This is a genomic window from Ensifer sp. Root31 (genome assembly GCF_001424825.1).
Taxonomy (GTDB): Bacteria; Pseudomonadota; Alphaproteobacteria; order Rhizobiales; family Rhizobiaceae; genus Ensifer; species Ensifer canadensis.
Genome location: NZ_LMCO01000016.1, coordinates 93,508 through 148,896, shown reverse-complemented (window position 1 = coordinate 148,896; position 55,389 = coordinate 93,508). Strand labels below are relative to the sequence as shown.

Here is a 55,389-nt window from a genome sequence, read left to right as displayed (position 1 = left end):
ATCTGGAGATCATGACCATGACTGAACAACGCCCACCACTGCCCCCTTTCACCCGCGAATCGGCAGCGGCCAAAGTCCGAGCTGCAGAGGACGGATGGAACAGTTGCGATCCGCACCGCGTGTCCCTCGCCTACAGCGTCGACAGCTATTGGCGTAACCGCGCGGAATTTGTCCAAGGACGCGAACGTATCGTCGAGTTCCTGGCGAGGAAGTGGACAAAAGAACTCGAATACCGGCTGATCAAGGAGCTGTGGGCTCATGACGGCGACCGCATCGGGGTGCGCTTCGCCTAYGAGTACCGCGACGACTCCGGGAACTGGTACCGGGCATACGGCAACGAAAACTGGGAGTTCGACGAAAACGGGCTGATGCACCACCGTTATGCCTGCATCAATGATCTGCCGATCGAAGAATCTGAACGCAAATTCTTCTGGGATCGGTCTGGGCCCAGGCCAGCGGACCACCCGGGACTTTCCGAATTGGGACTGTAGCACATGCCAAAGATCGTCGCCGAGCGCTCGGACGTAATCCCATCCCTCGCCGAGATCTTTCGGGAGTATGGCTTCGACGGTGCAAGCCTATCGACCATCACCGAAAAGACCGGCCTCGGAAAGGGAAGCCTTTATCACTTCTTTCCCGGCGGGAAGGAAGAGATGGCCGCAGCCGTGCTCGGCGAGATCGACGAATGGTTCGCGACGCAGGTCTTCGAGCCGCTAAGGAGCGCGGACGATCCGCGTTCCGCAATCACCAGCATGTGTAGCTCGGTTGCCGGCTACTTTCGCTCCGGCCGCCGTGTATGCCTCATTGGCGCGTTTGCACTGGACAACGTCCGGAACCGCTTCAGCGATCGGGTCAGGGATTACTTTGCCGAGTGGCGTGGTGCGCTCGCCTCTGCTCTTGAGAGGGCCGGATGCCCTGAACGTGACGCCCTTGCGCTTGCCGAGGAGACAGTAGTTGCCGTCCAGGGGGCCTTGGTGCTCGCCAGGGCGCTCGACGAACCGGAAGTCTTCGAACGAACCCTAGAGCGAATCCAGTCCCGGCTTATTGCGGCGACCGGTGGAGACGAGCAAAGATGAGGGATCGCAAAACAAACTCCGTCGTGCTCGCACCATGGCGGCTCAAGCGCGCCGTAGAGTTCATCGAAATGAACCTAGCGACCCCGCTTCAACTCGTAGACATCGCGCGCGCCGCGGGCCTCAGNCTCGCACCATGGCGGCTCAAGCGCGCCGTAGAGTTCATCGAAATGAACCTAGCGACCCCGCTTCAACTCGTAGACATCGCGCGCGCCGCGGGCCTCAGCCCCATGCATTTCGCTGCCGGCTTCCGGTTCGCGACAGGCCGGAGCCCGCATGCCTATCTGCGCGACCGTCGAATAGAGCGCGCGAAAACGAAATTGTTGAGCGACGACCTGAGCATCGACGAAATTGCGATTGATGTCGGCTTTCGTTCACAGACCCATTTTATCACAGTGTTCCGACGTCAAACGGGGCATCCACCCGCACGCTGGCGGCGTTGCAGCGCTTGCATCGGCGAGCCGTCCGAAGTTGTATGGCGGATGTCTCAGTAAGTGGCACACATACGAACTGCGCTCCGGTTATCGCTGCTCCAGTCTCGACATCAGCTCTCGCGCTGCGACAAGATCTGCTGTGACGGCTCATTCCATGAACCTCGAGCAGACGTCAGCGAGCGCTTTGCTCCATCAAATGCCGGGACTAAACATCTCGCTTCCTTGCAGAGCTTCCAGGCTCTGCTCGACCTCAACGCGCAGCGCGGTAACGAACGATAGGTGCTCGCATGATGAGCCAGAAACGAATCTTCGGCCTCTCCACGGTCGCAACACTCCTGCTCGGCGCGGGCGTGGCGCTCTATGCCGAGCCGGGCGTTGCGGTCTCCAATCCAACGCAGGCCGGATCGACGACGGGCCGGATCAGCGATCCGGCCCCGCAACGGTTCGAGGTTGCTCAGGCCCAGACCGGCGGCGGCTCGACGCTGCCGGGCGGTGCATCCTCGCTCAACGAGATTCGCGCTTCCCCAAAGAACAATATCGTTTCGACGACATGTGGCGTAGAACTTAGCCTACAGCGTCTCTGTTCGGCCGGCGGGACAAGGTACGAGCAGCGAAGTCGATAGCGAACCAAGGTCCTGCACGGGATAAGAAATTTTGAGAATGCTTACGCGCCTTTTCCAAAGGTTTCTCATCTTCTGTCTGGGGGCAGTTAGCGTTTGGCTGATCGTCTTTGTCGTTTTTGACACTGCGGACCACAGACTTCCCTGGATCCTGGCGGTAGGTCTTACCTATGGGCTTGCTGCCTACGTCATTTTGCCAAACGTGGTCCGAATGGGCTTAAAGATTCTCCACCGGAGACTCATCCCTAGATACACCATCACTGGCGACGGCTTGCCCGGCGATCCAGTGAATCTCGTGCTGATAGGCACTCTTCAACAACTTTGCGATGCGTTTGCAACAGCGGGCTGGTCAACAGCCGACAGTTTGGGGGTTGCAAGCTCGTGGCGAATGGTACGAGCGTTTCTGCTCAACACTCCGTACCCGACGGCTCCTTTCAGCACGCTCTATCTCTTCGGACGAAAGCAGGACATAGGTTTCCAGCAGCCCATCGACAACAGTCCGCGCAAGCGCCACCATATCCGCTTCTGGGCGCTGAGCACCGCCCATACGGGCGACGATATCACAGCAGCAAGCTTCTGGCTGAATACGGATAGGCCATCGACTGATCAGCGCGTCTTGTGGGTTGGGGCGGGCACCAGAGATACTGGATTATCGCTGACCAAACTGACGCTCCAAGTGACACACGCTACCGATTCAGATACGAATGTTGAACGAGATCACATAGTCACCCAGTTGAAGTCAAAGCGGGTGATCGGGGATGTCGTCTTGCATCAATCCGGCTCACGTCTACAGACCGGAAAGGTCAACCATTACATTACCGATGGTGAGATCGCCTTCGCCAGCTTGATGGATAATTGACAAGGAGGATCCTTACCTGCTCTACCCTCCTTGGATCCGAGGATCGATGCGCTGAGATCAGCAAAGTCCGGCAGAACTCGAAACAAGACTGCGCAGGGGTCCCATGAGAATTGTGCAACCAGCTACATTCTGGATTGCGGTTTCCGCAGTCGCCTTGGTTGCGCTAGTGCTTTTGCGCGAAATCCTGCTGCCATTTGTTGTTGGCGCATTGCTCGCCTATCTTCTCGTTCCCGCAGTCGACAGGTTAGAGCGGTTCGGGATCAATCGAAGTTTTGCAGCACTAGCCGTCATCTTGCCGCTGATCGTGGGTATTATCGCGGTCATGCTGGTTATGTTCCCGGTTATCATTGGTGAGCTGAGATTTTTTATTGATGAATTTCCCCGCTACATCACGCGTCTGCAATCCCTTATGACCGAAGCAAGCGGCCGCTGGATGCATGACATCATGGGTGAGAATCTTCACATCGAGCAATCTTCCGTCGACGTCGTGAGGGCGATGGGCAGCAAATGGCTCGACGGTTTCCTCAGTTCGCTGTGGTCGAGCGGACGAGCATTGATTTCCCTTCTTTCGCTCCTCGTTGTCACTCCAATCATCGCCATCTATCTCGCCATTGACTGGCACCGAATGATTGCGACAATTGATGGCTGGCTTGCTCCGGAGTACCGCGATGATGGTCGGGCGCTCGGGCGCGAAATCCACGATACTGTTGCCGGGTTCGTGCGCGGTCAGGTTGCCATCTGTCTCATTCTTGCCGTTCTTTATACGGCAGCGTTGAAGCTGACCGGACTCAACCATGCCATTTTGATTGGTATAGCTGCAGGCCTCATCAGTTTCGTTCCCTACCTTGGGGCAGCCACCGGTATCTTGATATCGGTATGCGTTGCGGTGGACCAGTTCTGGCCCAATTGGGCACCTGTCGCTGTTGTGGGGGGCATCTTCATTGTCGGTGAAATGCTTGCCGACTATGTTCTGTCCCCGCGCCTCATCGGCCGGCGCGTCAACCTCAATCCAGTCTGGATGATGTTTGCGCTATTCGCCTTCGGGTGGTTATTCGGCTTCATCGGTGTCTTGCTGGCGATACCTATTGCAGCTTCGCTGGGTGTGGTCCTGCGCTTCGCGAGACGGAAATCACTAGCAAGCGCAGGTCACAACGTTTTGAACAGTCCAGGTACTGAATAGTGAACCCATCACGCCGGCGACGCTTTTAGGCCAGCCTTAACAAGAGCGAGCAGCGCCACGCCCTCACCCATCAGGTCGGGTCACCATGAAATCATTCAGAGAGTCTGTCCCAAGCCGAGGACGATCCAAAAGCAGTTGCCGATTTCAGTGCAGGGATCGCAGCATATCAAGCCAAAGATCTTCCACTCGCCTTCAAAGAGTGTCGCCTGACACGCACTGCGATCTCGGGATCAGCTGCGGGGCCAACATAGGTTAGCACGATCGCGAACGCGTTCACCCACCTGCGCACGGGCCGATCCGCCCGACAACAGGCTTGCGCTGCTCACCGCCATCTTGCCGATGGCATCAATCTCGGCCTGACCCGCATGGCAGATGTTACTCCAGGCCCGACGATGCGGCAGCTTGTGCGTGGGCTCATGAACGGCACATCCGGGTCAATGCTCAAAGAAACCTGCCCCTCACGGCGATCTGGGGAAGTTAATGGTCTTGATGGCAATCTCCGGCTGCATTATTGCGCTAGTCGAAACTGTCTTCAGCCGGGCACTCAAAACATCAATCGACGATGTGCCCCTTGAAGATAGGCAGAGCGCCAAGACCGACTTAGAGGAACTTCACTCTCGCTGGTCGCTACGCCTGTTGGACTGGTCGACGGGCGCCGTAGCATGATTGCCAGTTCATCTGCCTTCATTCCGGTTAGTGGCCTAGCGCGCATCTAGGCGACGTCGCGGTTGCAGCGGTTTCAACGAAACATTTCGGGACGGTCTCGAAAGGCAATCGTTTCGCAGTGATTGCAATGGACCGTCGTGATTTCGGTCGCAAAGTCGCCGTCACACAGGGAGACGGTGAAAGGATGGATGATTTGGAACAGGTAAAATCGGTCACAGGAAAAGGTCGGCGCAAGGCGCTGTGGTTGAGCGCCGCGTTTGTGGCGGTGCTGGCTGCCGGGGCGACGGGTTACAAGATCACACTGGAGCGCGGCGTCGAGAAGCATATCACAGCGCGCGGGGGAACAGTCGGCTCCGTCCATGTGGATTATCTCGGCCGATTTCATCTGCGTGACGTGATGCTGCCGCTAAAGGACGGCCTTAGCGCAAAGATCGCCGGCATCGACGGTCGCCCAAAATTTCTCTTCCTGAATGCGGAGCTCGAGATCGCCAACCTGAGCGCCGAGCTTGCGGGCTACAAAATCGCTGTGCCGCGCGCGAGTGTCGAGCAGCCAAATTTCGACCGTCAGACGGTCGCCGAGATCTTCGCAAACAAGAGCAGCCTGTCATTGCCGGAGCGTATCCAGCGCTTCCAGGCCAATCGCATCTTCGTGCCGGAGGTCGCGATGACCAAAATCGTCGAGGGGAATGAAGACAGGATCGTCTACAGAAACATCGCGCTCGAGGATATCAGGGATGGCCGCGTAGCACGCTACAGCTCGTCCAATGCCAGCCTGGACATGCATGTGGCTGAGGCGACTGAAGACGGGAAGACGAAAAACGCGCGCATCAACGGCTCATTTGGGGCGATGACCGGTAAGGACCTTGACGTGGGCTATGCCGCACGTTTGTACACGCAAGCGGCCGGGCCACAGGACAAGCAGGCCAAGGCGCTTTACGGCCCCTTGTCGATCAAGGATGTCACTCAGACAATAGGCGAGGGCAGCTTCCAATATGATGAGTTGCGCAGCAATGGTCTTAGCATTCGTATGCCGGCTGAGCCGCTTTTGGACACGCTGGACATGCTGCGTTCGGTCAAAAACCCCGACGAATTGCCTGCTGCCGAACGAAACGCCTTTTACATGAAAGTTCTCTCCCTGCCCGATATGATTGGCCCGGGCGATATCCAATTGCTGGGGCTCAAGGTCAAAGTCCCGGGCAAAGACAGTGGCAAGCAGATCGACCTCGATGTCGAACGCACGTCACTTCACCTGAACGGTCGCGAAGTGAACGCGAGCCTCAACGGGATCTCGATGGAAGAAGGCGATGATCATTTCCGGCTCGCTGAAGCCAGCGTCAGCGGTTTTTCCTGGCACCCGACAATGGAGGGATTGAAACAACTCCTTGTTTTGAACGATGATCAGGCTCAAGAATTTGCCTATTCCGCATTGCTGCCCGAGTTCGGGACATTCCGGCTTGCCGGTCTGGATGTCGATCTGCCGAGCGGATCGGCCGACGTTGACGAGATCGCAGCGGTCGATGACGAGGCTGCGGCGCCGAGCGAGACGACGTCTGAGGATGAAGCAACCGCTGCACCGGCAATCGACGCGCCCGATCCCAGCGATAGCAGCCGAAACAGCGATGTCGCCGTTGAGGGCGCGGACGCCGGGCCCGAAGTCTCAGCGGCGCCGGTTGACGCGGACAAGGACGGTTCGGCCATCGACGATGGCGCGGACGCTGCGGCAGATGTGGCTGCCGCTGAAATTGCAGATGCTGCTTCCGATCAAGCGAGTGATCCTGACGCTGTGGATGGTGCCGGTGACGATGCCCTTCCTCAGACTGCGCTCAACGATGATGCAGGCGAAGTCCAAGCCTCTGAAACAATGTCGACCGACATCGCATCGCTCGTGCCGCAGCGCGTGAAATTTTCGCTGAAATCCTATGAAGCGGCGCTCAGTAAACCGTACAATGGCATCCCTACCGATATTCGTATTGTATACGAGGACTTGAGTGTCCCGATGCCAGCAGACGCCAAGGACGAGGCGTTTGAGCATTTGCGAAAGCTCGGCTACGACAAACTCACCTTGTCGGCTGGGGTTGAGGGACATTGGGACGAAGCGGGCAAAAGCTTCGTCATCAAGGATATCTCCCTTGGGGGAGAGGGGATGGGCAGTGTTTCGCTGTCTGGTGTCTTGGCCGGCGTCTCAAACGATTTGTTTTCTGCTGACACGATACGCATGCAAACCGCAGCACTCGGCGTTACTGCACGGGAATTGAAGCTCCGGATCGAGGACAAAGGGCTCTTCGACAAGGCGCTGACTTTGTATGCCCGGCAAAACGACATGACGGCGGAGCAGGCGCGCGGCATGCTGGTGCTGGTCGGATCCACCATGCTGCAGCAGTTCGTGGCCGATCAGCCGAAGCTTCAAAGTGTCGCCGGGGCAGCCTCAACTTTCCTGGGAAGAGCGGGGACATTCACCCTGTCTGTCAAATCGAAGGACGCCGCAGGCATTGGTGCGATTGAACTGATGACAGCCTCCGACGATCCGGCAGGTTTCCTGGAGCGGCTCGATATCGAGGCAAAGGCCGAATAGATCCTCGTCAACGCAGCGCCGGCAGTCGTTTGACGTCGGCGTTGCATCTTGTTGCGTATGGGATCTAAACCCATGCCTATGTATCTCGTTTTCCCGGCAGCACTGCTTTCGGCGGGGCGCATCGGATTACCGCGTTGGGCTAACATGTTGTTGGCTGACATCGCGCCTGCAACGGACCGACGCTTGACCCCTCGCTCTTGCGGCTCAAGAGGCGTTGCGTCCTCAGACACTAGGAGAGATCCGGCACGCCTCCCTCTAAAGATCGCGGTCAGAGAGCTTGTCGCGAAGGGCAGACGGGTGCGGCAGGATTGAACGACTGAATTTTTTTTGGTAGGGACTGTCGTGGCTCTTCTCGATTCCCTACTCGCTCGGTGCGAAGCGCCTTTCACGCCACCACAATCGGAACTTTGGTCGGCGACGCCTTGACCCGGTTGTAGAGGTCGATGACGTCCTGGTTGATCATGCGCACGCAACCGGAAGATGCCTGAGTGCCGATGGTCCACCATTCGGGTGAGCCGTGCACGCGATAGCCAGTGTCGTGGCTGTCCTTGTAGATATAGTGTGCGCGGGCGCCGAGCGGGTTGTCGAGGCCACCCGGCTGACCGCCCGTCCATTTCACCAGCTCCGGCTTGCGCGCGATCATCTCTTTGGGCGGCGTCCAGGTCGGCCATTCCTTGGTGTACTGGATCTCGGCGCGGCCGCTCCATTCGAAGCCGGCCTTGCCGATGCCGACGCCGTAACGGATCGCTTCGCCGCCTTCCTGCACCCAATAGAGATGCCGCTCGTTGAGCCGCACCACAATCGTGCCCGGCGCCTCGCCGGTCGGATCGATAACGATCTGACGGCGGAATTCCGGCCTGATCTTCTGGAATGGAACTGCCGGGATCACGAGGCCATTGTCGATCAGCGAGGCATACATCGTGCCGTTATCGGTGATGTTGCTGTCGACGCTGAGCGGTGGGATCGAACCGGTCGGCATGCGGTCAACGCCCCCGGGCGGCATACCACCCGACGGCTCGATTGATCCCAGCTCCGGGAATTCGAGCGTCTGCGAGCAGCCGGAGGCGCCAAGCAGTGTCAGGACACCGAGGCCCGAAAGCACGGCGCGGCGGGAGACGAAGTAGCCGGACTCCGGTTTGGTGGCGCCGGAGGACAGCGCCTGATCTTGCGGCTTACGCATGCACTCATTACCCCAAACGAACGGTCGGCATCATGCCCACCGGATGGGCCGCATTTTCACAATTCGTGGTTAAGAAAGCGTGAAACCATTGCCGGCCGTGCCCCACCCTTCGGCGCGTTCGACATGCCGCTCGTGCACCGGTGGTGACGATGTCGGCGACATTTGTCAGTGTGCCCGCATATCTCGTTCTGTTGATGTCTCCGTTGTGGTGGATCGGCGACCCGGCATTGCTTGCAGCCTCAGCGCGGGATTCCTGTTCGGTTATCTCTGCTCTGCCACGGTTCATCATCTCGTGCATTATCGACCGGGACGCCAAGGATCGCTGTGTTCGCGCTCAAGCGACGCCATGCGCTGCACCACCACGTGACGCCGGAAGGCAACTTCGGCGTGACCTCCGGCCCCTGGGATCGGGTGTTTGCAACCGACATCCAGCCGCGCCGCAATCCACGGCGCGCCCAACCCAACGGGCGTCACCTCGCAGAGAGATAGACGCGTTCGTGCCATAGATTTATCGCTCGCAAGGACGATGAAGACGCCGTCCCGCCACTGAGCGACTACATGACGCCGAAGCGTTCGAATGCCTCGACCGTGGACATGCCGGCCTCGATGGCAAGGCGAACCTTGTTTTCAGTTTCTGCCTTTTCGAACGCCAGCGCGATCGCTTCCCGTTCCGCCTCGCGCGGAATGACCAGAACGCCGTCGCGGTCGCCGAACAGCATGTCGCCGGGCCGAATGCGGATGCCGCCGATCTCGATCGGAACCGCATAGTCGACGACCTTGCCGCGCGGTCCCTGATCCTGAGCATAGGATCCGTAGCAGAAGGTCGGGAAATCGAGGGCCAGGATGCCGCTGCTGTCTCGGCAGTATCCGTCGCAGATCGCACCTGCGGCTTTCAGCTGGATCGCGCGTGTCGACATCAACTCGCCCCAGACGGCGTAGCGCGGCGAGGCGCCTGAACATACGTAGATTTCGTTGGGTTTCAGGCTGTCGAGCGCATGGAACATCAGGCCGAAGGGCTTGGAGCTGATCTCGGCGTGGCCGCCGGCTCCCGCGGTCGCAAAGAAATCCGCCTCAAGCACCGGCATGGCGCGCCCGACTGTCACCATGTCGTCGCGCAGGGCCCGGATCTTCGGCGGCAGGAACTGATGCTGTAGCCCCATCGTGTCCAGAATATCGCCGACAACGGCGGTGAAGAGCCGGCTTCGCATCGCCGTGAACAAGTCGGCATCGTCTTCAAAAATCTTCATAGTGTCACCTGTTTGTTCCTTGCGGCCTTGACCGCTGAAATGCCGTGCATCACGCCGCGGATCTCGGCGAGCCCCTTCAGTCGGCCGATGAGCGAGTAGCCGGGATTGATCCGTTCCTTGCCAATGTCGTCGGCAAGGAGATGCCCATGGTCTGGACGAACGGGGATCTGCCAGTCGTCGCGCCCCTCGGCACGCCGGCGCTCTTGCTCCTCGAGAAGGGCGAGAATGACGGCCGGAATATCGCTCGAGCCACCAAGATGGTCGGCTTCATGAAACGACCCGTCAGCTTCGCGCTGAACGTTGCGCAGATGGGCGAAATGGATGCGGGAGCCGAACTCACGCACCATGGCCGGCAGGTCGTTTTCGGCGCGGGTGCCGTAGGATCCGGTGCAGAAGGTCAGGCCATTGGCGGGACTGTCGGCGGCTGCCAGGATGCGGCGCACGTCATCCGCAGTGGATACGATCCTCGGCAAGCCGTAGAGCGGGCAGGCCGGATCATCAGGATGAATGCAGAGCTTCACCCCGACCTCCTCGGCGACCGGCACGATCTCACGCAGGAAGCGTGCGAGGTTTTCATGCAGGTCCTCGGCGCTGATGCCATCGTACTCCGCGAGCGCTCCAAGAAAGCCGGCGCGATCAAACTTACGCTCCGATGCCGGCAGGCCGGCAATCAGATTGCGTTCGATACGGTCGATCTTTGCTGGATCCATCGCGGTAAGCCGCGCCTCCGCCGTTTCGATCTGGGCGGGCGAATAGCTCTGCTCGACACGTGGCCGTTTCAGCACAAAGAGATCGTAGGCGGCGAAATCGATAGCATCGAAGCGCAGCGCATATCCGCCGGTCGGCAGCGGATGCATGAGTTCGGTGCGGGTCCAGTCGACCACCGGCATGAAATTGTAGCAGACCGTGCCAATGCCGCAGCGCGCCAGCGCGCGCATCGTGTCCTTGTACCAGCCGATGTAGCGTGCGCTGTCTGACGATGCCAGCTTGATCGAATTGTGCACCGGAATGCTCTCGACCACGCTCCAGCGCAGGCCTGCCGCCTCGATCAACGCCTTGTGCTTCAGGATCTGATCGTCGGACCAGGGCGAGCCGTCATAGACGTCATGAAGCGCTGAGACGATGCCCGTCGCCCCTGCCTGCCGGATGTGGCTGAGCGGCACCGGGTCATCCGGGCCATACCAGCGAAAGCACTCTTCCATCGGCCTCATCTCTTAAACTCCTGCGATCTCGGGATGATCTCTATTGTTGGACCAGATGACGCATTAAGGATCGGCGTCGGCGCAAATTCAAGCGAAAATACGTTGAGATTGTTGTTTTTCCGGCACGGCGGCAAAAATTCCGATGCAGCTCTTGACTTGTCACTCAATCTGGACCAACAAATAGAACCGCACACAGGAGGAGAACGTGGCGCACAATTCGGCAAAACCGGCGCAATCGACAGGTGTCGAGCCAGCTGAGGTCGGCAAGACGTCTGCGGTCGATAGGCTCGTCGAGCAGATCAGGGATCTGATCGCCGAACGCGGCCTCGGGATTGGCGATGCGCTGCCGACCGAGCGCGATCTTGGTGAGCAGTTTCAGGCCGGACGGAATACGGTTCGCGAGGCGCTTCAGGTCCTGCGAGCCTATGGTCTGGTCGAGACGCGGCCGAAGGTCGGTGCCGTCATCAGCGGTGGTCATGGCGAGGCGATCCGCAGGCTTTTTGCCTTTCACAACGGCATATCGCCCGATTCCTTCCGCGATCTGCAGGGTTTCCGCCGCATCATCGAGACCGGCGTCGGCGACCACATCATTCTTCATGCAAGCGAAGCCGACCTCGACAGGCTGGAGGCGGCCAATGCTCGCATCCGGACGGCTGAGAGCGTCGAGGAGGCGGCCCGCTACGATTACGAATTCCACGAGGCTATCGTCGAACTCTCAGGCAACAGGACGACCCTTGCTGCCTACCGGATGATGCGCACCGTCATCGAGGAAGTCATGCGCCTCGGCAAGGCGGAGCGGCCGGTCCAGTCGGCGACCTACGAGGCCCATGCCGAAATCATCGGCGCGCTGAGGGCGCGCGACCGAATTGCCTATGCCTATCTCATGAGCCGCCATCTCGAATTCGGCCTCAAATTCGTCGGCGCGCCGACCAGTGGACAGTCCGCCGCGACCAAGACTTGAGGCTGCGGCGGCATCGTCTTCCGCATTCAGTCAGAACCGGCCCCTTTGCCCGCGGGGCCGGCAACACGATCAAGGGCCTAGGGGAGGAGACCCAGTATGATCAAAACAAAACGCCACGTCCTGACGCTCGCAACACTTCTGGTAAGTGTCAGCTTCGCGCCGAGCGCGGTTCTTGCCGACGGCAAGGCCATCGCCGGCATCGTCTTCCAGCAGGACCAGTACTTCCGCGGCATCCAGATCGGGATGGAGAAGGCGGCGGAAGCCGCCGGCGACGAACTGCTCGCCGGAAACAGCGACAGCAAGCTCGAAAAGGAAGCGCAGCTGATCGACACCTATATCGCCCGCGGCGTCAACTCGATCGTGGTCGCGCCGCTGTCGGCCGACGCTTCGGTTCCCGCGCTCAAGAAGGCACGCGATGCCGGCATCACCGTGGTCACCTACGGCACGTCTGCCAATGGTGACGTTGCCCAGGCGACGGTGACCAGTTCAGACCGCGATATCGGCATCGGCACAGGCGAGGCGGCTGCTCCGTTTCTGAAAACCCTCGGGAATGGCGAGAAGGTCAAGATCGGGACACTCGCTTTCAAGGCGCTGTTGCCTGAGCAGTCGAACGCTCGCGTCGACGGCTTCCTTCACGTGGTGTCCTCCCAGGTCGAGATCGTCGCGCAACAGGATGCCTGGCTGGCCGAGAAGGCGCTGGCCGTTGCCAGCGACATGCTGACCGCCAACCCGGATATCAAGGTGATCTATGCCGCCAACGAAGGCGGCACGATCGGCGCGGTCCAGGCGGTGAAGAAGGCCGGGCTTGAGGGCAAAGTGTTCGTTTTCGGCACCGATGGTTCCGAGCAGCTCGCCAACATGCTTCTCGACAAGGACAACGTGCTCCAGGCAACGACGGCGCAGCAGCCTCTAGAGGTCGGCAAGCAGGCGATCGAGGCAGCGCAGAAACTGCTCGAAGGCAAGACGTTCGAGACCAAGGTCAATGTTCCCGTCCTTCCCTTGACGCGCGCAAATGCCGACGGGGTCGCCGCCTACAAGGAAGGCCTGAAGGCTCTGAAGTAAGGTTGCGTGGCAGGGCCACTCGGCCCTGCCACCATTTTCTGCGCCAACCGGGAACCACCGATGACCTACTCTCAGCCCCGGACAGATACCGCCCAAGGGCGGCTCGAGTTCCGATCCGTCACAAAGCGTTACGGCCCGACGGTTGCCCTGTCGGAGTTTACCCATGATTTTACCCCAGGGCGGGTTCATGCCCTGATGGGAAAGAATGGCTCGGGTAAATCGACGCTGATCAAGCTTCTTGCCGGCGTGACCGAACCCACGTCGGGTACGATCAGCGTCAACGGAAGAGACCAGAGCTTTACTTCGCCGCACGACGCGTTTGATGCTGGCATCGTCACGGTGCATCAGGAACTGTCGCTCGTTCCCGAACTGTCCGTCGGCGAGAACATTTTTCTCGGTCGCCTGCCGCACACCAGGCGCGCGGGCTTGCGTGTCGTCGATTGGAAGGGTTTGCACAAGCGCGCGACCGAGCTTCTGTCCGACATGGGGCTCTCGATCGATTCCCGCCAGCCGGTCTCGGGCCTCAGCGTCGGGCAACAGCAGGTCGTCGAGATCGTCAAGGCGATGTCCTTCAACCCATCGATCCTGCTGCTCGACGAACCCACATCGGCGCTCGCCTCGAAAGAGGTCAAGCAGCTTTTCGCGCTGATCGAGCGATTGCGGGCACGCGGCGTGACGATGATCTACATCACGCACCGCATGAGCGAGCTTTTCGAGATCGCCGACACCTGCACCGTCATTCGCGACGGCCACTATATCGGTGCCGTCGAGATGTCCGTGACCTCGCCCGCCGAGATCGTCGGCATGATGTTTGGCGACGCCGCCCGCACGAAACGGCCGCCGCGCCAGGTGATCGACAGGCTCAAGCCGCTGCTCGAAGTGCGCGGCCTGACCCGTGCAGGACACTTCAACGACGTCTCCTTCGACCTTTATCGCGGCGAGATACTCGGGATCGCCGGCCTGCTGGGCTCGGGCCGGACCGAGCTGATGCGCGCAATCTTTGGCGCCGACCGCATCGATGCCGGCACGGTGCACCTTGCCGGGCAATCGATGACGGGCGCCACGCCGCGCCAGATGCGCGCCGCCGGTCTTGGCTATACGCCGGAGAACCGCAAGGAGGTCGGTCTCGTGCAATCGCTGCCGACGGCCGACAATCTCTGCATGGCAAGTCTCGGCCCCATTGCGCGAAACGGACTGATCTCCCGTCGCCGCGAACAGCCACATGTCGATCGGCAGATCGCCGATTTGCATATCAAGTGCGGCGATCCGGAATTGCCGGTGTCTTCCCTGTCGGGCGGCAACCAGCAGAAGGTGGTGATCGGCAAGTGGCTGAACAGGGCTCCCTCGGTGATGTTCTTCGATGAGCCGAGCCGCGGCGTCGACGTCCAGGCCAAGCGACAGATCTTCGACATCATCTGGCACAAAGCCTCGGACGGCCTGGCAAGCATCTTCGTTTCGACCGAACTCGAGGAGGTCCTCGAAGTGGCAGACCGCATTCTCGTGATGCACCACGGTAATGTGGTGGCGGAGGTGGATCCCACTAGGACCGATCTTACCCAACTCTACGGCCTATGCATGGAAGGGGCCTCCCAATGACACTTGTCAGCCAACAAACAGCTGAAGGCGGCGGACAGAACGTCTCGCTGCGTCTCCTCAAGACCTATCCGATGGAGATTATCCTCGCGGGTCTGGTCCTGTTCCTCATCCTGATGGCGCCGGGCTTTGCCTCGACCGCCAATATCCTCAACGTGCTGCGAACCGTGGCGATGCTGGGGATCATCGCCTTCGGCATGACGGCCGTGATCATTTCGGGCGAGATCGATCTTTCTGTTGGCGCCGGGGTCGCACTGGCGGGATGCATCGTTGCCTGGTTCGCCGACGCCTACACGGACGCAATCGGCGGCTGGAACGCCGTTATCCTCGGCTTTGCCGTAGCGCTTACCGTCGGCTTTTCGCTTGGTTACCTCACCGGCCGCTTCCGGCAGTGGTTCAACGTCCCGACTTTCATTACCACGCTCGCGCTCTTTGCCGCGCTTCGCGGTGTTGCGAACCTGATTACCGGCGGCTTTCCGTTGTCGACCTTTCCGGCCGGCTTCGATTTCCTCGGTGGCGGCTACCTCTTCGGCATTCCCTTCCCGGTCTATATTTTCGTGCTCACCTTCGCGGCCATGCACTTCCTGATGAAATACACCAGCTTCGGCCGCGAGGTTTATGCCGTCGGTGGCAACATGGAGGCGGCTCGGCTCTCGGGTATCGACATCTGGAAGGTCAAGGCGCTGACGCTCGGCCTCACCGGCGCACTGACGGCGATTTCGGGCACGCTGATCGCCTCGCAGATCGGAGCCGGTACCGGCACGACCGCCACCGGCATGGAGCTTGACGTAATTGCGGCCGTCATCATCGGCGGCACCTCGCTGTTCGGCGGCAAGGGCCGCATCTGGGGAACGTTGATCGGTGTGTTGTTCCTTGGCTGCATCTCCAACGGCATGACCCTGATGAACGTCAGCGAGTACTGGCAGTACGTCGTGCGTGGCGGGATCATCCTTGGCGCCGTGCTTCTCAATCAAGTCCTGGAACGTGTGCGTTAGGGAATTCGGAGCCGATCATGACTGAATTTGCAGGAAAAGTAGCGCTGGTTACCGGAACCTCCGGTATCGGGCTGGCATCGGCCATAAGGCTTGCCACGGCCGGCGCCAAGGTCTTGGCTTGCGGCAACGATGCCGCGGCCAACCAGACGTTCGACCGGATCGCACAGGAGCGTGGCCTGGCAATGGCCTCACGATTGGTCGATGTGTCGGTCGAGGCAGATGTGGCGGCTGCCGTCGCGGCGGTTGTGTCGCGCCATGGTGGTCTTGATATCGTCGTCAACGCCGCCGCCTTTCATCCCTTCGGCACCGTGCTCGACACCAGCTTCGAGACTTGGAACCGGTGCTTGTCCGTCAATGTCGGTTCGATCTACCTGACGGGGCGCTTCGCCATCCCCGAGATGACCAAGCGCGGCGGTGGGGCGATCGTCAACATTTCCTCGGTCCAGGGCCATAGCTGTCAGCAGAATGTCGCCGCCTATGTCGCCACCAAGGGCGCCATCCATGCGCTGACCCGCGCGATGGCGCTCGATCATGCCGACCTCAAGGTGCGGGTGAATTCAGTCAGCCCCGGTTCCGTCCGCACTCCGCTCCTGTCGCTGGCCGCGCGCACCTATGGCGGCGAGGGCGTCAGCGAGGAGGAAGCCTTCGCCCGCTTCGGCGCCGCTCATCCGATCGGCCGCATCGGCGAGCCGGAGGAAGTCGCGGACCTCGTCGCCTATCTCGCATCCGATCGTGCCGGTTTTATCACCGGATCGGACTTCCGCATCGACGGCGGGCTCACCGCCGGCATCGGCGTGAAATAATCGCACAGGGAAAGAACAAGATGAAAATCGGCCTTGGCCTCTATCGTGAACAGCTCACGCCCGACAACTACCGCTTCGCGCTCCAGTCCGGCGCGACCCACATCGTCGCGCATCTGACCAACTATTTCGCCGGCAAGGATCCGAAGATCGACAGCGGCGACAACGGCGGATGGGGCGATTGCTCCACCGACCGCCTTTGGACCTATGAGGAGCTGTCGGCTCTGGTTCAGGACGTGCGGGCAGGCGGGCTCGAACTTGCCGCCATCGAGAATTTTTCGCCACGCTTCTGGCACGACATCCTGCTCGACGGACCGGAGCGCGATGCGCAGATCGACGCGCTGAAGCAACTGATCCGCGATGCCGGGCGCGCGGGCGTTCCCTGCATCGGCTACAATTTCTCGCTCGCCGGCGTTTACGGCTGGACCCGTGGCCCCTATGCCCGCGGCGGTGCTGAATCCGTCGGCTTCGGCGTTGAAGATGTGCCGGGCGCCGTGCCCGACCCGGACGCGCCCATCCCCGACGGCATGGTCTGGAACATGCGGTATCGCCGCGGTGTGCCCGGCGCCAAACCGGTATCGGTCAGCAACGCCGAGATCTGGGATCGCCTCTCGCGTTTTCTGAAGGATGTGGTTCCGGTCGCCGAGGAAGCCGGTGTCATGCTCGGTGCTCATCCCGACGATCCGCCGGCCGAGGCGCTGCGTGGCACGGCGCGCCTCGTCAACCGGCCGGAAAAGTACGATCGGTTGATGTCGATCGTCGATTCCCCGTCGAACGGGCTGGAGTTGTGCCTGGGCTCGCTTCAGGAAATGCCCGGCGGCGATATCTACGAACATGTCCGCCGGTTCGCGCGCTCGGGCCGCATCGGCTACATCCACTTCCGCAATGTGAAGGGCAAGATGCCGCGCTACGTCGAAACCTTCGTCGACGAAGGCGATATCGACATGGCCGAAATCGTGCGCATCCTGCGCGATGAAAACTATCAGGGCGTGATGATCCCCGACCATACGCCGGCAATGACCTGTGCTGCCTCTTGGCATGCGGGCAAGGCCTTTGCGCTTGGGTACATGCGCGCGTTGGTGCAGAACGCCCATGCCCTCGGACCGTCGCGGTCGCTTGTCCACGATCTCGCGGCTGAATAGGAGGCGCGGATGGTGAGGTCGGTTACCTGTGTTGCCCCGGTCGGCGACAAATGCGGCGAGGGCGCCGTCTGGTCGGCATCCGAGCAGGCGCTCTACTGGAGCGACGTCAATCGATTTCTCGTCCATCGGTATGATGAGGCGAGCGGTTCGGTCCGCTTTTGGATATTCGACGAGCCGGTGGTGGCGGTCTCCCTCACCGACGAGCCAGGGCGGTTGCTTCTGGCGCTAGCCTCAAAACTCGTCTGGTGGTGGCCGGAAACCGACCGGCGCGAGGATCACGGCTTCCGCTTGCCCGGATATCCGCGCGTGCGCCTGAACGACGGTCGTCCCGACCCGGCGGGAAACTTCTGGGTCGGGTCGATGAAGAACAATGTTCTGCCCGACGGCGAGCTTGGCGAGACGGCAGAAGGCGAGGGCATCCTCTACCGCATCGCGCCTGATGGAACGGTGAGCGAGTGGCGGCATGGGCTCGGCATCTCCAACACGCTTTGCTGGAGTCCCGATGGCAGCACCTTCTATTTCGGTGATACGCTCGCCAACGAGATCTACGCCTTCGATTACGCAATAGCGGACTGTTCGATCTCGAACGAACGGACATTCCTTGCTGACTTCTCCCGCGGTTCACCTGACGGCTCGGCGATCGATAGCGATGGCTATCTCTGGAACTGCCGTTTCGGCGGCGGCTGCATCGCGCGCATATCGCCTGAGGGTTCCGTGGCGGAGATCATCGAAATGCCGGTCACCAATATCACGACCTGCACCTTCGGCGGTGCCGACCTGAAGACGCTCTATGTCACGACGGCCAGTATCCTCTCAAAGCCCGGGGAACGGCTCGCCGGCAGCCTTTATGCCCTGACGGTCGACACCCCCGGACTGGCGGAGAACCGTTTTGGCGGGGCGGCATCGAGATGACTGAGACGACAAGGCGCGGCCTGGCCTGGGCGCATGGATGCCTGGCGGTGCAATCCCTGGGCGGCATGCTGGGGCCGGTCACTTTCCTTTTGCCTGATGGACGACAGGTAAGCCCGCTGCATGTCGCACCCTGGGGTTCGGATCCCGACAGAACGACGCTGCCGCCGATCCTGCAGGAATTGCGCGGCGAATGGCCCTGCGTGCCCTTCGGCAGCGACGGCTCGCGCCCGCTGCCGAAAGGCTGGTCGGACGCTGGCGAGACCTTCGCTGGAGCGGATGTGCCGCACGGCCACGGCTCGAACGCACATTGGAGTTGGGGCGACTGCGACGAGCGGCAGATCGTCCTGACGTGCAGCTATCCGGACGGCCATCCCGTGCGCCAATTGCGCCGGCGCATCGTGCCGGACCCGCGGGCCGCCGCCGTCGACATCACGCTCGAGATCGAGGTGCGGCGACCCTGCAGGCTGCCGATCGGCCTGCACCCCACCTTCCGCCTGTCACCCCGGCCCGGATCGGTCAGGCTCGAGCCCGGAGCCTATGGCGAGGTTCGCAGTTTTCCCGGCGACGTGGAGCCGGTGGCGACGCTGTTTGCGCCGGGCGGACGATGGTCGAAGCTTGAGAGCGTCGACGCCCGCGATGGCGCCACCATCGATGCGGCGTCCGTTCCGCTTGACCAGAATGCCGAGGAACTGCTGCAGCTGGTCGGCATCGATGGCGCGATCGCCTTGCACTACCGTGACGAGGGGTTTCGTGCCCGCCTTGAATGGCAGAAAGAGCATTTCCCAAGCCTGTTGCTCTGGTACAGCAATCGCGGCCGCAAGGCCTATCCATGGGATGGGGAACATCTCGCCCTTGGCGTTGAGCCGGTTTGCTCGGCCTTCGATTTCGGCCCGGCGGTCTCGTCAGCCGACAACCCCTTGGCATCGCCAGCCGCGCCCACGTCACTGCCCTTCTATCCCGATCAGCCGTTCGTCACGCGCTACCGGATCTCGGTCGAGGCCGCACCCATGGGGTGAAGCCATCATGGGGTGAAGCCATATCTCGCGGGCGATCTGGTGTATCGGGCTGAACCACTCCGGGCATGCCTGCCCAGCGGGCTTATTTTTTCCGGCAGGTGCAAGGGTCGTAGCCGTTGGCAAACAGCCGTCCGGCCCGCATGCCGATCATGGTCGGAATGTCGCGGACCTGCGAAATGCCCAGAGACCCGGCAATCGCAATCGCTGCCTCGGCACAGATCGCCGCGTCCTCGGCAGCGTTGTGATGTGCGAAGGTCAAGCCGAGATGACCGGCCAGGATGTTTAACTTGTGCGATCCGAGATGCGGCCAGACCTTTTGCGCCATCTTCACCGAGCAGAGATAGGACAGTTCCGGATAATCCTGCCGGTAGAGATCGAGACAGGAGCGCCAGACGCTGAAGTCGAAGGCCGCATTGTGGGCGATCATGGTGGCGCCGCGAAAGTCGTCGGCGAATTCGTCCATGACTTCGGGAAACTCGCCTGCGTCCTCCACATGCTCCGGGCGGATGCCGTGGATTGCGATGTTGAAGGAGGAGAAGCGCATGGTCTTCGGACGGATGAGCCGCTCCTCGATCCGCACGACCCGGCCATCCTCGACCCAGGCCAGACCGACCGAACAGGCGCTGCCGCGCTGCTCGTTGGCGGTTTCGAAATCAATGGCGATGGTCTTCAACGTGGTGTCCCGACTGGTCTTGCGCGGCAAGGGTAAAGCCCTACAGCATCCTTCGCGCGCCCTTTGCACGCAGGAAGTATGCTGTAGCGGTGTGCGGGCGATTCGGCAAAGAGTGCAAAGGGTTCCGGTCAGTCGACCTGGCGCTCGCGACAGCTGTGATCCTGCGCGAATACCACTTGCGTTTCCCGTCAGCGTAGGAGAATCTCCGGATCAGGACAAAACAGGCTTAGGTCGCTGCCGGATACCCCAGGCTGCAACGGCAGCCCCCAAGTGGAGAAAACCATGCCCACCAGATTTCTTACGGCGATTGCAGTCACGGCGCTTCTGGCGATCTCAGGATGCGCGACCAGTGGCTCCGGCAACACGACCTACGCGCAATCACAAGGGGTCGACCCCGATATCGATCCTACCGGCACCGGCGATGAAACCATGGACGCCGACTAGCCGGCTACTACCGCATGTTTCGTTAAATCGTATTCGCTTTGGAGCAATTCAAAGTCCTACAGCGACCTTTGCACGTTTAAAAAGACGCGCGGCGCTGCAGAATGTCTCCAGTTTAGACTGAGTGGCAGAAACGCTCTACCTCCTTGTTCTTAGACGTTCCTGTCTAAGAGTCGCTTCGCACTTTTTCCTGGAAGTGCTGTAGCACCCTACCTTGTCCGCTTCCCTTCGCCAGTTTCTCGTGGAGGGGGCGGGCGAGTATCGATGCCGCAATGCTTGTCCAGGCCTGAAGAGAGCGCTCCGCTGCAGGGCATGCCGATGAGGCCGGCCGTTCCGCGCCGGGAAATAGCAAATTCTAAACATCCCCCGAACAGGTGCAGAACGGTTCGGGTGCGGAACATGTCCTACGGTCGCTGCCTAACCAATTGGGAGAGGAACATTTCTCTCGTCTCGATTTCCCCACATTGAAGGCTTGATGTAAGGCGATGGACAAAACCGGTATCGCCTTCCTCATCCTTATCTGCGTGCTCGTCGCAATCGCGCTGAGCATTCTCGCCATCAGGCCGGGCGCCGACGTCGCTCCGCCCCCGAGCCCGACAATCGTTCCCAGCAATTAGCGAAACGAAGGCGACGCCCCACGACCCTTGCCGCCAGTTTCGCCTTGTCTACGATGCTAAAGCTCAAGGCTTGTTGCCCGCCTGTCGGTCGCGGAACGCCGCTTCGCCCGCGTCCGACACTTCGACCCATTTCTTGTCGGGCGCGGCATCTGCGACGTAACTGTCGTTCCAGTTCCACCACTTGTAGGTTGGCGTCTGCGGATAGCCTTGCGGTGAATCCTCCCAGACCTCCTGCCGGCCCAACGGTGTGATGTCGAGGTAGTTCCAGGTGCTCCCCATCTGTTCGTCGCCGCGGTTGTTGATGAAGTAGGTGCGGAACACGCGCTCGCCGTCGCGATAGAACACGTTGGTACCGTGCCATTCGGCCACGCCGAAGTCGGCATCGAAATCGTCGGTGATGGTGAACCACGGTATCTCCCAGCCCATGCGCGCCTTGAGCCGCGCGATGTCCGCCTGCGGCGCGCGCGAAACGAAGACGAGCGTGGTGTCGCGGGCGTTGAGGTGGGCGACGTGGGCAACCTGGTCGGCGACCATGGAGCAACCTCTGCAGCCATGATCGGGCCAGCCGAACACGCCCGGTTCGAAGAAGGCGCGATAGACGATCAACTGGCGCCGGCCGGCAAACAGGTCGGTCAGGCTGGCTCTGCCCGAAGGGCCGTCGAAGGCATAGGTCTTTTCAACGGCCATCCATGGCATTCGCCGACGCTCGGCGGCCAGTGCGTCGCGGGCGCGGGTCTGGGCTTTCTCCTTCACCAGCAGTTGCTGGCGGGCTTCTTCCCAGGCTTGTGGAGATACGACCGGTGGTGTCTGCATGGCGGGGTGTCCGCCTTTTTCCGCTGATGTCGTCATGGCGCTTGAAACCTCCTCGTTGGCACGGGCGACTTCGCCCAAGATTGTGCGCTGTTGCTCAGGAGGTAGTTTCGCACCGAAGCCGAAACGATGGGAGTAACAAGTATGACGGCATTCCGGTCGCCGTCGTGCCGGGCATCACGACGGCGACCGGAGCGCCTCACCCGGCGCGGTTCAATCGGCCTTGTCGAGTTCAGGTGCCAGCAGCGCAAAGAGCACATCCAGCATCACATACATCGGCGCGCGGCCGGTGGGCACGATGAGGGGCCCCGCGGATGTGCGGTAGGCATTGAGATTGATGTTTTCGTCAGCAAGCGAGGCGACGATGGAGCCGCCGGGAGAGATGGCGACGACGCGGGCGCCCGACTTCTTGGCGATCTCGATGTTGGAAATCAGGTAGCTCGTGCGGCCTGAGAAGGAGAGGACGAACAGCACATCTGAGGGGGAGAGGCGCGCAGCCGAGACCATCTGCAAGGTCGGATCGGAATAGGCGACGCTCGCGATCCCGAGAGAGGCCATGCGATGCTGCGCTTCGCCTGCCAGAAAGCCGGATCCACCATAGCCATAGACGTCGATCCGGCGCGCCTTCGCCAGAAGGTCCACGGCGCGACGCAGGGAATCGAGGTCGAGGTCATGCCGCGCCTCGCGCAAGGCTTCTGCTGCGCGGTTGAATATGTCGTCCACCATACCGGAGAAAGGATCGGTCCCGCTTTCGGCCACGGCTGCCGTGGACTGGCGAACGGCAAGCTGCTGGGCGAGCTTCAGACGGAAATCCGGAAAGCCATCGCAATCGAGCCTGCGGCAGAAGCGGATGATCGACGGCTCGCTGACCTTGGCGACGCGCGCCGCATCCGTTATCGACCAGGTGATCGCCGTGCTCGGCGTGTCGAGGATCGCTTCCGCGATCCTGCGCTCGGCGGGCGTGAACTGGGACAGGGATTGCCTGATCAGATCCAGCATGGGACCCATCGTATTGGCAGCTTGAGTGCACGTGTCATAAAGCGTCTTTCGCAATTGGACTACAACTTGCCATCTGCCATCAGCTTCGACAGGCAGGACGATTGATAGTCAAAACCGGCCTGCGCGACAACGAGCCTTTTCACCGCTCCAAGCGCTTGTTCGCTCGGCTCGATGCGCTGCCCGTTTGCGTCTTGAGCGATAATCTGGCCGGAGGCTGCGGCAACCAGCTGAAGGCCGGCTGCAATGTCCCAGGCGCTGAACTTGGACTCATAGGCGATGGCGACCCGCCCGACCGCTACATAGGCGAGGTGGAGCGCGCAGGAACCCAGCCGCCGAACGGCGCGAAACGAGGTGACGAGATCGGCATAGGCCTCGAGTGCCGCCAGATCGGGCCGCTCGCCCTCATAGGGGGCGTTGCTCAGCAGTTCGACGTGACGGTCGCTACTTGCGCGCGAGAAGGGCGAGACGATGTCGCCGTTCAGCGTCAGACGCCCGGCATTCGCCATGAACAGCTCTTCCCGCATCGGATCGTAGACGATACCGCAGACCGGCTCACCGGCATGGTAGGCGGCGATCGAGACACAGAAGAACGGCAGGCCGGAAGCGAAATTGCTGGTGCCGTCGATCGGGTCGATGATCCAGGTCGTCTCGCCTTCACCTTGCCAGCCGCTTTCCTCGCCGAGGATGCGCGATTGCGGCAGACGCGACCAGATGATGTCGCAGGCCGCCGCCTCCGCCGCCTTGTCGCAGGCCGTCACGATGTCGAAGAAGCCTGCCTTCTGCTCGGTCTGCAGGTTCTCGGGGCTTGCTTCGATGAAGCCCTTGCGCGCCACGGCACCTGCTGCAAGCGCGGCCTCCCTGGCAACGCTTACGATCGTCTCGTGGAGATCGCGGAGGATGGGTTGATTGATGGTCATGCGGCTTTTCCCAATTCGGCGGCTTCATTGTTCGGCAGGATCCAGACCGGCCGAGTGTCGACCGACAGGCCCAGCATCTGGCCGACTTCGGCCACGCCCGTGCGGTAATAATTGCTGTCGAGGAAGACGCATTCCTGGCCGCCCTCCAGATCGGTCAGGTATTCGACATATGCGCCCTGGAACACCACGCGGCGCACCTTTGCCTGCGTCGCGCCGTTGGCGTCGACACGGATATGTTCCGGTCGCACGACGCAGCGCACCTGTTCGCCCGGCTTGAAGGCACGGTTGCCGCGCGGCAGCGTGAAGGCGACCGTGGAGGCAATGCGGATCGACACCGTGGATTCATCCGTCGTTTCGACGCTGCCTATCAGGATGTTTGCTTTTCCCATGAATTCGGCGACGAAGCCGGTGCCGGGACGCGAGTAGACGTTGAGCGGCGTGTCGTCCTGTTCGATGACGCCGTTGCGCATCACCACGACCCGGTCCGAAATCGCCATGGCCTCGCTCTGGTCGTGGGTGACGTAGAGGCTGGTGATGCCGAGGCGAAGCTGGATGGCGCGCAATTCGTCGCGCATGCGTTCGCGAAGCTGCGCGTCGAGGTTGGAGAGCGGTTCGTCGAACAGCAGCACTTTCGGCTGGGTCACGACGGCACGCGCAAGCGCCACGCGCTGCTGCTGGCCGCCCGAGAGACGTGACGGCGAGCGGTCGGCGTAGGTTTCGAGCGCCATCGTCGCAAGAACGGAGGAGACCCGATCCTTCATCTCATGCCGCGGCAGGTTGAGAAGACGCACGCCGTATTCGACGTTTTCGCGTACCGTCATGTGCGGGAAGAGGGCGTAGCTCTGGAACACCATGCCGACATTACGCGCGTTGACGGGGACATTGGTAACGTCGCGTCCGCCGATGGTGATGGTGCCCTCCGAGGGCGTCTCGAAACCGGCAAGCATGCGAAGAGTCGTCGTCTTGCCGCAGCCCGAGGGGCCGAGCAACGTCACCAGCGTACCTTCTTCGATGACGAGGTTGAGACGGTCGACCGCAAGGCCCGCGGCCGTACCGGAAGCACCGGGGAAACGCTTGGAAATATTGGAGAAGATGACTTTCGACATGGGATTACCTCTTGGGCGATGTCGACGACAGGAGAAGCTGCATGAGCGCCAGGATGGCGAGCACGACGAAGACGAGGATGCTGCAGTAAGCCGCTGCGACGCCGATCTTGAGCGTTTCCACCTGCGACAGGATCGTGACCGTGATCAGCGTCCAGTTGGCCGAAACCAGGAAGATCACCGCGCTCAGTGTCGTCAGCGACCGCGTGAAGGCATAGGAAAGTGACGTGAACAGCGCCGGCTTGAGCAGTGGCAACGTGATCTGGAAGAATGTCCGCGTATTGGACGCGCCGAGCGTCATCGAGGCTTCCTCGATCGACTTGTCGATCTGGCGAAGCTGGTTCGAGCCTGCCTCGATACCGACCTGAAGGTTCTTCACCACCATGGCGGCAACCACGATGAAGGCGGTTCCGGTCAGGAGCAGCGGCGGCGCGTTGAAGGTGCTGACATAGCCGATGCCGAGGATGGTGCCCGGTGCGGCGAAGGAAAGGAGCGTGCCCCAGCGCAGCAGGAAGCTGCCGGGAAACGCCTTCCTGACCAGCAGATAGGCGATCAGCATGCCTGCAATGGCCGTCACAGGCGTGGCGACGCCGGCCAGCAGCAAGGAGTTGGCGAGCGTCTGGAAGCCAGCGGTGAACACCGTTGCGTAGTGGTCGGTCGTCAGCGTGTTGTCGATGCCCGGCAGGCGGGTGAAGGAGACGTAGATGACTGTCAGATAGAACAGCAGGATGGCAAACACGATGGCGTAGCAGAGGATCGAAAGCGGCAGCACCACGGCCATGCCGGAAATGCGGATCGTCTGAGCCGTCGGCTTTCCGGTTACGGTCACGTAGCTTCGCTTACTGACCCAGTAGCGGTGGATAAGGAAGGCTGTGATCGAGGGAACCAGCATGAGGCTTGCGAGCAGCGCGCCGGAATGCAGGTCGAAGTAGCCGACCATCTGCGAATAGGCTTCGACCGCGAGTGTGTTGAAGTTGCCGCCGATCAGCATCGGGTTGCCGAAATCCTCGACCGATTTGACGAAGACCAGCAATCCCGAGCTCAGGATCGCCGGCGTGACGAGCGGCAGCGTCACCCGTGAAAAGGTGATCCAGCGTGAGGCGCCGAGCGAGGCGGAAGCATCTTCAAGCGCGCTGTCGATCGATTGCAGCATGCCGCGGATATTGAGATAGGCGATCGGCGTGAAGGCGAGCGACTGGATCAAGACCAGACTGTGAAAGCCGTAGACGTTTGCGTTGCGTATGCCGAGCAGTTCGCGGGTGATGAGGCCCGAGCGCCCGAACAGGATCACCACGGCGAGCGCCATGACGAAGGGTGGAGAGATGATCGGCAGCAGCGCCACGCCGTGCACGAAGGTCTTGCCGGGCATGGTCGTGCGTGTTGCCGAGAAGGCAAGCACGAAGCCGATCACGGTGGCGATCACTGCTGAAGTCGCGCCGAGCAGCAGCGTGTTGAACAACGATTCCCAGACAAAGGATTTCGACAGGACGTCGGCGAGATCGAAGCCGCGGTCGGTGATCACAGCCTGCTTCAGAACGGTGAAGATCGGCAAGGCGGCGAAGACGAGCACCGAGAGCGTGACGACGGCGAAAATGCCGAACAACCAGGGATCGACGACGATCTTGCGCAGGAAGGCCGGCGATGCCCCCGTCCGCCCGGACGGGGTCGCTTGCGAGACGAGGGTCATGGCGGGGCTCCTTGCCGGCGTTACTTTGCGTCAGCCTTGTGGCGCACGTCGTTTTCATAGCGCTCCAGGAGGCGCGCGCGATTTTCGCCGGCCCAGCTGAAGTTGTAGTCGATCATCTTCACGTTGGAGAGGTCGATCTTGGCTTCGGGATTCTTGTAGCCCGGCACGATCGGCCCGCGGAATGTTGCGCCGATGGCGGCCTGGCCCTTCTCGGTGAGCACCCAGTCGAGGAAGCTGGCGGCGGCCTTCGACTGCTCCTCGGATGCGTTGGCGATTGCCGCTGCCGCATTCACCTCGAAGCCGGTGCCCTCTTCGGGAAACGCGTAGCCGACGGGATAACCCTGCGCGAGTGCGGCCTCGATATCCTGCGTATAGGCCATGGCAAGCGCGATCTCGTTGTTGGCGACCATGCGGGATGGCGCGACGCCGGAGCGCGTGTACTGAACCACGTTTTCGTCGACTTTCTTCATCAGCTCGAAGGCCGGGTCCTCGCCGAAAAGCTGGACCATCGAGGCAAGAGCCACGTAGGCCGTTCCCGAGGATGCGGGGTGGGCAAGGGCGACGCTCTGCTTGAAGGCCGGGTCGGCAAAGGATTTCCAGCTTGTCGGCGGCTTGGCGCCGGTCTCGTCGAGAACCGTCTGGCTGTAGGCAAAGACGATCGGCGAGATCGAGATGGGGGTCCAGCGGCCTTCCTTGTCGGTGTAGCGCTGGTCTACCTTGTCGATGCCGGCGTTCTTGTGCGGCGCGAGCAGGCCCTCGTTGGCGGCCTGGATAAAGTTGTCGGCCGCACCTGCCAGCCAGAGCCCAGCCTGGGGATTGCTCTTTTCCGCGCGGATGCGGGCGAGGATTTCGCCGGCGCCGATGCGCACGAACTGTGCTTCGATGCCGCTATCGTCCTTGAATGCCTTCAGCACGGAGGCGCAATCGTCTTCCGACATCGGGCAATAGACGGTCATTCCGGCAGCATAGGCACTGCCGGTCGAGAAAACTGAGCATAGGGAAACAAGCGCTGAAGCCAGCGCGAAACGGCGTGACATATTGATTTCCTCCAGACGATCGCATCGGCCTCTCCCGAGAACCCTGCCTGGGCCTTCGTGGTCTCACTCGCCGTGCGTCCTCATCGTGATAATGAACAAATCTACATATGTCAAAAGAAATGTAGATTAGCTACATTTGTAGCCGAACATGAAGCCGAGGATAGAGAATTTCCGGCAAACAGGTTGTTCGGTCCGCGTGTCGTCGAAGAGCCATACGCGCCGCGCCGACGGCCCTATCACCATGCGTAGAACGCCAGACCAATGGCGACGGCGAAGGTGAGGGCTGCAAACAACAGGTTCAGCGTCGATTGGTACTTGCTGAAACTGTGGGCGGCGCGACAGCCCGTAAGCGCGCCAAGGGCTCCGCCGCCGATGAAGGAGAGAGCGAGTGGCCAGTCGACCAGACCGGAGAAGGTGTAGCTTGCCCCGGTTGTAAGGCCGAAAGCGGTAATGGCAACCAGCGACGTGGCGATTGCGTTGATCGTCGGCATGCCGGTTGAAACCATCAGGCCCGGAACGATCAGGAACCCGCCGCCGATCCCGAAGAAGCCTGAGATGATGCCGGTTCCGGCGCCAAAGGAGAGCACCTTCGGTGCGTTTCTTGGTGTGCAGCTCGACGCCGGATCGCCAACCATGTGGCGCCGCCGCAACATGGTCACGCTGACGACGGCCATCAGTGCCGCGAACAACAGCAAGAGCCGCTGGCCATCCAGCGCCTTGCCGAGTGCTGCGCCGATCCAGGCGCCGCCGATGCCGGTGACGCAGTACATTGCCGCGCAGCGCCATTTCACCGTCCCGTGCCGCGCATGCATTGCCAGTCCCGAAAGCGCATTGGCTGCGACTGCGACGGCGCTCGTGCCGATCGCCACATGCACGTTGCTCACCCCGACGACTTGGACGAGCAGGGGCACGGCGAGAATGGAGCCGCCGCCGCCGAACAGTCCGAGGCTGAAGCCGACGAGACCGCCACTCAAGGCTGCCAGAATGTATTGGACGAGGTCTAGCGTCATCATTTGGCGCCGGGCTGGGGGGCGAACCGCGTCGCCCGAGATGCACCGAAGCCGGAAGATGGCCGGGACACGGAACGTGCCCGCGAACGGGGCGCCGTCAGGACCATGCGGCACCTTGCAGGGCGTCGATGGGGAATCTCAGGTAGCGCCGGCCGTTTTCCTCCGGGTCGGGAAGCCGGCCGCCGTTGATATTGACCTGCAGGGCATGGAGGATGAGCTTGGGCATCGGCAGCGTTCGGTCCCGTCCCTCGCGGAACGCGACGAACTCGCTTTCGCAGACATAGCGTGTCAAATGGATGTTGTCCGCCTTCTGCAGTGCAACAGTGCTTTCCCAGCGCGGTTCGCGTCCACCAGGCTGATAGTCATGGCCGACGAAGATACGGGTATCGTCCGGCAGGGCCATGATGTCGCGGATGCTCGCCCACAGCGCGTTGGCGCTGCCGCCGGGGAAATCGGTGCGCGCGGTTCCGCTGTCCGGCATGAACACCGTGTCGTGCACGAAGGCAGCGTCCCCGATGAGGTAAGTGATCGATGCCAGCGTGTGTCCCGGCGAAAACATCACCTCGGCCTCGAGACTGCCGATCCGAAACGTATCGCCACGATCAAACAGCCGGTCCCATTGCGATCCGTCCGTTTTCAGGCCTGGCCAATTGTAGATGTCGGCCCACAATTTCTGGACCTTGACGATGTGCGTACCGATGGCCGTGGGCGCGCCGGTTTTTGCCTTCAGATAGGCGGCGGCGGAAAAGTGGTCGGCATGCGGATGGGTATCCAGGATCCACTGGACGTCCAGGTCCTGCGCTCGCGCGAAGTCGAGCAGCCGGTCGGCATTGCCTGTCGCTATCGCGCCGGATTTCTCGTCGAAGTCGAGCACCGGATCGATGATCGCACAGGCCCGCGTTTTCGGGTCGCTGACCACATACTGCACGGACCAGGTTCGCGGGTCGAAGAAAGCCGCAATGTCAGGCCTCGCCATGCCTCAGGCCTCCGCTGCAAGCGCTGCACGCGGGAAGAAGATGGCGCGCGCCGGGTCGAAATCGTAGTGTTGCTCGTAGCTGGCTGCGTCGGCGGCAAGCTTGGCGACGGCGTCGAGGATGAACGCCACCTCTTCGTCGGCGAGCAGGACGCTGAAGTTCAACCGGACAAAACCCGGCTTCAGCATTTCCTGTCCGGCAAGGATGGCGTCGCGCAGGCGTTGCGATTCCTCGTCATCGATGCCGAGCAGCCGGTGCACATAGGGACCGGCACAGGCGCAGCCACCGCGCGCCTGAATGCCGAAGCGATCGCTGAGCATGCGGGTGACGAGCTGCTGGTGGACATGGCCGCCCTTGCCGTCCTTGACGCGGAAGGAAAAGATCGGCAGCCGCTGTGGCCCGAGAGGACCGAGCAATTCCAGCCGCTCGATGCCTTGCCATGCGGCGATAGCGCGACGGGTCAGCTCGGCGTTTCTGGTCTGCATTGCCTCGGCACCGATCGCTTCCTTGACGAGGAAAGCGAGTCCGGCGCGGATATCGCCGACGACGTTCGGCGTGCCGGCCTCCTCGCGCGCCTCGAGGCTATTGCTGTAGTCGTGACCGGTGGGCGAAACGAATTTGACGGTGCCGCCGCCGGGCCAGGATGGCTTGGCGGTGACAGCCGCGTCACGCCGCAGGACCAGAATGCCTGACGTACCGGGGCCACCGATGAACTTGTGCGGCGAGATGACCACCGCGTCAATCGCAGCAGCGCCCTCGGGCGACATGTCGATCGGCAGGTAGGGTCCAGCACCGGCATAGTCCCACACCATCTTTGCGCCTGCCGCCTTCGCGATCCGGGTGACGGCCGCAACATCGGTGACGATGCCCGTGACATTGGAAGCGGCGGAAAAGGCGCAAACGACGAGATCGGCCGGTTGCTTCAGCGCTTCGTCGAGTGCAGCGAGATCCGGCCCACCAGCCGGACACTCGGCGATCTCGACCACCTCGGCACCGCTTTCGCGCCAGGGCAGGATATTGGAGTGGTGTTCATAGGGCCCGATTAGGATGCGCACGCGCCGACCGGTGGCGACCGCCTCGGTAACACCCAGCAGGCTCACCAGCCGATTGATGCCGGCGGTGGCGCCGGAGCCGGCGAAAATGACGGCGTGTTCAGGTCCGGCGCCGCAGCAGGCGGCGATCACAGCACGCGCGTCGCGGCGCAACCTGGTCATCGAGCCGCCGCAGTAGGACGCCTCGGTGTGGCTGTTGGCATAATAGGGCAGGACCTGTTCGAGGATGAAATGCTCGATCTGCATCAATGCCCGGCCCGATGCGACATAGTCGGCATAGACGAGGTTCTTGACGCCGAAGGGACCGTCGATCTTTGCAGTCTTGCCGACAAGCCCAGCCCGCAGGTCAGCGATTGCGTTGTCGCCGGCAAGGCTTTCTCGAAATGCTTCGAGCGGGCCGGTAAGATAGGGCTGGCGTGGGCACGGCGTCGTCATCGTTTCCTCCCGGAGTCGGACAGACGATAAGTCTAATCGATCGGTTGCATGCAAACCTCATCATTCTTATGCTTCTGCGAGTCAAAATCGGGTCATGTGATCGCTGAAATGGAAAAGATTGACGAAATTGATATGCGGATCCTGTCCTGCCTGCGAAAGGACGGCACGATTTCGCAGCGTGATCTGGCCGACCGAGTCGGACTGTCGCAGAACGCCTGCTGGCGGCGCCTGCAACGGTTGAACGCCAGCGGGCTTGTGCTTGGTACCCATGCCGCAATCGACGTCGCAGCGCTCGGCTTCGACCTTACCGTGTTCGTGATGATCCGCACCCGCCATCATTCCAAGGAATGGGCCGACAACTTCCGCAAGCATGTCGAGCGTCTGCCGGAGGTGACGGACCTCTACCGGATCGGCGGCGACTGGGACTATCTGATCAAGGTGGTGACGCGTGGCATGGCTGGCTATGACGCCTTCTACCAGAAGCTCATCACCGATTTCGACCTGATGACGGTCACCGGCTTCTTTTCGATGGAAACCATCATCAGCAACCGCATGCCCGACCTGCGCGGCCTGATGCGGTAGCGTGCACTTGATGTTCCAGGGATGCCGTTGCGCTGCGCGCCCTACCAGCCGACAACGCGCGGTCACCTGTTATCGGCCGGTACCGCCGCGGCAAGGAAGGTGTCGAGTACCGGATTCTGGTCCGAACTGCGCCACGCAAGGCCGGTTTCCACCTCCGGTACGCTGCCGGCCAGCGGCAGATAGGTTGCCCCGCGCCGCTGAAGATTGGTCATCGATTGCGGCACCAGCGCCACCCCCAGCCCGGATGCGACCAGACCGACGATCGTCTGCATCTGGATGGCTTCCTGATAGGCGGTGAACGCCAGCCCATGTTCGGCGAAATATCCCGAGACGATATCGTGAAAAGCCGGTGCCGCCCGCCGTGGAAAAACGATGAATGGCGCCTTGAAGAAGTCGGCTGGCTCCAGGATTTTTCCAGCAAACCCCTTTCGTCCTTCGTTGATCCAGGCCGTCGGCACCGCGGCAACCAGCGGTTCCCGCAGCAAAGCCTGGTAGGAAAGGGCAGGATGAAGCGACGCTTGGCTGGGGGCAATGATCAGCCCGACATCGATTTCTTCGTCGAGCAACGCCTCGATTTGGATATCGCTGGTGGCTTCGCGCATCGTCAGTTCCACATGCGGATAGGCCGCGCGATAGCGGCTGACCATGTCGGGCAGAACGCTATAGTCGGCTGTGCTGACGAAGGACAAACGCAGGTGGCCGATCTCGCCGCGTGACAGCCTTTTTGCGGTGTCGGCAAGGCCGTTCGCCCCGTCAAGCACCTGGCGGACATGGGCGAGCCATTGCCTGCCGACAGATGTCAGTTCCACGTTCCGCTTGGTGCGCTTGAACAGCTGTACCTTCAGCTCCCCCTCCAGTGCCTGTATCGATTGGCTGAGCGGCGGCTGGGTCATGTTGAGGCGAGCGGCCGCATGGCCGAAATGCAGCTCTTCGGCGACGGCGACGAATTGGCGAAGTTGCCTCAAATCCATGATGCATTCCGATTGATATGTTCTACGACTTATTTGTGCGAAAAAAGTATATTTCACAGGCCTGCTGAACGCCAGTAAACTCGACCTTGAATGAACCGAGGGAGCAAATCATGGCCTACAACGAGCGCTCGAAACACATCACGCAAGGTGTCGCGCGATCCCCCAACCGGGCGATGTATTATGCGCTCGGCTACGAGAAAGCCGATTTCGACAAACCGATGATCGGTATTGCCAACGGTCATTCGACGATCACGCCCTGCAATGCCGGGCTGCAGCCGTTGGCCGACGCCGCTGTCGCTGCCATCAAGGCTGCCGGTGCAAATCCGCAGATCTTCGGCACGCCGACGATTTCCGACGGCATGTCGATGGGCACCGAAGGCATGAAATATTCGCTTGTGTCCCGCGAGGTCATCGCCGACTGCGTCGAAACCTCGGTACAGGGACAGTGGATGGACGGCGTGCTCGTGCTCGGCGGCTGCGACAAGAACATGCCGGGCGGCATGATCGGTATCCTCCGCGCCAATGTGCCGGCGATCTATGTCTATGGCGGCACGATCAAGCCTGGCCACTGGAAGGGGCAAAGCCTTTCGATCGTCTCCGCCTTCGAAGCCGTCGGCGCCTTCATGGCGGGCAAGATGAGCGAGGAGGATTTCGACGGCATCGAGCGCAATGCCTGCCCGTCGACCGGCTCCTGCGGTGGCATGTACACCGCCAACACCATGAGCTCGTCCTTCGAGGCGCTTGGTATGTCGCTTCTTTACTCGTCCAACATGGCCAATCCAGACCAGGAGAAGATGGAGAGCTCAGCTCAATCCGCCAAGGTCCTGGTCGAGGCGGTCAAGAAGGGCATCAAGCCGCGGGACATCGTCACGCGCAAGTCGATCGAAAATGCCGTGGCCCTGATCATGGCGACGGGCGGATCGACCAATGCGGTGCTGCATTACCTCGCCATCGGGCATGCGGCGGAAGTCGAGTGGACACTGGACGACTTCGAGTGCGTTCGCCGCAAGGTCCCCGTCCTCTGTGACCTCAAGCCGTCGGGCAGATACATGGCCGTCGATCTGCACAAGGCGGGCGGCGTGCCGCAGGTGCTGAAGATCCTTCTGAATGCAGGTCTTCTGCATGGCGACTGTTTGACGATCACAGGCAGGACGATCGGGGAAGAGCTTGCAGCCGTTCCGGACGAGCCGCGGTCGGATCAGGATGTCATCCGGCCCTATGAAAGACCGATCTACCGCGAGGGCCACCTCGCGGTGTTGAAGGGGAATCTGGCCGAAGGCGGTGCCGTCGCCAAGATCAGTGGTTTGAAAAGCCGAGTCATGAGCGGGCCCGCGCGCGTGTTCGAGGACGAACAATCGGCGATGGATGCCATCCTGTCGGACCGGATCAGGCCAGGCGATATCCTCGTTTTACGTTACCTCGGCCCAAAGGGCGGCCCGGGAATGCCCGAGATGCTCGCGCCAACTTCGGCGATCATCGGCAGGGGCCTCGGCGACAGCGTCGGCCTTATCACCGACGGCCGCTTCTCGGGCGGCACCTGGGGCATGGTCGTCGGCCACGTCACGCCGGAAGCTTTTGAAGGCGGCACGATCGCGCTAGTAGAAGAGGGCGACCGGATCGTCATCGACGCCCATCAGCAGCTGCTGCAACTCGAAGTGGATCCGGAAGAGCTGGCAAGAAGGCGCACCCAGTGGCGGCAGCCGGAACCGCGCTACAAACGCGGTGTGCTGGCAAAGTTTGCAGCGCTGGCGCGCCCGGCCAACGAAGGGGCGGTCACCGGCTGAATGTCATCCTGGCTTCGGTCCGTCGCTCAGATGTGCCGGGTCTGCGAAAACGCCATGCTGTTGTTTCCAAAGTCTGAAACGGCGTCGGTCTTTCGGGCCGATGCTCTCATGAAAAGACCCATGCTGCCTTACTGCGACTTTCAAGCGCCTGCCCAGCCAAAGCCCCGCAGGCGCTGCCGGCCCTATTCGTTAAAGGGCGGCTAACGATAGGAGAATGCGACTTTACGTATATTTGAAATGGGGCTTGGCCCGCTCTTGCCCAATTGCTAGTTGTGTGCTGGGGAAGCCCGCTGGTGATTCATGCGGGAGGGGTAAGATCTTGTCGCGTTTCGTTTCTGTTCTGTGGGCGTTGTTCGCCCTGTTTGTCGTTGCGTTGTGTGTGCCGCAAGTGGCGATGGCCGCTCCGTCAGATGGTTGTACGGCGATCAATTCGACCTGGGGTACGGGTAAAATGCTCGCGGCCGGAGCTGAGCTATGGGATCAGTCCCTCCTTCTGAATGCTGGCGAAACGATTACGTATCACGCGACGACTTCCGGCAGTTTGAATGCGGGCAATGATCGTTATAGCGGAGCGGGTTTTGCGCTCTACACGGAAGGTCCCCCGACAAACTACGGTATCATCGTTGAAGAGTACGCAACATCGGTTAGTGAACTCAACCTGACCGGCACGCACACAGTGCCCGCCAGCGGCGAGTATGTCGTCTATGCCTGGAGTAACGTCAGCGGCGCGACGATACAGGCGACGGTGAGTTGCGTAGCACCGCCGTCGACGGATGCCACCTTGGCCAGCTTGTCGCTGACCGGAACCTCCCTGTCTCCGACGTTTGCGCCGGGCACGACATCCTATACGGCCTCTGTTCCCAATACGACGGCGTCGCTGACGGTGACACCCACGGTCAATGACGCGGGGGCGACCATCACGGTCAACGGAGTGGCCGTTGTTTCGGGGACGGCCTCTGGCCTGATCCCCCTTTCCGTCGGTTCGAACACGCTGACCACGGTGGTGACGGCCGAAGACGGCACGGCATCGAAGACCTACACGGTGAACGTGACCCGTGCGGCTTCGTCGAATGCCGACCTCGACAGCATGATCTTGAGTGATGGCACGCTATCGCCATCGTTTGCCGCAGCAACGACATCCTATACGGCGTCGGTGCCGAACGCGACGACGTCGCTGACGGTGACGTCAATGATCGGCCATTCGGCGGCGACATTGACGATCAATGGCGATCCGGTCGCCTCGAATGCGGCTTCCGGTGCGATTGCGCTCAATGTCGGCTCGAACACGGTGACGGCGGTGGTCACGGCCGAAGATGGCACGACCGTGAAAACCTATACCGTTACGGTGACACGCGCGCCTTCGGCAAATGCCGACTTGTCCGGCCTGGACTTGAGCGCCGGCACGCTGTCGCCGGCCTTTGCCTCCGGCACGGTTTCCTACACGGCTACAGTTCCCAATGCGGCGGCATCACTGACCGTGACGCCCACGGTCAGTGACACGACGGCGTCGGTCACAGTCAATGGGGTCGCCGTCGCGACGGGTACAGCTTCGGGCACGATCGCGCTTGCGGTCGGCACCAACGTCCTGACGACGGTGGTGACGGCCCAGGACGGTACGACGAAAACATATACGGTAACGGCGACGCGGGCCGCCTCTGCAAATGCCGACCTGTCGAGCCTGAGCCTGAGCGCCGGCACGCTATCTCCCGCCTTTGCGTTCGGTACGACCACCTACATGGCCTCGGTCCCCAATGCGACGACGTCGCTGACGGTGACGCCAGGGGTAAGCGATACGACAGCGACGATTACGGTCAATGGGGTGGCCGTCTCTTCGGGTGCAGCCTCGGGCACGATCGCGCTTGCGGTCGGAGCCAATGTCGTGACGACGGTCGTCACCGCTCAGGATGGCACGACGGTGAACACCTACACGGTGACGGTAACGCGTGCTGCGTCGTCGAATTCCGACCTGTCCGGCCTGGGCTTGAGTGCAGGCGCACTGTCTCCGGCGTTCGCATCCGGCACAACCAGCTACACGGCTTTCATTCCGAATACGACGACGTCGCTGACCGTGACGCCTGATGTCAGCGATACGACCGCAACGGTCACCGTCAATGGCGTGGCGGTGGCTTCGGGCGCTGCCTCCGGCTCGATCGCGCTTGCGGTCGGTCCGAATGTGCTGACCACGGTCGTGACAGCCGAGGACGGTACGACGAACACCTACACGGTCACAGTGACGCGCGCGCCGTCGACGAATGCAGACCTGTCCGGCCTGTCGCTCAGCAGCGGCACGCTGTCTCCGGCGTTTGCGACGGGCACGACGGCCTACACGGCCTCGGTCCCCAATGCCACGGCCTCATTGACGCTGACGCCGACCGCAAGCGATGCGACGGCGTCCATCACTGTCAACGGGGTAACAGTCGTGTCGGGTGCTGCCTCGGGCTCCGTCACGCTTGCGGTCGGCACCAACGTCGTCACGACGGTGGTGACGGCCCAGGATGGCACGACGCAGACGTCTTACACGCTGACGGTCACTCGTGCGGCCTCGACGAACGCCGAGTTGTCCGGGCTCGGCCTAAGCAGCGGCACGCTGTCACCGACATTCGCATCGGGCACGATGTCGTACACGGCTTCGGTTTCCAACGCGACGGCGTCGCTGACGGTGACACCGCTGGTCAGTGACGCAACGGCGACGGTGACGGTCAACGGCGTGGCCGTCGCGTCGGGCACCGCGTCCGGAGCGATAGCGCTTGCGGTCGGCTCCAACACGGTGACGACCGTGGTCACGGCCGGGGATGGTACGACGCAGACGAGCTACACTGTTATCGTGACCCGTGCGCTTGCCGCTTCGACCGACGCCAATCTGTCGGGCCTGTCGTTGAGCATCGGCACGCTGTCTCCGGCCTTTTCGTCCGGCGCGACGTCCTATACGGCGTCGGTTCCAAATGCGACGGCGTCGTTGACGCTGACGCCGGTGGCAAGCGATGCGGCGGCGACAGTCACCGTCAACGGAGCGCCGGTCGCATCCGGCGCAGCTTCTGCCTCGATCCCGCTCTCAGTCGGCTCGAATACGCTGGCCACGGTCGTGACGGCGGAGGATGGCACCGTGAAGACCTATACGGTGACCGTCACCCGCGCCGCGCCAGCGGCCAACTTCACGTTCACGCCGGCGGCGGGCGCTCTTCCACCGGCGATGGCCGGCGAGAAATACGCGCAGCCGATATCGGCCGCGGGAGGTACCGGCGCTCTGCTCTACGCGGTGAGCGGCGGCACCCTTCCCAAGGGCATGGTCCTCAACGTTTCCACGGGCGAGTTGACCGGACCGCTGAGCAACGATGCCGAGGTCACGGATTACAGCTTTACGGTTTCCGTCACCGATGCCGCCGGCAGCACGGCGAGCGCCGCCTATACGCTGAAGGTCACGGCTCGCGAGGTCAGCGTCGCCGACCAGATCGTCAACGTTCCCGCGGGCTCATCGCCGCCAAATGTGTATTTGAATGGCGGGGCGACCGGTGGACCGTTCAGCGACGCGCAGGTCCTTACCGTGAGCCCCGCCAACGCCGGCAAAGCGGAGATTATCGAGGGGGAGCTGGCCCAGGTCGGTGCATTCGCTCCGGTTGGCTATTACCTGAAGTTTACACCGGATCCTGCTTTCTCCGGCCAGGCAAAGATCGGATACCAGCTGACGGCCGCCGCCGGAGCGTCGAATGTCGGTGTGATCACCTACAACTTGAGCTTCGACGCAGATGCCGTCATCGGCGAGATCGATTCACTGGTGCGAGGCTTTGTCCAGACCCGGCAAAATCTCCTGGCGTCAAGCATCCAGGTGCCGGGCCTGCTGGAGCGGCGCCGACTGCAGGCCGGAACCGACCCGGTGACGATGCGTCTGTCGCCCTCGACGGATGGGGTCGGCATGAGCTTTGCCACCAGCTTGGCTCAGCTCGAAGCGGCGAGAAACGCTGCAGACGGTATCGAAGGCGGCGAAGTTTCGCCGTTCAACGCATGGCTTGACGCCACGATGATGCTCCACAATCGGGAGCAGAACGATGATCGGTGGGGCGGCTTTGGCCTTCTTTCGGTCGGCGTTGATTATCTGCTCAACGAAAAGGCGCTGGTCGGGTTCTCGTTCCATCTCGATCATATGACCGATCCGACGGATGACGACGCCGAGATCCGTGGCACAGGCTGGCTTGCCGGACCGTATACGTCGCTCGAACTGGTGACGGGCATCTTCTTCAATACCAGTCTTCTCTATGGCGGTTCCAGCAACGATATCGATACCGCCTTCTTCGACGGCTCCTTCGATAGCAGCCGATGGATGTGGGACAGCTCCATCACCGGCCAATGGGACCTCAATGAGGAGACGGTGGTGATGCCGAAGCTGCGCGCCGTTTACCTCAATGAGAATGTCGAAGACTACGGCATTCAGAATGTGGCTGGCGGCGATGTCGCTCTGGAAGGATTCACCCTCGAGCAGTTCCGGGTGAGCCTCGGGGCCGAGATCGAGCGGCAGTTTACACTGGAGAACGACATGACGCTCAAACCACGGCTCGGTGCCGCGGCCGGGTACTCCGGTCTCGATGGCAATGGCATGTTCGGTTCGGTGTTGGCTGGTTTGTCTCTGCAGGCGAACGAGAGCTGGGTTGTCGACGCAAACCTGCGCGTAACCGTGGAAGGCGATGGTGAGACCTATGCTGGTGCGCGCTTGGGGGTCGGCGGACGATTCTAGAGTGTCGCATCGTGCGTTTCCGCGGCTCCGCCTGAAGCGGAAACGCACGATGCGAATCCCTGGCAAAAAGATCAGATTGCACGACTTTCCGCAGCCGCTGTCGCAGAGATAGCGGCTGTTCGATCGAAAATGAGCACCGCCTTATTTCGATGACGAGCCGTCTTCGGCGGGCAGCCTCCTCGACGTTTCCTTGCGTCGCTCAATTGCGGATTGCTGATCGTTCGTCCGCCTGCTCTCGACGCGTGCAGCAGGGTCGAATGCGGCCTATAGCCCCAAATCGAACGGAAGCGTCAGATGAGGCCTGCGGGATGGCTGATGGATTTTGTGAAGGACAACGCAGCTGGCGTAAACGGCTGCGAGATTTCCGAACTCAGTAGCGTTGTGCTGCCGGCCTCTGCTCTTCTGACGGCGGCCGACGACTACGCGCCATTTGCCGATCCGCATCGCTCGACAGACGGGTCGCGTGTGGTTACATCGCTTGCCATGGAACTCCGCTTCAACCGTACCGCCTTCTTATTTTCCATCCTTCTGTTCGTCGTCCTCGTCGTGCTGGCAACGCGTGGGGCCGGATGGGGTTGGGTCCGCAGTTTTTCCGGCGATGTCCTTGCCGTGATGTGGGTGTACTGCACGCTGGCATCGGCGGTGAAAGCTCGACCCCAGCTGCTCGCCGGTATCGCCTTCCTGCTAGGCGTGGCGATCGAGCTTGCGCAGTATCTGGCGGCCAGTTTCGATATCCGCATTTCCAATCCCGTCTTGAGGATCGTGCTTGGAGCCACGCCGGACTGGTGGGATGTGCTCGCCTATGCGCTGGGTGCGGTCCTCGTGTTGGCCATCGCAATGCTCGGCCGCTTCCGGCACCGCCGTCACGTCGGTGCATACGCGCTTTGATCAGACGGAAGCGGGCGCTTTCGAAACCAGTCCCATTGCGCCCGAGACCAGACGCGCGACATGTGCCGTATCCGGCGCCTCGCCGAAAAGGATGCGGTACATGATCGGTGAGACGACGCGGTCCATGACGGCGTCGACCTCAGGAAATGCTTCGCCACGGTCCGCAGCGCGTGCTGCGATCACCTCAATCTGCTGCTTGGTGAAGTTGCAGCACTGATAGGCGCCGCTGCCGTCCTGCGCTGCCAGCACGTCACGTATCATCTCACGCCCGGGTTTCGAGGACATTTCCTCGGCGTATTGTTCGGCCCAGGCCAGAAGATCCTTGCCACCATTTCCGGTATCGACCGGCTGCATGTCGGGTTTCAGCCGTTCGACAGCGACATCTGCCAGGAGTTCCTGGATGTCGCCCCAACGGCGATAGATGGTCGAGGGCGTGACGCCCGCTTCGACGGCGATCATCGGAATGGTGATCTCTGCGCGCTCCATTCGTGTCATCAGAGCCTGAACGGCCCCGTGCACCGACGCCTGTACCCTGGCGCTTCGCCCGCCTGGACGGGGACCTTCCCTGCCTGCCATTCCAACCCTTCCTTCCGCGTGCTGCGCATGGATCAGAAACTTTCACTGCACCATAAACGCAAATTATTTGCTTTTATCGGCGTTCGTCCCTACATCACCTAAACGCAACGATTTAGCGTTAAGGGCTATATAGATGTTCTCCTCTGCCAAATCCAGTGAGAGTGGCGGTCCGGCCGCCAACCCCATCGCCTTCCACGCGGTCACGCTTGCCACGTTCTTCGGCGCGTCGGCGGCACCAACGCCGCTTTACCGCATCTACCAGGAGAGCTTTGCCGCCTCGCCCGTGATGATGACCGGCATCTTCGCGGTCTACGCCTTCGCGCTTCTGTCCGCCCTGCTGATCGCCGGTTCGATATCCGACCATCTCGGCAGGAAGCCGGTGATTTTCGTTGCGCTGCTTCTCGAAATCGTGGGGATGGCGCTCTTCGTCGTTGCCGACGGACCGCCCTGGCTGATCGCGGCGCGTATCGTCCAGGGGTTTGCGACCGGCATTGCGGGCGCCTCTATCGGTGCGTCGCTGGTCGACGTCGATCGCGGCAGGGGCCAGCTCGTCAATTCGCTCGCGCCGCTGATCGGCATGGCCGTTGGCGCATTGGGCACCAGCGCGCTCATTCAATACGGGCCGTTTCCGCTTCACCTCGTTTATGGCCTGCTCCTGATCGGCTTTGCAGTGCTGGCGCTCGCGATATGGCTGACGCCGGAGACCGGCGGCAGACGCAGCGGCGCGCTGTCTTCGCTGAAGCCGACGATCGCCATTCCGCCTCAGATCAAGCGACCGCTGGCACTGGTGACGCCGATCAACATCGCCAACTGGGCGCTTGGGGGCTTCTATCTCTCGCTGATGCCCTCGCTCGTCGCGTCCGTCACCGGCAGCCGGGCACCGCTGACCGGTGGAGCCGTTGTCGCCACGTTGATGGCAGCCGGTGCCGTCAGCGTCTTCCTGCGCCGCTCGCGCAGTCCCCGGGCAAACGTGGCCTTCGGCGTCTCGGCCACGACCGCCGGTATGCTGATCGTGGTTGCCGGCACGCACCTCGCAAATGTGCCGGTCATGACCCTTGGCACCTTGCTAACCGGAGTCGGTTTCGGCACCAGCTTCCTCGGCATCATGGGCTCGATCATGCCGCTCGCCAAGGCGGATGAGCGCGCCGGGCTGCTTTCTGCCTTCTACATCCAGAGCTATCTCGCCTTCAGTCTGCCGGCGATGGCTGCAGGGTTTCTTGCAAAGACACTGGGCTATCAAACGACCACCGACATCTACGCCGCCGTCATCATCGTCACCGCGGTTGGAGGGCTGATGGCAAGCCGCGAGCGCCGGGCAGGGGTGTCGGCGGTTTCGTGATTGATCGTCGACGCCTTAGTTCGAGCGAGGAAAGTGTTTCACGATGGAATAGAGCTTCGTGACGCCCGTTATTCCTTCGGACCGGAGATACCGGTTCGCTTTTCAAGAAGGAGTTACGGGCATGAAGAACCACTGGAAATTGGGCGCCGCCCTCATCGCCGGCGTAACCGCCCTTGCCGGCACTGAGGCGCAGGCAAAGCAGAGCACCGCGCCGGTGCAATCCGTCGGCAGGCAGGCGGGCGGCCACAACGACGGCACGATCATTGGCAACAGCTCCTCCAACTCGTCGAGCAACTCCAGCTCGAATTCATCATCGAACAGCTCGTCCAATTCCAGTTCGAACGGCTCAGACCGCACGTATCGCTCCGGCAAGCTGTGGCATACGCGCTGACAGATGATCAAAAAAATTGAGCGGGGACCGGTGGACCGGTCCCCGCTTTTTGACGTTGGCAGCAGGTCAGCGCGTGGCCCGTGCCATCTTTCGATACCAGCCAGCCTCGACGTTTCGCCCGTCGTCGCGGATTTCGAGACGCACCGTGGCGGCCAATGGCAGGATCCAGCCTGATGTCATCGCGTCCAGGAATGGCATGCAGCGCTTGATGGTCAGCCCATTGTCTCTGGCGGAAAGGTGCTGCGGGTCAGCTGCGGGCAGCCTGCGATACCATTCCGGCAGACTGGTTTTGGCGGCCACGGGCGGGGCGATGACCCCCAGGTCTTCCGGCTGGCAGAGGAATTGGATGCGTGGCGGTTCTTTCTTCCAAAAGTGCAACATGCCCGTTCTCCGTTCGGATGGGCGGAAGAACGGTCGGCGTCAGGGATTATTCCCCGTTCATTCAAAAGAACGCAAAGGCAGGCTGGACGGTAGCGTCAGATGCGGAGCCGAACCGCCGCAAGGGCGGATCAGTTCTGGTCGAGCGCCCGGGTGAGGCTGAGCGCTACCAGCGTGCAGATTGCACCGGAGATCAGATAGCCGCCGATGAAGACGATGCCGAAGCTGGTCGCAAGTCCAAGCGCCACCAGCGGTGCGAACGCCGCGCCGACGAGCCAAGCCAGGTCGGAGGTGAGTGCCGCTCCGGTGTAGCGGTAGTACTGGGTGAAGCGCGAGGAAACAGCGCCGGAGGCCTGGCCAAAGGTGAGGCCGAGGACGCCAAAGCCGATTAGGATATAGGCGTCCTGCCCGGCCCCGCCGGCGTCAAGAAGGAAGGGTGCGGAGAAACTGAAGATAGCGATCAGTGTCGCGCCGATCATCAGCTCGTTGCGGCGGCCGACGCGGTCGGCGATCAGGCCCGACACGATAATGCCGATCACGCCGACGGCTGCGCCTGCGACCTGGACCAGCAGGAACCGGGCAGCCGACTGTCCGCCGTTCAGGATGACCCAGCTCAGCGGGAAGATCGTCACCAGATGGAACATCGCAAAGCTTGCCAAAGGCACGAAGGCGCCGAGCACCACGTCCAGCGCGTGTTTGCTCAGCATTTCGAACACTGGCCGGGCTTGCAGCTCCTGTGCCTCCATCGCCGCGCCGAATTCCTTGCTGGCGACGATGCGCAGCCGGGCAAACAGCGCCACGACGTTGATCGCAAAAGCGACGAAGAACGGGTAGCGCCAGCCCCAGGAAAGGAAATCCTCCTCGGAAAGATTGGCGACGAAATAGCAGAAGATGATGCTGGCGAGGGCAAAGCCGATGGGCGCGCCGAGCTGGGGGATCATCGCATACCAGCCGCGGTGGTCCGGCGGTGCGTTGAGGTTGAGCAGGGATGCAAGCCCGTCCCATGCGCCGCCGAGCGCAAAACCCTGTCCAAGTCGGAAAAGCGCCAGCAGCGCCACCGCCCAGTAGCCGATGGTCTCGTAGCCCGGCAGGAAGGCAATCGAGGCCGTTGAGCCTCCGAGGATGACAAGGGCGATGGTCAGCTTGGTGCCGCGGCCGTAGTTGCGGTCGATCCACATGAAGACGAGTGAGCCGACCGGACGCGCGATAAAGGCTAGCGGAAAGATCGCAAACGACATCAGCGTGGCCGCGACCGGACTGGGAGCGAACGGGAAGATGAGCTTCGGGAAGACCAGGATCGAGCCGAGGCCGTAGACGAAGAAGTCGAAGAACTCCGACATGCGGCCGATGACCACGCCAATGGCGATGCTGCCTGGTGACAGTGGCTTGTCGTCATGGATGCGACGGGCGTCCCGCTCAAGGCCTGAAGACGTAGGATTGACGACCGAGCTCATGAATTCCTCCCGGCGATTTGTGCCGCCTCGTCGAAATGTTGATCAATCAACGCCCGAGATCAAGGAAGCGGCGAAAAAAAACGTAAACTCGTCGGCATCTTCCCAATGGTCAGCCGGCGAGGATGCACTAGATTGGGCACTTGCGGACGCCGCTGTCCATTCTGTTGCGATGCGACAGAATGCTGCAGTGCGACGAACGACCTCATTCCGCCGAGCCCGATACGCGATTAGTGCCGACTAGACAAAACGCAAATGGAGCCCGAAATGCCCACTCCATTGAAGCTCGCCGGACGATCGGCCGTTCTTCTATCGACCCTGGCCCTTGCCGGGTGCGACCTGGTCGTGATGTCGCCCTCCGGCGACATTGCGGCACAGCAGAGAGATCTGATCGTCGTTTCGACGATCCTCATGCTGATCATCATCGTGCCGGTGCTTTTCCTGACGCTGTTCTTCGCCTGGCGCTACCGCCAGTCCAACACGGCTGCCAAGTACGATCCGGAATGGCATCACTCCACTGGGCTGGAAGTCGTCATCTGGTCAGCGCCGCTGGCGATCATCATTGCGCTCGGGGCCGTCACCTGGATCAGCACCCACAAGCTCGACCCCTACAGGCCGCTCGACCGGCTTGACGCCAATCGGCCTGTCCCCGCCGAGACGAAGCCTCTGACCGTCGAGGTCGTGGCGCTCGATTGGAAATGGCTGTTCTTCTATCCGGACTACGGCATCGCCACCGTCAACGAGATGGCAGCACCGGTGGACGTGCCAATCAATTTCAAGATCACCGCATCCTCGGTGATGAACTCCTTCTACGTCCCCGCCCTTGCCGGCATGATCTATGCAATGCCGGGCATGCAGACCAAGCTGCACGCCGTTATCAACAAGCCGGGCGAGTATGAAGGCCTGTCGTCCAACTATAGCGGCGACGGCTTCTCGCACATGCGCTTCAAGTTCCATGGGTTGGACCAGGCGGGCTTCGATCAGTGGGTCGCAAGGGTCAAGCAGAACGGCACCATGCTCAATCGCGACGCCTACCTGAAACTCGAAAAGCCGAGCACGAAGGAACCGGTCCGCTACTTTGCCGGCGTCGAGGACGGGCTTTACGACGCGGTGCTGAACATGTGCGTGCGCACAGGCCAGATGTGCATGAACCAGATGATGCACATCGACATGATGGGTGGCGCCGGCGTGGAAAGCCACGAAAACCGCGCCAAGCTCGAGCACGACAACCGCCATGCCGGGGAAACGGGCCATGCGGGCGAAGCAGCACCGGGCGCCACCTTCCCGGCGACGGGCAATCCTTCGAAGAGCGAAGAGCCGGCCGAAGGCATCGACAAAGAGCCGCAGACGATGAACCACGACATGCACAACATGCACGGGGATCAAGCGGCGCCTGCCGGGAACCAAGCCGGTCCGGCGCCCGCACAGTTGAACAACGCCGGCACCACGAAGCCCTGACGCCCGCATTTCAAGAGAATTTGGATAGCCCTATGTTCGGTAACACCAACCTCACACAATTCATCTTCGGGCGGCTCACCTGGGAAGCGATCCCCTATCACGAGCCGATCCTGGTCGCGACGTTCATCGCCGTGGCGATCGGCGGCATCGCCGTCCTGGCGCTGATCACGAAATACAGGCTCTGGGGCTACCTCTGGACCGAGTGGTTTACCAGTGTCGATCACAAGAAGATCGGCATCATGTATGTGATCCTAGCGCTCATCATGCTGCTGCGCGGCTTTGCCGACGCGATCATGATGCGCCTGCAGCAGGCGATCGCCTTCAACGGCAACGAGGGCTATCTCAATCCGCATCACTACGATCAGATCTTCACCGCACATGGCGTGATCATGATCTTCTTCATGGCCATGCCCTTCGTCACCGGCCTGATGAACTATGTCGTGCCGCTGCAGATCGGTGCGCGCGACGTCTCCTTTCCGTTCCTCAACAATTTCTCGTTCTGGATGACGACGGCCGGTGCCGTGATCATCATGATGTCGCTGTTCGTCGGCGAATTCGCGCGCACCGGATGGCTTGCCTATCCGCCGCTGTCGGGCGCCGATTATAGTCCCGGCGTCGGCGTCGACTATTACATCTGGGGCCTGCAGGTCGCGGGTGTCGGAACGACACTATCGGGCATCAACCTGATCGCGACCATCGTCAAATTGCGCGCGCCGGGCATGACGCTGATGAAGATGCCGGTCTTCACCTGGACGTCGCTCTGCACCAATATCCTGATCGTCGCCACCTTCCCGATCCTGACCGCGACGCTGGCGCTGTTGTCGCTCGACCGCTACGCCGGCACCAACTTCTTCACCAATGACCTTGGTGGCAACCCGATGATGTATGTGAACCTCATCTGGATTTGGGGCCACCCGGAAGTCTACATCCTCATTCTGCCGGCCTTCGGCATCTTCTCGGAAGTCGTTGCCACCTTCTGTGGCAAGCGGCTCTTCGGTTACGCCTCCATGGTCTATGCGACCTGCGTGATCATGATCCTGTCCTATCTCGTCTGGCTGCACCACTTCTTCACCATGGGGTCGGGCGCATCGGTCAACGCCTTCTTCGGCATCACCACGATGATCATCTCGATCCCGACGGGGGCGAAGATGTTCAACTGGCTCTTCACCATGTATCGCGGCCGCATCCGCTACGAGGTGCCGATGCTGTGGACCGTCGGCTTCATGGTCACCTTCGTCATCGGCGGCATGACCGGCGTCATGCTGGCGATCCCGCCGGCCGATTTCGTGCTGCACAACTCGCTGTTCCTGATCGCCCACTTCCACAACGTCATCATCGGCGGCGTCGTGTTCGGCCTGATGGCGGGTCTCGTCTACTGGTGGCCGAAAGCCTTCGGCTACAAGCTCGATCCGTTCTGGGGCAAAATGAGCTTCTGGTTCTGGCAGATCGGCTTCTTCTTCGCCTTCATGCCGCTCTACGTGCTCGGCCTGATGGGCGTTACCCGCCGCGTGTCGCAGTTCGAGGACCCGTCGCTGCAGATCTGGTTCGTCATCGCCGCCTTCGGCGCCGTGCTGATCGCGCTCGGCATCGCCTCCTTCGTCGTCCAGCTCGTCGTCAGCTACCTCAGGCGCGATCAGCTGCGCGACACGACGGGCGATCCGTGGAACGCCCGGACGATCGAGTGGTCGACCTCCTCGCCGCCGCCGGATTACAACTTCGCCTTCACGCCCGTCGTGCACGATCACGACAGCTGGTACGATATGAAGAACCGTGGCTACGAGCGTCCGCTCGGCGGCTTCAAGCCGATCCATATGCCACGGAACACCGGAACCGGCGTCATCCTCGCGGGTCTCAGCGTCGTGCTCGCCTTCGCGCTGATCTGGTACATCTGGTGGCTGGCGATCGTAGCGTTCGTTACCATGCTCGTCGTGTCGATCGGCCACACGTTCAACTACAAGCGGGATTTCTACATCCCTGCCGAGACCGTCACTGCAACCGAGGACGCCCGGTCCGAACTTCTGGCGGAGCGCACCTGAGATGGCGAACAAGACCCAAGTAGAAGCAACCGAAGCGCCGCAGTTCTATCTGGAGGAAGAGCACCATCCGGAAGGCAGCACCATGCTGGGCTTCTGGATCTACCTGATGAGCGACTGCCTCATCTTCGCCGTCCTCTTCGCCACCCATGGCGTGCTCGGGCGGAACTATGCGGCCGGTCCGTCGCCGGCCGATCTGTTCGATCTGCCGCTTGTTGCCATCAACACGGCAATGCTGCTGTTCTCCTCGATCACCTATGGTTTTGCCATGCTCCAGATGGAGCGCAACGCCAAGATGGAGACGATCTTCTGGCTTGGCGTGACCGCCGTGTTCGGCCTGGCGTTCCTCGGGCTGGAACTCTACGAGTTCTATCACCTGATCCTTGAGGGGGCAGGCCCGACACGCAGCGCGTTCCTGTCGTCGTTCTTCACGCTCGTCGGCACCCACGGCCTGCACGTCACCTTCGGCATCATCTGGATCGTGACGATGATGGTGCAGGTCAAGATGCATGGCCTGATCCCCGAGAACCGTCGCCGCCTGATGTGCCTGTCGATGTTCTGGCACTTCCTCGACGTCATCTGGATTGGCGTCTTCTCCTTCGTCTATCTGATCGGAGCCATCGGATGAGCTCACAGCCAAACAGCCTCACCCATGAAGATGCCGGCCAGGCCCATCACGGCCACAGCCACGGCCACCAAGCCGGCCACGGCTCGTTCAGAAGCTACATGATCGGCTTCGCGCTTTCCGTCGTCCTGACCGCCATTCCCTTCTGGTTGGTCATAGGCGGCGTGTTCGATAGCAAGCTGACGACGGCCGTCTTCGTCATGGGCCTCGGGGCCATCCAGATCGTCGTGCACATGATCTTTTTCCTGCACATGAACCCGCGTTCGGAAGGCGGCTGGACGATGATGGCGCTGATCTTCACGCTCATTATCGTCGGCATCGCGCTCGCCGGCTCGCTGTGGGTCATGCACCATCTGAACGTCAACATGATGCCGATGACGCACGAAATGATGAAGAACATGCCATGACGGCCCGTTGACGGCATGGCGATGAATGGGGGAGCGGCGAAGATCGAAGTGGGGGCAGAGCCTGTCCGCGCTCGCACCATTTTCACCGTCGCCCTGTCGGTGCTGATGGTGGCTTTCTTCGCCCTCGGCTCCTGGCAGGTGCAGAGGCTCTTCTGGAAGCTCGAGCTGATTGCCCGCGTCGATGCCCGGGTTCACGCCGAACCTGTTCCGGCTCCGCCCCCGGCCGAATGGCCCGGTATCAGCGCGGAAAAGGACGAATACCGTCGCGTGACCACGACCGGCGTCTTCGAGCACGAGAAGGAAGTGCTGGTCCAGGCGGTCACCGAGCGTGGCGCCGGCTTCTGGGTGATGACGCCGATCGTCCAGGACGACCGGTCGACCATCCTGATCAACCGTGGCTTTGTTCCGCTCGATCGGCGCGATGCTGCCGCCCGCTCCCAGAGCCGGACTTCCGGTGTTGTCGAGGTTATCGGCCTCTTGCGAATGCCGGAACCGGGTGGCGGCTTCCTGCGTTCCAACGACCCGACAGCCGATCGCTGGTATTCGCGTGACGTCGTTGCGATCGCCAGGGCCCAGGACCTGGCGAATATCGCACCTTATTTCATCGATGCCGACGCCACGCCCAATGCGGGTGGTCTCCCTGTCGGCGGGCTGACGGTAGTCAGCTTCCGCAACAGTCATCTCGTTTATGCGGTAACCTGGTATGTGCTGGCACTGCTGAGTGCGGCGGGCATCGTTGTCGTTTATCGCTCGCGGGCGGGCTGAAGGCTTGGCGATTGTGCGTCGGCGCGGATAGGTTTCACGAAAGACGGACATCTCTCGGGTGCGATACCGCAGATGCATCCTCGCCCGAACAGCCGCGCCACCGATTAACGATAAGCACAAAGGCCTCCCATGCAGTCAGTCAGCATCGAACAGGGCATCGAGGCCGCCGGCGTCGGGCTGTTCCAGCGTCGCCTCTTCGTCATCTTCGGCCTTGTCTGGGCGGCAGATGCTATGCAGGTGCTGGCAATCGGTTTCAGCGCGCCGTCAATTGCTGCGACGTTCGGCGTCACCATCCCGCAGGCTCTGCAGTCGGGCACGTTCTTCTTTCTCGGCATGCTCGTCGGTGCCTTTGTTTTCGGGCGGCTCGCCGATCGCATCGGCAGGCGACCGGTGCTGTTCATCGCGATCATCATCGACGCAATTTTCGGCATCGCGTCGGCCTTTGCACCCGACCTTACCTGGCTATTCGTGGCCCGTTTCCTCACCGGGCTTGGGGTTGGCGGCACGCTGCCGGTCGATTACGCCATGATGGCTGAATTTCTGCCGGCCAACCGACGGGGGCGCTGGCTGGTGCTGTTGGAGGGGTTCTGGGCCATTGGGACCGTTGCACTGGCGATCCTGGCGCTTGTGGCTGGCAATCATGGCAGCGAGGCTTGGCGGACCATCTTTTTCATCACCGGCATTCCGGCGTTGATCGGTGTCGTCCTGCGCTTCTACGTCCCGGAATCGCCCTTTTACCTGAACCGGCAGGGACGTTCGACTGAGGCCCGCAGCGTGTTGCAGCGCATCGCCGGGGCGAACAGACGGGATGTGACGATCCCGCCGATCGTCCCTCAGGCTGCCGAGCGCAAATCGATTACAGCACTTCTATCGCCTGCGCTTCGCCGCCGGACGATCTTTCTGATGTCGGCCTGGCTGCTCATTTCCATCTCCTACTACGGCATCTTCGTTTACTTGCCGGTCAAGCTTGCCGGCGAGGGCTTCGGTTTCATACGCGGCGAAGTCTTTCTCGTCGTTCTGGCACTCGCCCAGTTGCCCGGTTACACGTTGGCTGCCTATGGCGTGGAACGCTGGGGGCGGAAGGCAACATTGATCGGCTTTCTCCTCCTCAGCGCGGCCGGCTCCCTGGCCTATGCTCTTGGGCAGAGCATGGAGCTTGTCGTTGCGGCCACGCTGTTGATGAATTTTGCCCTCTTGGGCACGTGGGGTGCGATCTATGCGTTGACGCCGGAAATCTATCCGACGAGCCTGCGCGCAAGCGGCATGGGCACGGCCGGCGCAATCGCCCGTGTCGGCGGGTTGCTCGCGCCGTCGATGGTTGCCCCGATCATGGCGTCCAGTTTCACGACCGCGCTCGGCGTCATTTCGGGCCTGCTGCTGCTTGCGGCACTGAGCGTGTCGCTGATTGATGCCGAACCCCGCAACAAGGGTCTCACGTGAGAGGTGAGATACAGCACTGTTCCGGTGCTCGCCTTTGATGATTTCGACTACTTGAACTCAATCACGACGACGGTCGCGGCTCGCGCGATATCCTGCAAGGCATCCAACAGGGATACGCCACTGCCGGTCTTGATGTGGCTGAGCGTTGCTGCATTTTTGAACGTCAGTTTGCATCGCCCGGGATAGCCCGGCCCGCCGCCCTCGACCGCGTCCCAGAACGCGTCGAGGTTGCAGCCAAAGTCTCGACCAGCCGCAGGATTCGTCACGGCAAGGTAGCGGCGCCAGAGATCCGCATCGGTCGCAATCCCCTGACAATCGATGACAAAGTGCTTCATTCATGCTGCTTTCGAGAAGCCGCCGTCGGCACCAATAGGGCACCGGCGTGCCCGGTTCAATCGGCCGTGGTGCACCCGATGGCAGATCATTCGCGATGAAGCGTACAACGCTCCTGCTTGCCGAAGTTGTGTCGAGGCAAGCCGTTCGAAAAGCCCGCCTGCGAGAAGCGGCAGGCGCCTGTTAACCAATTGTTAACCATCCGTCGCCTAGATCACGGCAACGAAAAATTAACGAAGATGATCAAAGTGCTAACAGACGCTCGTTCGATCCGTATCAAGGGCCGCTCGTTCCTGAGCCTCGCGCTGTCGCCCGAGCTTCCACTCGATTCGTGGCTGACGCGGCTCGACGATCTGGCCGCTCGCTCGGCGGGTTTTTTTCTCGGCCGACCGGTAGTGCTTGATATCGTCGACCTCGAAATCGACCGGCCGCAGCTGAAGGGCCTGCTCGAAGAACTCGCCAGCAGGAACGTCCGCGTCCTGGGCATCGAGGGCGGACGTCCCTCGCTGTTCGAGCCGGGCATGCCACCCTCAATGAGAGGCGGGCGGCCGGCGCCGGAATTCGAGGCGGCAGCGGGCGAGTTGATCGCCGGTGAGCCGAAGGCACCTGAGGCTGTCTCCGTCATCGGCCAGGAAACGCCGGCGGCCAGAGCGAGCGCGTCGATCATCGTCAGGGAGCCGGTTCGTTCCGGACAATCGGTCATCTTTCCGGAAGGCGATGTCACCGTGATCGGGTCGGTCGCATCCGGCGCCGAAATCATCGCCGGCGGTTCGATCCATATTTACGGAGCGCTCCGGGGGCGGGCGCTGGCGGGTTCCGTAGGCAACACCTCGGCGCGGATCTTCTGCCGCCGGCTGGAGGCAGAACTGCTGGCCATCGACGGTGTCTACAAGACCGCCGACGACATGGCGTCCGAGCTTCGTGGACAATCGGTGCAGCTTTGGCTCGAAGACGACTCGATCATGGCAGAGAGACTTAACTGAGCCGGTGCCGGCCAGGAAACAGGAGCGGAAGATGGCGAAAGTAGTTGTTGTTACATCGGGCAAAGGCGGCGTCGGCAAGACGACGTCGACCGCTGCTCTCGGCGCAGCGCTCGCGCAGCGCAACGAGAAGACCGTCGTCGTGGATTTCGATGTCGGCCTGCGCAATCTCGACCTCGTCATGGGTGCCGAGCGCCGTGTCGTCTATGACATGGTCAACGTCATTCAGGGTGACGCCAAGCTGCCGCAGGCGCTGATCCGCGACAAGCGCCTGGAGACGCTCTTCCTGCTGCCGGCATCGCAGACCCGTGACAAGGACAGCCTGACGCCGGAAGGCGTGGAGCGTGTCATTAACGACCTGAAGAAGCATTTTGACTGGATTATCTGCGACAGCCCTGCCGGGATCGAGCGCGGTGCAACGCTTGCCATGCGCCATGCCGACATGGCCGTGATCGTGACCAATCCGGAAGTTTCCTCGGTTCGCGACTCCGACCGGATCATCGGCCTGCTCGACGCCAAGACAGAGAAGGCCGAGCGGGGAGAACGGGTCGAGAAGCACCTGCTCCTGACCCGCTACGATGCGCTGCGCGCCGAACGTGGCGACATGCTGAAGGTCGACGATGTCCTGGAGATCCTGTCGATTCCGCTGCTCGGCATCGTTCCCGAGAGCATGGATGTGCTCAGGGCATCCAACATCGGTGCCCCGGTGACGCTCGCCGACAGCAAGTCTGCGCCGGCGCTTGCCTATCTCGACGCCGCTCGCCGGCTTGCAGGCGAAACCGTGCCGATGACCATCCCGGGTGAAAAACGCGGTCTGTTTGGCAAAATCTTCGGACGGAGGGCAGCATGAGCATTTTCAGTTTCTTCAAAAAGCAGAGCTCGGCCCCGACAGCGCGCGAGCGCCTGCAGGTCTTGCTGGCGCATGAGCGCGCCTCCGTCGGCCAATCGGATCTCGTTGCGCTGCTGCGGGAAGAGATTCTTGCGGTCATCTCCAAGCACGTTCAGATCGACGACGACAAGGTCACCGTCAAGATGGACCGCGGCGAACACGTGACGACGCTGGAAGTCGACATCGAGATCCCGCTCGCCGCCGGTGCACGGGCGGCCTGAAAGCGGGTCCGCAGCACATGACGTCAGGCAGCAGGGGATGTCGATGGTTCAGATCATCCGTTCCCGTGCTGCCTGACGTATCCCGTCATGCTGTGCTACTGCATCGTCTTGCAGCGCCCTTGGCGTCCCATTTGACGCGCGACTCTGTTGAGGTCCGCTATGTCCCATGAGCAAGTGGAATGCATTGTCGCGGGAGCCGGCGTCATCGGGCTGGCCGTCGCTCGCGTGCTTGCTCAAGCCGGCCGTGAGGTGATCCTCGTCGAAGCGGCCGATCGCATCGGCAGCGTAACGTCGTCGCGCAACAGTGAAGTGATCCACGCCGGAATCTACTATCCGGCGGGCAGCCTGATGGCGCGCTTGTGCGTCGAAGGCCGGGCCCTGCTCTATGCCTATTGCCGCGAGCGCGGCATCCCCCATCGGCAATGCGGAAAGCTGATCGTGGCGACCTCGGCCTTGGAGCTCGAGCAGCTGCCCGATATCGCGGTGCGCGCGGCGCGAAATGGTGTGCCCGATCTCCGGCAAATCTCGGCCGCGGATGCGCGCGACCTCGAACCGGCGCTTGCCACCACCGGCGCGCTGCTGTCGCCGGTAACCGGCATCATCGACAGCCACGCGTACATGATGTCGCTGCTTGGCGATGCCGAGAATGCCGGCGCGGTCTTGGCGCTCAACAGCCCCGTCGAGCGAGGCAAGGTGACCGATAGCGGTATCGTCGTCGACATCGGCGGCGCCGAGCCGATGAGCCTTGCCTGCCGGCTGTTCGTCAACGCCGCGGGCCTCGGCGCACCGATGCTGGCGCGCCAGCTTGAGGGCATGCCTCTCGGGCTCGTGCCGAAAGAGTACTATGCCAAGGGCGACTATTTCTCCCATGTCGGCAGGGCGCCGTTCTCGCGGCTAATCTATCCCGTACCGGTCAAGGGTGGTCTCGGCATCCATCTAACCATCGATATGGCCGGCCAGGCCCGTTTCGGCCACGATATCGAGTGGGTCGACACATTGCACTATGACGTAGATCCGGCGAAGGCCGCATCGTTCTACGCCGGTGTCCGCCGCTATTTTCCTGACCTGAAGGACGGCGCGCTCGTGCCGGCCTATTCCGGTATCCGGCCAAAGATCGTGCCGCCGGAGGTGGCAAGCCAGGACTTCGTCGTGCAAGGACCAAGCGTGCACCGCGTGCCCGGACTGATCAATCTGTTCGGCATCGAGTCGCCCGGCCTCACCGCATCCCTAGCGCTGGCGAAGCTTGTGGCAGAAATCTAGGCCTGTGGGCAACTCAACCGTCGTTTGGGCCGCAGGACAGCTCGCCTAATCCGTAAACGACGGATGCCAGCTTTTCCGTTCCCCGGCGCAATTCGTCCGGTGTCAGCGAGGCATAGCCGAGCACCATACCAGCCCGGTCCGGTTTGCGCTCGAGATAGAGCGGCGACACGGGGTAGATGCCAATCCCGGCAGCCCCCGCGGTTTCGATCAGCCGCGTCTCATGCTGTGCGCTGATCTCATGGAACCAGACGACGACATGCAGCCCGGCCGATGTGCCGACGATCTCTATCTGTTCGCCAAAGGATGATGTCAGTGCCGAGACCAGGGCGGCGCGACGCTCGGCATTGGACCGGCGCATCCTACGGACATGCCGTTCGTATGAGCCTGCTTCCAGTAGTATTGCGAGCGCCTCCTGCTCAAGGCTCGGGCTATGCCGGTCGGCGATCTGCTTGCATCGCGTGAAGACCTCGATCAACGGCCGGGGAACCACGAGATAGCCCAGCCTGAGGGCCGGCGAGAGCGTCTTCGAGACTGTGCCGACATAAATGACCCGGTCACGATCCACTTGAAACAGCGGCGGTATCGGCTTCACGTCATAGCGGTACTCGCCGTCGTAGTCGTCC

At 61.6% G+C, this 55,389-nt stretch carries 51 protein-coding genes and 1 pseudogene (1 of these 52 only partly in view); 33 read left to right on the top strand and 19 right to left on the bottom strand.

Features of this window, described 5'->3' with window-relative positions; all coding sequences use genetic code 11:
* Positions 1-17 precede the first annotated feature (17 nt).
* The 7 genes from ASD00_RS17030 (at position 18) to ASD00_RS16995 (ending at position 7,404) form a co-directional block, all read left to right on the top strand.
* Positions 18-491 carry a nuclear transport factor 2 family protein gene (locus ASD00_RS17030; RefSeq protein WP_082523610.1) on the top strand — a complete coding sequence of 158 codons (474 nt, stop codon included), beginning with the start codon at positions 18-20 and terminating at the stop codon, positions 489-491.
* A gap of 3 nt (positions 492-494) precedes the next feature.
* Positions 495-1,076: a TetR/AcrR family transcriptional regulator gene (locus ASD00_RS17025; protein WP_025429587.1), complete on the top strand. Its 582-nt coding sequence runs from the start codon at positions 495-497 to the stop codon at positions 1,074-1,076.
* A gap of 125 nt (positions 1,077-1,201) precedes the next feature.
* A partial coding sequence (locus ASD00_RS17020) for an AraC family transcriptional regulator (protein WP_082571795.1) occupies positions 1,202-1,567 on the top strand: 366 nt, incomplete at its 5' end.
* A gap of 230 nt (positions 1,568-1,797) precedes the next feature.
* On the top strand, positions 1,798-2,130 hold the full coding sequence (locus ASD00_RS17015) for a hypothetical protein (protein ID WP_156585642.1): 333 nt from the start codon (positions 1,798-1,800) through the stop codon (positions 2,128-2,130).
* A gap of 31 nt (positions 2,131-2,161) precedes the next feature.
* Positions 2,162-2,986 carry an LssY C-terminal domain-containing protein gene (locus ASD00_RS17010; protein WP_057207655.1) on the top strand — a complete coding sequence of 275 codons (825 nt, stop codon included), beginning with the start codon at positions 2,162-2,164 and terminating at the stop codon, positions 2,984-2,986.
* Between the two features lie 103 nt (positions 2,987-3,089).
* Entirely contained in the window at positions 3,090-4,166 is a 1,077-nt protein-coding gene (locus tag ASD00_RS17005; protein WP_057224345.1) for an AI-2E family transporter, read from the top strand.
* An 850-nt stretch (positions 4,167-5,016) separates the two neighbouring features.
* Positions 5,017-7,404 (top strand): hypothetical protein, encoded by a 2,388-nt coding sequence (locus ASD00_RS16995; protein ID WP_057207652.1) that lies wholly within the window; start codon positions 5,017-5,019, stop codon positions 7,402-7,404.
* A gap of 385 nt (positions 7,405-7,789) precedes the next feature.
* Here the strand turns inward: ASD00_RS16995 and ASD00_RS16990 are convergent, their stop codons facing one another.
* From ASD00_RS16990 to uxuA, 3 genes are all read right to left on the bottom strand, one after another.
* Complete coding sequence (locus ASD00_RS16990) at positions 7,790-8,584, bottom strand: L,D-transpeptidase (protein ID WP_057207651.1); 795 nt, start codon at positions 8,582-8,584, stop codon at positions 7,790-7,792.
* 554 nt (positions 8,585-9,138) lie between these two features.
* A complete protein-coding gene (locus ASD00_RS16985; RefSeq protein WP_057207650.1) occupies positions 9,139-9,831 on the bottom strand; it encodes an RraA family protein in 693 nt (230 codons plus the stop codon).
* Entirely contained in the window at positions 9,828-11,033 is a 1,206-nt protein-coding gene (gene uxuA / locus ASD00_RS16980; protein ID WP_057207649.1) for a mannonate dehydratase, read from the bottom strand. The genes ASD00_RS16985 and uxuA overlap by 4 nt, the downstream gene beginning before the upstream one ends.
* A gap of 205 nt (positions 11,034-11,238) precedes the next feature.
* On the opposite strand from uxuA, the gene ASD00_RS16975 reads away from it, so the two are divergent.
* From ASD00_RS16975 to ASD00_RS16940, 8 genes are all read left to right on the top strand, one after another.
* A complete protein-coding gene (locus ASD00_RS16975; protein ID WP_057207648.1) occupies positions 11,239-11,994 on the top strand; it encodes a FadR/GntR family transcriptional regulator in 756 nt (251 codons plus the stop codon).
* 96 nt (positions 11,995-12,090) lie between these two features.
* Positions 12,091-13,056 carry a substrate-binding domain-containing protein gene (locus ASD00_RS16970; protein WP_025429553.1) on the top strand — a complete coding sequence of 322 codons (966 nt, stop codon included), beginning with the start codon at positions 12,091-12,093 and terminating at the stop codon, positions 13,054-13,056.
* Positions 13,057-13,116: 60 nt separating this feature from the next.
* Positions 13,117-14,652: a sugar ABC transporter ATP-binding protein gene (locus ASD00_RS16965; RefSeq protein ID WP_057207647.1), complete on the top strand. Its 1,536-nt coding sequence runs from the start codon at positions 13,117-13,119 to the stop codon at positions 14,650-14,652.
* On the top strand, positions 14,649-15,644 hold the full coding sequence (locus tag ASD00_RS16960) for an ABC transporter permease (protein ID WP_057207646.1): 996 nt from the start codon (positions 14,649-14,651) through the stop codon (positions 15,642-15,644). The genes ASD00_RS16965 and ASD00_RS16960 overlap by 4 nt, the downstream gene beginning before the upstream one ends.
* A 17-nt stretch (positions 15,645-15,661) precedes the next feature.
* The gene (locus ASD00_RS16955) at positions 15,662-16,447 is read left to right on the top strand and encodes an SDR family oxidoreductase (RefSeq protein WP_057207645.1); all 786 of its coding nucleotides are present in this window, start codon (positions 15,662-15,664) and stop codon (positions 16,445-16,447) included.
* Positions 16,448-16,467: 20 nt separating this feature from the next.
* A complete protein-coding gene (locus ASD00_RS16950; RefSeq protein WP_057207644.1) occupies positions 16,468-17,586 on the top strand; it encodes a mannonate dehydratase in 1,119 nt (372 codons plus the stop codon).
* A gap of 9 nt (positions 17,587-17,595) precedes the next feature.
* The gene (locus ASD00_RS16945; RefSeq protein WP_057207643.1) at positions 17,596-18,498 is read left to right on the top strand and encodes an SMP-30/gluconolactonase/LRE family protein; all 903 of its coding nucleotides are present in this window, start codon (positions 17,596-17,598) and stop codon (positions 18,496-18,498) included.
* Positions 18,495-19,514 carry a hypothetical protein gene (locus ASD00_RS16940; protein WP_057207642.1) on the top strand — a complete coding sequence of 340 codons (1,020 nt, stop codon included), beginning with the start codon at positions 18,495-18,497 and terminating at the stop codon, positions 19,512-19,514. The genes ASD00_RS16945 and ASD00_RS16940 overlap by 4 nt, the downstream gene beginning before the upstream one ends.
* A gap of 82 nt (positions 19,515-19,596) precedes the next feature.
* Here the strand turns inward: ASD00_RS16940 and ASD00_RS16935 are convergent, their stop codons facing one another.
* Positions 19,597-20,187, bottom strand: a complete 591-nt coding sequence (locus tag ASD00_RS16935; RefSeq protein WP_057207667.1) for a 3'-5' exonuclease — start codon at positions 20,185-20,187, stop codon at positions 19,597-19,599.
* A gap of 282 nt (positions 20,188-20,469) precedes the next feature.
* Between ASD00_RS16935 and ASD00_RS40955 the strand changes: the two genes are divergently transcribed.
* Complete coding sequence (locus ASD00_RS40955) at positions 20,470-20,631, top strand: hypothetical protein (protein WP_164474919.1); 162 nt, start codon at positions 20,470-20,472, stop codon at positions 20,629-20,631.
* Positions 20,632-21,113: 482 nt separating this feature from the next.
* Positions 21,114-21,245, top strand: a complete 132-nt coding sequence (locus ASD00_RS42315; protein ID WP_272953725.1) for a hypothetical protein — start codon at positions 21,114-21,116, stop codon at positions 21,243-21,245.
* Between the two features lie 63 nt (positions 21,246-21,308).
* On the opposite strand, the gene ASD00_RS16930 is transcribed toward ASD00_RS42315, so the two are convergent.
* The 9 genes from ASD00_RS16930 to ASD00_RS16890 form a co-directional block, all read right to left on the bottom strand.
* Complete coding sequence (locus ASD00_RS16930; protein WP_057207666.1) at positions 21,309-22,094, bottom strand: thioredoxin family protein; 786 nt, start codon at positions 22,092-22,094, stop codon at positions 21,309-21,311.
* A 174-nt stretch (positions 22,095-22,268) separates the two neighbouring features.
* Complete coding sequence (locus tag ASD00_RS16925; RefSeq protein ID WP_057207641.1) at positions 22,269-23,054, bottom strand: MurR/RpiR family transcriptional regulator; 786 nt, start codon at positions 23,052-23,054, stop codon at positions 22,269-22,271.
* A gap of 59 nt (positions 23,055-23,113) precedes the next feature.
* Positions 23,114-23,971: an inositol monophosphatase gene (locus ASD00_RS16920; protein ID WP_057207640.1), complete on the bottom strand. Its 858-nt coding sequence runs from the start codon at positions 23,969-23,971 to the stop codon at positions 23,114-23,116.
* Positions 23,968-25,077, bottom strand: a complete 1,110-nt coding sequence (locus ASD00_RS16915; RefSeq protein ID WP_057207639.1) for an ABC transporter ATP-binding protein — start codon at positions 25,075-25,077, stop codon at positions 23,968-23,970. The genes ASD00_RS16920 and ASD00_RS16915 overlap by 4 nt, the downstream gene beginning before the upstream one ends.
* Before the next feature lie 4 nt (positions 25,078-25,081).
* Entirely contained in the window at positions 25,082-26,761 is a 1,680-nt protein-coding gene (locus ASD00_RS16910; RefSeq protein WP_063963282.1) for an iron ABC transporter permease, read from the bottom strand.
* 20 nt (positions 26,762-26,781) lie between these two features.
* Positions 26,782-27,798: an ABC transporter substrate-binding protein gene (locus tag ASD00_RS16905; RefSeq protein ID WP_057207638.1), complete on the bottom strand. Its 1,017-nt coding sequence runs from the start codon at positions 27,796-27,798 to the stop codon at positions 26,782-26,784.
* A gap of 236 nt (positions 27,799-28,034) precedes the next feature.
* Positions 28,035-28,808 carry a sulfite exporter TauE/SafE family protein gene (locus ASD00_RS16900; protein WP_025429540.1) on the bottom strand — a complete coding sequence of 258 codons (774 nt, stop codon included), beginning with the start codon at positions 28,806-28,808 and terminating at the stop codon, positions 28,035-28,037.
* A 97-nt stretch (positions 28,809-28,905) separates the two neighbouring features.
* Positions 28,906-29,727 carry an MBL fold metallo-hydrolase gene (locus tag ASD00_RS16895; RefSeq protein WP_244496073.1) on the bottom strand — a complete coding sequence of 274 codons (822 nt, stop codon included), beginning with the start codon at positions 29,725-29,727 and terminating at the stop codon, positions 28,906-28,908.
* Between the two features lie 60 nt (positions 29,728-29,787).
* Positions 29,788-31,269, bottom strand: a complete 1,482-nt coding sequence (locus ASD00_RS16890; protein ID WP_057207636.1) for an aminotransferase class V-fold PLP-dependent enzyme — start codon at positions 31,267-31,269, stop codon at positions 29,788-29,790.
* 108 nt (positions 31,270-31,377) lie between these two features.
* On the opposite strand from ASD00_RS16890, the gene ASD00_RS16885 reads away from it, so the two are divergent.
* Positions 31,378-31,851 (top strand): Lrp/AsnC family transcriptional regulator, encoded by a 474-nt coding sequence (locus tag ASD00_RS16885; RefSeq protein WP_057207635.1) that lies wholly within the window; start codon positions 31,378-31,380, stop codon positions 31,849-31,851.
* A gap of 62 nt (positions 31,852-31,913) precedes the next feature.
* Here the strand turns inward: ASD00_RS16885 and ASD00_RS16880 are convergent, their stop codons facing one another.
* On the bottom strand, positions 31,914-32,822 hold the full coding sequence (locus ASD00_RS16880) for a LysR family transcriptional regulator (RefSeq protein WP_057207634.1): 909 nt from the start codon (positions 32,820-32,822) through the stop codon (positions 31,914-31,916).
* Between the two features lie 110 nt (positions 32,823-32,932).
* On the opposite strand from ASD00_RS16880, the gene ilvD reads away from it, so the two are divergent.
* The 3 genes from ilvD (at position 32,933) to ASD00_RS16865 (ending at position 40,220) form a co-directional block, all read left to right on the top strand.
* The gene (gene ilvD / locus ASD00_RS16875; protein WP_057207633.1) at positions 32,933-34,606 is read left to right on the top strand and encodes a dihydroxy-acid dehydratase; all 1,674 of its coding nucleotides are present in this window, start codon (positions 32,933-32,935) and stop codon (positions 34,604-34,606) included.
* Positions 34,607-34,925: 319 nt separating this feature from the next.
* A complete protein-coding gene (locus ASD00_RS16870; RefSeq protein WP_162249730.1) occupies positions 34,926-39,332 on the top strand; it encodes a cadherin-like beta sandwich domain-containing protein in 4,407 nt (1,468 codons plus the stop codon).
* Positions 39,333-39,647: 315 nt separating this feature from the next.
* Positions 39,648-40,220 (top strand): DUF2809 domain-containing protein, encoded by a 573-nt coding sequence (locus tag ASD00_RS16865; RefSeq protein ID WP_244496072.1) that lies wholly within the window; start codon positions 39,648-39,650, stop codon positions 40,218-40,220.
* Here ASD00_RS16865 and ASD00_RS16860 read toward each other — a convergent pair whose 3' ends face one another.
* On the bottom strand, positions 40,221-40,796 hold the full coding sequence (locus ASD00_RS16860) for a TetR/AcrR family transcriptional regulator (protein ID WP_025429531.1): 576 nt from the start codon (positions 40,794-40,796) through the stop codon (positions 40,221-40,223).
* Positions 40,797-40,929: 133 nt separating this feature from the next.
* On the opposite strand from ASD00_RS16860, the gene ASD00_RS16855 reads away from it, so the two are divergent.
* Both ASD00_RS16855 and ASD00_RS16850 read left to right on the top strand, forming a co-directional pair.
* Positions 40,930-42,135 (top strand): MFS transporter, encoded by a 1,206-nt coding sequence (locus ASD00_RS16855; protein WP_025429530.1) that lies wholly within the window; start codon positions 40,930-40,932, stop codon positions 42,133-42,135.
* 121 nt (positions 42,136-42,256) lie between these two features.
* Positions 42,257-42,526 carry a hypothetical protein gene (locus tag ASD00_RS16850; RefSeq protein WP_057207631.1) on the top strand — a complete coding sequence of 90 codons (270 nt, stop codon included), beginning with the start codon at positions 42,257-42,259 and terminating at the stop codon, positions 42,524-42,526.
* A gap of 96 nt (positions 42,527-42,622) precedes the next feature.
* On the opposite strand, the pseudogene ASD00_RS16845 reads toward ASD00_RS16850, so the two are convergent.
* Both ASD00_RS16845 and ASD00_RS16840 read right to left on the bottom strand, forming a co-directional pair.
* Positions 42,623-42,907: pseudogene (locus tag ASD00_RS16845) on the bottom strand (hypothetical protein); the annotation flags it as partial.
* Between the two features lie 128 nt (positions 42,908-43,035).
* On the bottom strand, positions 43,036-44,358 hold the full coding sequence (locus tag ASD00_RS16840) for an MFS transporter (RefSeq protein WP_057207630.1): 1,323 nt from the start codon (positions 44,356-44,358) through the stop codon (positions 43,036-43,038).
* 264 nt (positions 44,359-44,622) lie between these two features.
* Here ASD00_RS16840 and cyoA point away from each other — a divergent pair, with 264 nt between their 5' ends.
* From cyoA to ASD00_RS16810, 6 genes are all read left to right on the top strand, one after another.
* Entirely contained in the window at positions 44,623-45,813 is a 1,191-nt protein-coding gene (cyoA, locus tag ASD00_RS16835) for a ubiquinol oxidase subunit II (protein ID WP_057207629.1), read from the top strand.
* A gap of 32 nt (positions 45,814-45,845) precedes the next feature.
* Positions 45,846-47,849, top strand: a complete 2,004-nt coding sequence (gene cyoB, locus ASD00_RS16830; RefSeq protein WP_025429526.1) for a cytochrome o ubiquinol oxidase subunit I — start codon at positions 45,846-45,848, stop codon at positions 47,847-47,849.
* Position 47,850: 1 nt separating this feature from the next.
* A complete protein-coding gene (gene cyoC, locus ASD00_RS16825; RefSeq protein ID WP_025429525.1) occupies positions 47,851-48,474 on the top strand; it encodes a cytochrome o ubiquinol oxidase subunit III in 624 nt (207 codons plus the stop codon).
* A complete protein-coding gene (gene cyoD, locus ASD00_RS16820; RefSeq protein WP_025429524.1) occupies positions 48,471-48,878 on the top strand; it encodes a cytochrome o ubiquinol oxidase subunit IV in 408 nt (135 codons plus the stop codon). Before cyoC ends, cyoD begins: the two co-directional genes overlap by 4 nt.
* 15 nt (positions 48,879-48,893) lie before the next feature.
* Positions 48,894-49,643 carry an SURF1 family protein gene (locus ASD00_RS16815; RefSeq protein ID WP_057207628.1) on the top strand — a complete coding sequence of 250 codons (750 nt, stop codon included), beginning with the start codon at positions 48,894-48,896 and terminating at the stop codon, positions 49,641-49,643.
* Between the two features lie 129 nt (positions 49,644-49,772).
* The gene (locus ASD00_RS16810; protein ID WP_057207627.1) at positions 49,773-51,083 is read left to right on the top strand and encodes an MFS transporter; all 1,311 of its coding nucleotides are present in this window, start codon (positions 49,773-49,775) and stop codon (positions 51,081-51,083) included.
* A gap of 47 nt (positions 51,084-51,130) precedes the next feature.
* Here the strand turns inward: ASD00_RS16810 and ASD00_RS16805 are convergent, their stop codons facing one another.
* Positions 51,131-51,418 (bottom strand): barstar family protein, encoded by a 288-nt coding sequence (locus ASD00_RS16805; protein ID WP_057207626.1) that lies wholly within the window; start codon positions 51,416-51,418, stop codon positions 51,131-51,133.
* A gap of 237 nt (positions 51,419-51,655) precedes the next feature.
* On the opposite strand from ASD00_RS16805, the gene minC reads away from it, so the two are divergent.
* From minC to ASD00_RS16785, 4 genes are all read left to right on the top strand, one after another.
* On the top strand, positions 51,656-52,399 hold the full coding sequence (gene minC / locus ASD00_RS16800) for a septum site-determining protein MinC (RefSeq protein WP_057207625.1): 744 nt from the start codon (positions 51,656-51,658) through the stop codon (positions 52,397-52,399).
* Positions 52,400-52,430: 31 nt separating this feature from the next.
* Positions 52,431-53,246: a septum site-determining protein MinD gene (gene minD / locus ASD00_RS16795; RefSeq protein ID WP_025429519.1), complete on the top strand. Its 816-nt coding sequence runs from the start codon at positions 52,431-52,433 to the stop codon at positions 53,244-53,246.
* Complete coding sequence (gene minE / locus ASD00_RS16790; protein ID WP_025429518.1) at positions 53,243-53,506, top strand: cell division topological specificity factor MinE; 264 nt, start codon at positions 53,243-53,245, stop codon at positions 53,504-53,506. The genes minD and minE overlap by 4 nt, the downstream gene beginning before the upstream one ends.
* A 159-nt stretch (positions 53,507-53,665) precedes the next feature.
* Positions 53,666-54,766: an NAD(P)/FAD-dependent oxidoreductase gene (locus ASD00_RS16785; protein WP_057207624.1), complete on the top strand. Its 1,101-nt coding sequence runs from the start codon at positions 53,666-53,668 to the stop codon at positions 54,764-54,766.
* A 13-nt stretch (positions 54,767-54,779) separates the two neighbouring features.
* Here ASD00_RS16785 and ASD00_RS16780 read toward each other — a convergent pair whose 3' ends face one another.
* Positions 54,780-55,389: the 3' portion of a PLP-dependent aminotransferase family protein gene (locus tag ASD00_RS16780; protein ID WP_057207623.1), read on the bottom strand. It continues 869 nt past the right edge of the window; 610 of the gene's 1,479 nt are visible here — the last part of the coding sequence; the start codon falls outside the window, past its right edge; the stop codon is at positions 54,780-54,782.

Bases quoted from the DNA above. Each gene is read 5' to 3' on its own strand.
- ASD00_RS16885 (WP_057207635.1), top strand. From the start codon at position 31,378: ATGGAAAAGATTGACGAAATTGATATGCGGATCCTGTCCTGCCTGCGA.
- ASD00_RS16785 (WP_057207624.1), top strand. From the start codon at position 53,666: ATGTCCCATGAGCAAGTGGAATGCATTGTCGCGGGAGCCGGCGTCATC.
- ASD00_RS16930 (WP_057207666.1), bottom strand. From the start codon at position 22,094: ATGACGACATCAGCGGAAAAAGGCGGACACCCCGCCATGCAGACACCA.
- minD (WP_025429519.1), top strand. From the start codon at position 52,431: ATGGCGAAAGTAGTTGTTGTTACATCGGGCAAAGGCGGCGTCGGCAAG.
- ASD00_RS17005 (WP_057224345.1), top strand. From the start codon at position 3,090: ATGAGAATTGTGCAACCAGCTACATTCTGGATTGCGGTTTCCGCAGTC.
- ASD00_RS16950 (WP_057207644.1), top strand. From the start codon at position 16,468: ATGAAAATCGGCCTTGGCCTCTATCGTGAACAGCTCACGCCCGACAAC.
- ilvD (WP_057207633.1), top strand. From the start codon at position 32,933: ATGGCCTACAACGAGCGCTCGAAACACATCACGCAAGGTGTCGCGCGA.
- ASD00_RS16910 (WP_063963282.1), bottom strand. From the start codon at position 26,761: ATGACCCTCGTCTCGCAAGCGACCCCGTCCGGGCGGACGGGGGCATCG.
- ASD00_RS16960 (WP_057207646.1), top strand. From the start codon at position 14,649: ATGACACTTGTCAGCCAACAAACAGCTGAAGGCGGCGGACAGAACGTC.
- ASD00_RS16880 (WP_057207634.1), bottom strand. From the start codon at position 32,822: ATGGATTTGAGGCAACTTCGCCAATTCGTCGCCGTCGCCGAAGAGCTG.
- cyoC (WP_025429525.1), top strand. From the start codon at position 47,851: ATGGCGAACAAGACCCAAGTAGAAGCAACCGAAGCGCCGCAGTTCTAT.
- ASD00_RS16865 (WP_244496072.1), top strand. From the start codon at position 39,648: ATGGATTTTGTGAAGGACAACGCAGCTGGCGTAAACGGCTGCGAGATT.
- ASD00_RS16850 (WP_057207631.1), top strand. From the start codon at position 42,257: ATGAAGAACCACTGGAAATTGGGCGCCGCCCTCATCGCCGGCGTAACC.
- cyoB (WP_025429526.1), top strand. From the start codon at position 45,846: ATGTTCGGTAACACCAACCTCACACAATTCATCTTCGGGCGGCTCACC.
- ASD00_RS16890 (WP_057207636.1), bottom strand. From the start codon at position 31,269: ATGACGACGCCGTGCCCACGCCAGCCCTATCTTACCGGCCCGCTCGAA.
- ASD00_RS40955 (WP_164474919.1), top strand. From the start codon at position 20,470: ATGCCCACCAGATTTCTTACGGCGATTGCAGTCACGGCGCTTCTGGCG.
- cyoD (WP_025429524.1), top strand. From the start codon at position 48,471: ATGAGCTCACAGCCAAACAGCCTCACCCATGAAGATGCCGGCCAGGCC.
- ASD00_RS16915 (WP_057207639.1), bottom strand. From the start codon at position 25,077: ATGTCGAAAGTCATCTTCTCCAATATTTCCAAGCGTTTCCCCGGTGCT.
- ASD00_RS16970 (WP_025429553.1), top strand. From the start codon at position 12,091: ATGATCAAAACAAAACGCCACGTCCTGACGCTCGCAACACTTCTGGTA.
- ASD00_RS16945 (WP_057207643.1), top strand. From the start codon at position 17,596: ATGGTGAGGTCGGTTACCTGTGTTGCCCCGGTCGGCGACAAATGCGGC.
- minC (WP_057207625.1), top strand. From the start codon at position 51,656: ATGATCAAAGTGCTAACAGACGCTCGTTCGATCCGTATCAAGGGCCGC.
- ASD00_RS16940 (WP_057207642.1), top strand. From the start codon at position 18,495: ATGACTGAGACGACAAGGCGCGGCCTGGCCTGGGCGCATGGATGCCTG.
- ASD00_RS17025 (WP_025429587.1), top strand. From the start codon at position 495: ATGCCAAAGATCGTCGCCGAGCGCTCGGACGTAATCCCATCCCTCGCC.
- ASD00_RS42315 (WP_272953725.1), top strand. From the start codon at position 21,114: ATGGACAAAACCGGTATCGCCTTCCTCATCCTTATCTGCGTGCTCGTC.
- ASD00_RS16955 (WP_057207645.1), top strand. From the start codon at position 15,662: ATGACTGAATTTGCAGGAAAAGTAGCGCTGGTTACCGGAACCTCCGGT.
- ASD00_RS16815 (WP_057207628.1), top strand. From the start codon at position 48,894: ATGGCGATGAATGGGGGAGCGGCGAAGATCGAAGTGGGGGCAGAGCCT.
- cyoA (WP_057207629.1), top strand. From the start codon at position 44,623: ATGCCCACTCCATTGAAGCTCGCCGGACGATCGGCCGTTCTTCTATCG.
- ASD00_RS16920 (WP_057207640.1), bottom strand. From the start codon at position 23,971: ATGACCATCAATCAACCCATCCTCCGCGATCTCCACGAGACGATCGTA.
- ASD00_RS16925 (WP_057207641.1), bottom strand. From the start codon at position 23,054: ATGCTGGATCTGATCAGGCAATCCCTGTCCCAGTTCACGCCCGCCGAG.
- ASD00_RS16990 (WP_057207651.1), bottom strand. From the start codon at position 8,584: ATGCGTAAGCCGCAAGATCAGGCGCTGTCCTCCGGCGCCACCAAACCG.
- ASD00_RS16805 (WP_057207626.1), bottom strand. From the start codon at position 51,418: ATGAAGCACTTTGTCATCGATTGTCAGGGGATTGCGACCGATGCGGAT.
- ASD00_RS16840 (WP_057207630.1), bottom strand. From the start codon at position 44,358: ATGAGCTCGGTCGTCAATCCTACGTCTTCAGGCCTTGAGCGGGACGCC.
- ASD00_RS16995 (WP_057207652.1), top strand. From the start codon at position 5,017: ATGGATGATTTGGAACAGGTAAAATCGGTCACAGGAAAAGGTCGGCGC.
- uxuA (WP_057207649.1), bottom strand. From the start codon at position 11,033: ATGGAAGAGTGCTTTCGCTGGTATGGCCCGGATGACCCGGTGCCGCTC.
- ASD00_RS16900 (WP_025429540.1), bottom strand. From the start codon at position 28,808: ATGACGCTAGACCTCGTCCAATACATTCTGGCAGCCTTGAGTGGCGGT.
- ASD00_RS16965 (WP_057207647.1), top strand. From the start codon at position 13,117: ATGACCTACTCTCAGCCCCGGACAGATACCGCCCAAGGGCGGCTCGAG.
- ASD00_RS16810 (WP_057207627.1), top strand. From the start codon at position 49,773: ATGCAGTCAGTCAGCATCGAACAGGGCATCGAGGCCGCCGGCGTCGGG.
- ASD00_RS16855 (WP_025429530.1), top strand. From the start codon at position 40,930: ATGTTCTCCTCTGCCAAATCCAGTGAGAGTGGCGGTCCGGCCGCCAAC.
- ASD00_RS16905 (WP_057207638.1), bottom strand. From the start codon at position 27,798: ATGTCACGCCGTTTCGCGCTGGCTTCAGCGCTTGTTTCCCTATGCTCA.
- ASD00_RS16860 (WP_025429531.1), bottom strand. From the start codon at position 40,796: ATGGCAGGCAGGGAAGGTCCCCGTCCAGGCGGGCGAAGCGCCAGGGTA.
- ASD00_RS16985 (WP_057207650.1), bottom strand. From the start codon at position 9,831: ATGAAGATTTTTGAAGACGATGCCGACTTGTTCACGGCGATGCGAAGC.
- minE (WP_025429518.1), top strand. From the start codon at position 53,243: ATGAGCATTTTCAGTTTCTTCAAAAAGCAGAGCTCGGCCCCGACAGCG.
- ASD00_RS17015 (WP_156585642.1), top strand. From the start codon at position 1,798: ATGAGCCAGAAACGAATCTTCGGCCTCTCCACGGTCGCAACACTCCTG.